The organism is Streptomyces ambofaciens ATCC 23877, from assembly GCF_001267885.1.
In the GTDB taxonomy this organism is placed as follows: domain Bacteria; phylum Actinomycetota; class Actinomycetes; order Streptomycetales; family Streptomycetaceae; genus Streptomyces; species Streptomyces ambofaciens.
Genome location: NZ_CP012382.1, coordinates 7057785 through 7115455 on the forward strand (window position 1 = coordinate 7057785; position 57671 = coordinate 7115455).

The 57671-nt window shown below is 71.2% G+C and carries 37 protein-coding genes (2 of these 37 cut by a window edge); 15 read left to right on the forward strand and 22 right to left on the reverse strand.

Annotated elements, in window-relative coordinates; all coding sequences use genetic code 11:
- The 14 genes from SAM23877_RS31040 to SAM23877_RS31105 form a co-directional block, all read right to left on the reverse strand.
- Nucleotides 1-870 carry the 5' portion of a glycoside hydrolase family 13 protein gene (locus SAM23877_RS31040; protein ID WP_053140220.1) on the reverse strand. 735 nt of this gene lie to the left of the window's left edge, so only the first 870 of its 1605 coding nucleotides appear in the window; it begins with the start codon at nucleotides 868-870; its stop codon lies beyond the left edge, outside the window.
- A gap of 99 nt (nucleotides 871-969) precedes the next feature.
- Nucleotides 970-1845: a carbohydrate ABC transporter permease gene (locus SAM23877_RS31045; RefSeq protein WP_053140224.1), complete on the reverse strand. Its 876-nt coding sequence runs from the start codon at nucleotides 1843-1845 to the stop codon at nucleotides 970-972.
- Between the two features lie 17 nt (nucleotides 1846-1862).
- Complete coding sequence (locus SAM23877_RS31050; RefSeq protein ID WP_053140229.1) at nucleotides 1863-2822, reverse strand: carbohydrate ABC transporter permease; 960 nt, start codon at nucleotides 2820-2822, stop codon at nucleotides 1863-1865.
- Between the two features lie 67 nt (nucleotides 2823-2889).
- Complete coding sequence (locus tag SAM23877_RS31055; protein ID WP_053140232.1) at nucleotides 2890-4305, reverse strand: extracellular solute-binding protein; 1416 nt, start codon at nucleotides 4303-4305, stop codon at nucleotides 2890-2892.
- A gap of 151 nt (nucleotides 4306-4456) precedes the next feature.
- Nucleotides 4457-5455, reverse strand: a complete 999-nt coding sequence (locus SAM23877_RS31060; RefSeq protein ID WP_053140236.1) for a LacI family DNA-binding transcriptional regulator — start codon at nucleotides 5453-5455, stop codon at nucleotides 4457-4459.
- Nucleotides 5456-5531: 76 nt separating this feature from the next.
- Nucleotides 5532-9821 carry a discoidin domain-containing protein gene (locus tag SAM23877_RS31065; protein ID WP_079030542.1) on the reverse strand — a complete coding sequence of 1430 codons (4290 nt, stop codon included), beginning with the start codon at nucleotides 9819-9821 and terminating at the stop codon, nucleotides 5532-5534.
- A 322-nt stretch (nucleotides 9822-10143) separates the two neighbouring features.
- On the reverse strand, nucleotides 10144-11154 hold the full coding sequence (locus tag SAM23877_RS31070) for a LacI family DNA-binding transcriptional regulator (RefSeq protein WP_053140244.1): 1011 nt from the start codon (nucleotides 11152-11154) through the stop codon (nucleotides 10144-10146).
- Nucleotides 11155-11265: 111 nt separating this feature from the next.
- Complete coding sequence (locus tag SAM23877_RS31075; protein ID WP_079030543.1) at nucleotides 11266-12219, reverse strand: endonuclease/exonuclease/phosphatase family protein; 954 nt, start codon at nucleotides 12217-12219, stop codon at nucleotides 11266-11268.
- A gap of 107 nt (nucleotides 12220-12326) precedes the next feature.
- Nucleotides 12327-13103: a FadR/GntR family transcriptional regulator gene (locus SAM23877_RS31080; RefSeq protein ID WP_053140250.1), complete on the reverse strand. Its 777-nt coding sequence runs from the start codon at nucleotides 13101-13103 to the stop codon at nucleotides 12327-12329.
- Nucleotides 13104-13160: 57 nt separating this feature from the next.
- On the reverse strand, nucleotides 13161-14114 hold the full coding sequence (locus tag SAM23877_RS31085; RefSeq protein ID WP_053140254.1) for a sugar kinase: 954 nt from the start codon (nucleotides 14112-14114) through the stop codon (nucleotides 13161-13163).
- Entirely contained in the window at nucleotides 14111-14755 is a 645-nt protein-coding gene (locus SAM23877_RS31090; protein WP_053140256.1) for a bifunctional 4-hydroxy-2-oxoglutarate aldolase/2-dehydro-3-deoxy-phosphogluconate aldolase, read from the reverse strand. Before SAM23877_RS31090 ends, SAM23877_RS31085 begins: the two co-directional genes overlap by 4 nt.
- A 69-nt stretch (nucleotides 14756-14824) precedes the next feature.
- Nucleotides 14825-15970, reverse strand: a complete 1146-nt coding sequence (gene dgoD / locus SAM23877_RS31095) for a galactonate dehydratase (RefSeq protein WP_053140259.1) — start codon at nucleotides 15968-15970, stop codon at nucleotides 14825-14827.
- Between the two features lie 86 nt (nucleotides 15971-16056).
- Nucleotides 16057-17004, reverse strand: coding sequence for an NAD-dependent protein deacetylase (locus SAM23877_RS31100; protein ID WP_053140264.1), 948 nt, complete (start codon nucleotides 17002-17004; stop codon nucleotides 16057-16059).
- A 196-nt stretch (nucleotides 17005-17200) separates the two neighbouring features.
- Entirely contained in the window at nucleotides 17201-19213 is a 2013-nt protein-coding gene (locus tag SAM23877_RS31105; protein WP_053140267.1) for a flavin monoamine oxidase family protein, read from the reverse strand.
- 288 nt (nucleotides 19214-19501) lie between these two features.
- On the opposite strand from SAM23877_RS31105, the gene SAM23877_RS31110 reads away from it, so the two are divergent.
- On the forward strand, nucleotides 19502-21400 hold the full coding sequence (locus SAM23877_RS31110; RefSeq protein WP_053140270.1) for a CASTOR/POLLUX-related putative ion channel: 1899 nt from the start codon (nucleotides 19502-19504) through the stop codon (nucleotides 21398-21400).
- 107 nt (nucleotides 21401-21507) lie between these two features.
- On the opposite strand, the gene SAM23877_RS31115 is transcribed toward SAM23877_RS31110, so the two are convergent.
- The 4 genes from SAM23877_RS31115 to manD form a co-directional block, all read right to left on the reverse strand.
- Complete coding sequence (locus tag SAM23877_RS31115) at nucleotides 21508-22659, reverse strand: L-idonate 5-dehydrogenase (RefSeq protein ID WP_244903034.1); 1152 nt, start codon at nucleotides 22657-22659, stop codon at nucleotides 21508-21510.
- On the reverse strand, nucleotides 22656-24050 hold the full coding sequence (locus SAM23877_RS31120) for an MFS transporter (RefSeq protein WP_053140275.1): 1395 nt from the start codon (nucleotides 24048-24050) through the stop codon (nucleotides 22656-22658). Before SAM23877_RS31120 ends, SAM23877_RS31115 begins: the two co-directional genes overlap by 4 nt.
- Before the next feature lie 139 nt (nucleotides 24051-24189).
- Complete coding sequence (locus tag SAM23877_RS31125) at nucleotides 24190-25698, reverse strand: mannitol dehydrogenase family protein (RefSeq protein ID WP_053140278.1); 1509 nt, start codon at nucleotides 25696-25698, stop codon at nucleotides 24190-24192.
- Nucleotides 25695-26903, reverse strand: a complete 1209-nt coding sequence (gene manD, locus SAM23877_RS31130) for a D-mannonate dehydratase ManD (RefSeq protein ID WP_053140281.1) — start codon at nucleotides 26901-26903, stop codon at nucleotides 25695-25697. Before manD ends, SAM23877_RS31125 begins: the two co-directional genes overlap by 4 nt.
- An 89-nt stretch (nucleotides 26904-26992) precedes the next feature.
- On the opposite strand from manD, the gene SAM23877_RS41860 reads away from it, so the two are divergent.
- Nucleotides 26993-27703: a GntR family transcriptional regulator gene (locus SAM23877_RS41860; RefSeq protein WP_053140287.1), complete on the forward strand. Its 711-nt coding sequence runs from the start codon at nucleotides 26993-26995 to the stop codon at nucleotides 27701-27703.
- 362 nt (nucleotides 27704-28065) lie between these two features.
- On the opposite strand, the gene SAM23877_RS31140 is transcribed toward SAM23877_RS41860, so the two are convergent.
- The 3 genes from SAM23877_RS31140 to SAM23877_RS31150 form a co-directional block, all read right to left on the reverse strand.
- A complete protein-coding gene (locus SAM23877_RS31140; RefSeq protein ID WP_053140290.1) occupies nucleotides 28066-29613 on the reverse strand; it encodes a 3-hydroxyacyl-CoA dehydrogenase in 1548 nt (515 codons plus the stop codon).
- Nucleotides 29614-29728: 115 nt separating this feature from the next.
- Nucleotides 29729-30505 carry a CoA-transferase subunit beta gene (locus SAM23877_RS31145; RefSeq protein ID WP_053140293.1) on the reverse strand — a complete coding sequence of 259 codons (777 nt, stop codon included), beginning with the start codon at nucleotides 30503-30505 and terminating at the stop codon, nucleotides 29729-29731.
- Between the two features lie 26 nt (nucleotides 30506-30531).
- Nucleotides 30532-31449, reverse strand: coding sequence for a CoA transferase subunit A (locus SAM23877_RS31150; protein WP_053140297.1), 918 nt, complete (start codon nucleotides 31447-31449; stop codon nucleotides 30532-30534).
- 151 nt (nucleotides 31450-31600) lie between these two features.
- On the opposite strand from SAM23877_RS31150, the gene SAM23877_RS31155 reads away from it, so the two are divergent.
- The 12 genes from SAM23877_RS31155 to SAM23877_RS31220 all read left to right on the forward strand — a co-directional run bounded on the left by SAM23877_RS31155 (nucleotide 31601) and on the right by SAM23877_RS31220 (nucleotide 54792).
- Nucleotides 31601-32503 carry a LysR family transcriptional regulator gene (locus SAM23877_RS31155; protein ID WP_053140300.1) on the forward strand — a complete coding sequence of 301 codons (903 nt, stop codon included), beginning with the start codon at nucleotides 31601-31603 and terminating at the stop codon, nucleotides 32501-32503.
- A gap of 103 nt (nucleotides 32504-32606) precedes the next feature.
- The gene (locus SAM23877_RS31160) at nucleotides 32607-33833 is read left to right on the forward strand and encodes an acetyl-CoA C-acetyltransferase (RefSeq protein ID WP_053140303.1); all 1227 of its coding nucleotides are present in this window, start codon (nucleotides 32607-32609) and stop codon (nucleotides 33831-33833) included.
- A gap of 132 nt (nucleotides 33834-33965) precedes the next feature.
- Nucleotides 33966-35312, forward strand: coding sequence for an MFS transporter (locus SAM23877_RS31165; protein WP_053140306.1), 1347 nt, complete (start codon nucleotides 33966-33968; stop codon nucleotides 35310-35312).
- A gap of 32 nt (nucleotides 35313-35344) precedes the next feature.
- Nucleotides 35345-35803 carry a MaoC family dehydratase gene (locus SAM23877_RS31170; protein ID WP_053140309.1) on the forward strand — a complete coding sequence of 153 codons (459 nt, stop codon included), beginning with the start codon at nucleotides 35345-35347 and terminating at the stop codon, nucleotides 35801-35803.
- Between the two features lie 705 nt (nucleotides 35804-36508).
- Nucleotides 36509-36871, forward strand: coding sequence for a hypothetical protein (locus tag SAM23877_RS31175; protein ID WP_053140312.1), 363 nt, complete (start codon nucleotides 36509-36511; stop codon nucleotides 36869-36871).
- Nucleotides 36868-37527, forward strand: coding sequence for a nucleotidyl transferase AbiEii/AbiGii toxin family protein (locus tag SAM23877_RS31180; RefSeq protein ID WP_053140315.1), 660 nt, complete (start codon nucleotides 36868-36870; stop codon nucleotides 37525-37527). The genes SAM23877_RS31175 and SAM23877_RS31180 overlap by 4 nt, the downstream gene beginning before the upstream one ends.
- 973 nt (nucleotides 37528-38500) lie before the next feature.
- On the forward strand, nucleotides 38501-44191 hold the full coding sequence (locus SAM23877_RS31195) for a DEAD/DEAH box helicase (protein WP_159042028.1): 5691 nt from the start codon (nucleotides 38501-38503) through the stop codon (nucleotides 44189-44191).
- A gap of 11 nt (nucleotides 44192-44202) precedes the next feature.
- Complete coding sequence (locus tag SAM23877_RS31200; RefSeq protein ID WP_244903088.1) at nucleotides 44203-46533, forward strand: hypothetical protein; 2331 nt, start codon at nucleotides 44203-44205, stop codon at nucleotides 46531-46533.
- Nucleotides 46534-46621: 88 nt separating this feature from the next.
- A complete protein-coding gene (locus SAM23877_RS31205) occupies nucleotides 46622-52609 on the forward strand; it encodes an ATP-binding protein (protein ID WP_053140329.1) in 5988 nt (1995 codons plus the stop codon).
- 653 nt (nucleotides 52610-53262) lie between these two features.
- Entirely contained in the window at nucleotides 53263-53682 is a 420-nt protein-coding gene (gene panD, locus SAM23877_RS31210) for an aspartate 1-decarboxylase (protein ID WP_053140331.1), read from the forward strand.
- A gap of 30 nt (nucleotides 53683-53712) precedes the next feature.
- Entirely contained in the window at nucleotides 53713-54057 is a 345-nt protein-coding gene (locus tag SAM23877_RS31215) for a GNAT family N-acetyltransferase (protein ID WP_053140335.1), read from the forward strand.
- 93 nt (nucleotides 54058-54150) lie between these two features.
- Nucleotides 54151-54792 (forward strand): aspartate/glutamate racemase family protein, encoded by a 642-nt coding sequence (locus SAM23877_RS31220; protein ID WP_053140338.1) that lies wholly within the window; start codon nucleotides 54151-54153, stop codon nucleotides 54790-54792.
- A gap of 561 nt (nucleotides 54793-55353) precedes the next feature.
- Here the strand turns inward: SAM23877_RS31220 and gndA are convergent.
- Nucleotides 55354-56793, reverse strand: coding sequence for an NADP-dependent phosphogluconate dehydrogenase (gene gndA, locus SAM23877_RS31225; protein WP_053140341.1), 1440 nt, complete (start codon nucleotides 56791-56793; stop codon nucleotides 55354-55356).
- A 381-nt stretch (nucleotides 56794-57174) separates the two neighbouring features.
- Here gndA and SAM23877_RS31230 point away from each other — a divergent pair, with 381 nt between their 5' ends.
- Nucleotides 57175-57671, forward strand: partial view of a transglycosylase family protein gene (locus tag SAM23877_RS31230; RefSeq protein ID WP_053140344.1) — the start only. Its footprint extends 832 nt past the window's final position; only the first 497 of its 1329 coding nucleotides appear in the window; its start codon is at nucleotides 57175-57177; the stop codon falls past the right edge of the window.

Consider the following 57671-nt stretch of genomic DNA (forward strand, 5'->3'; position numbering starts at 1 on the left):
CCACGGGCAGGTGAGGAAGTTGAAGTTGAAGGCCGTGTGCAGTTCGTCGGGCCGCAGATAGCGGGCGAAGCGTTCGGCGTCGGGCAGCCACACCTCACCCACGAAGACGGCCCCGTACTCGTCGGCGACGGTCCGCCAGGAGCGGTAGATGTCGTGCAGCTCGTCCTGGTCGATGTACGGATGCGGGTCGACGCCCTCCTCGAAGTCCGCGAGCGCGGGGTCCTTCGCCAGCAGTGCGGCGGAGTCGATGCGTACTCCCGCGACACCGCGTTCGAACCAGAAGCGCAGCACGTCCTCGTGCTCCCGGCGCACCTCCGGATGGGCCCAGTTGAGGTCCGGCTGCTCCGGGGTGAACAGGTGCAGGTACCACTCGCCGTCCGGGACCCTGGTCCAGGTGCGGCCGGAGAACTGGGAGGGCCAGTCGTTGGGCGGGAGTTCGCCGCCGGTGCCGCGGCCGGGACGGAAGTGGAACCGCTCCCGCGCCGCGCTGCCCGGCCCGGCGGCCAGCGCCTCCCGGAACCAGACGTGCTGGTCCGAGACGTGGTTGGGGACGATGTCGACGATGGTGCGGATGCCCAGCTCCCGGGCCTCGGCGATCAGCTTCTCGGCCTCGCCGAGGGTGCCGAAGGCCGGGTCGACGGTGCGGTAGTCGGCGACGTCGTAGCCGCCGTCCACGAGCGGTGAGACGTACCAGGGGGTGAACCAGACGGCGTCGACGCCGAGTCCGGCCAGGTACGGCAGTCTCGCCCGGACGCCCGCGAGGTCACCGGTGCCGTCGCCGTCGCCGTCGGCGAAACTGCGGGGGTACACCTGGTAGATGACGGCGTCGCGCCACCAGTCGTCGGGGCGGTGCGAGTCAGGGGCTGCCACGTGACGGTCCTTTCGGGCAGGTCGGATCTTCGCCGCCGGCCCGGACAGGGCGGGGCGTCGGACGGGCCGGCGGCGAAGGCTGACGGGACGGGCCGGGGCTCAGCCCTTGAGCCCGCCGGCGGTGAGTCCGCTCATGATGTTGCGCTGGAAGATCAGGAAGATGATCAGGGTCGGCAGCGAGGCCATGGTCAGCGCGGCGATCAGCACGTTGACGGGCACACCGTTGGACAGGGAGTAGATGCCGACGTTCAGCGTCTGCTTGGCGGGATCGGGCAGCGTCAGCATGGGCCAGAGGAAGTCCTTCCAGACGCCCACGATCGCGAAGATGGACACCACGCCGAGGATCGGCCGCGAGATGGGCAGGACGATCGACCGGAGCGTGCGCATCGGCGAGGCGCCGTCCATGGACGCGGCGTCCAGCAGCTCCTTCGGGATCGAGTCGAAGAACCGCTTCAGCAGGAAGATGTTGAAGGCGTTGGTCACCGAAGGCAGCCAGATCGCCCAGGGCGTGTTGAGCAGGTTGCGTTCGAAGACCGGCACGTCGAGCACCGTCAGGTACTGCGGCACGACCAGCACGGTGGCCGGGATCATCAGCGTCGCCAGCATCATGCCGAGGATGGCCTTGCCGAAGACCGGCCGCAGCTTGGAGAGCGAGTACGCCGCCGCCACGTCCAGGACGAGCTGGAAGGCCAGCGCGCCGAACGCGTAGTACAGCGTGTTGCCGAGCAGGCCGGCCAGGTCCATGACGTTCCACGCCTGCGCGTAGTTGTCGGGCTCGAACGACTCGGGCACCAGGGTGGGCGGTGTCCGGACCACCTCCTGGGTGTCCTTGAAGCCGCTGGAGACCATCCAGTACATCGGGCCGAGGAAGACCACGGTGAAGAGGGTGACGACGCCGCCGAACGTCACCCAGTAGAGGATCTTGCCGCGCGGCCTGGCGAGTTGGGCCGGTGAGATGAGCGTGCGTGTGGACATCTGTGGTTTCCCCCGGCCTACTCGTCCTCGGCGCGGCTGAGCTTCACGTACGCCGCCGAGAATCCGGCGAGGAGTACGAGGAGCAGCAGGCCGAGGGCCGCCGCGGCACCGTAGTTGTTGAAGTTGAAGGCGTACTGGTAGATGAGGTAGACGACCGTGGTGGTCGAGCCCTCGGGACCGGCGCCGCCGGTGAGCAGGAAGGGCTCCACGAAGACCTGCATGGTGGCGATGACCTGCATGAGCAGCATCAGCGAGAGGATGAGCCGCGTCTGCGGGATCGTCACGTGCCACACCTTGCGCAGCAGTCCGGCACCGTCGAGCTCGGCCGCCTCGTACAGCTCCCCGGGTATCCCCTGGAGCGCGGCGAGGTAGATGAGTGCCGCGCCGCCCATGTTCATCCAGGTCGACGCGATGACCACGGAGAGCATGGAGAGGTCGGGGTCCTGCAGCCACTGCTGCTCGGGCAGTCCGACGGCCCCGAACACCTCGTTGAGCAGGCCGTAACCGGGGTCGTACAGGTACTTGAAGAGGAGGACGGCGGCGACCGGGGGCAGCATGACCGGCAGGTAGACCAGCAGGCGCAGGTACCCCTTGCCGTGTCTGAGTTCGTTGATGACGAGCGCGACGACGAACGGCACGGCGAAGCCGAACACCAGGGCCAGCACGGTGAACAGCAGCGTGTTGCGCCAGGCCTGCCAGAAGGCCGGGTCGTTGAAGACCGTTTCCAGGTTGTCCAGGCCGACCCAGGAGACCTCGCCCTGGTCCGTCTTCTGGAAGGCGAGGAAGAACTCCCGGACCATCGGGTACCAGGAGAAGATCGCGAAGCAGAGGACCGCTCCGATCAGGAAGCCGTGTGCGGTGAGATTGCGTTTGAGGCTCCTGGTGAACGACCCGCCGGGCGGAGGCGGGCCGTCCACCGGCGGCCGGTCGTGGCGGGATCTCGCCGCCTTGCTCGGGGTCAGGCTGGGGGCCGACATCGACGCTCCTCGGTACTGATCTCATGGGCCCCGGGGGGCGATGCGGCCCGCCCCCCGAGGGAGCCGGTCACTGCGTGGCCAGAACCTGGTCGACCTGCTGCTCGGCGGTGGACAGCAGCTTGTCGATGTCGGCGTCCTCGTTGGTGAGGATGCCGGACATCACGTTGTCCAGGACTTTGTAGACCTCCTGCGCCTTCGGCGGTTCGGCCATGCCCGGGACCGGGTTGTCCATGAAGGTCTTGAAGTTCTCGACCGGCATGGTGGCGTGCTCGATGCGGGCGGCGTCGTCCTTCTTCTTCGACTCGTTCAGCCAGAAGTTGGGCTGCGGGAGGCCGACGGGCAGCTTGTCGGTCTTCTTGCGGGCCCAGTCGAACTGGCCCTTGCCGACGGTGAGGTTCTGGAAGTTGAGCCACGCGATGCCGGCCTTGATCTTGTCGGCGGAGATCCCCTTCTTGATCACGTAGTTGTTGCCGCCGGCCAGGGTGTTCTTCTCGCCCGGGATCGGGCCCATGCCGAAGTTCTCGTAGTCCGCGCCGAGTTGCTGGACCATGTACGTGATGTCGTCGGGAGCGGCGAGGAACATGCCGAGCTTGTCGGTGGCGATCTGCTTCTGCAGGTCACCCCACTTGAGCAGCTGGGTCTTGCCCATGCTCTGGTCCTCCCAGCGCATGGCGTGGAGGTTCTCGGCGACCTGCTTGCCCAGCTCGTCGTTGAACGCCGCCTTCTTGCCGCTCGCGTCCACGACCTGACCGCCGAGGCTGTACATCTGGGCGGTGAAGTGCCAGCCGCCGGTGTTGCCGGCGCTGTACTCGCCGAAGCCGGCGATGCCGTCGCCCAGGCCGGCGATCTTCTTGGCGGCGGTGCGGACCTCCTCCCAGGTACGCGGCGGGGCGTCCGGGTCGAGCCCGGCCTCCTCGAAGAGCTTGCGGTTGATCAGCAGGCCCATCGTGTAGTTGCTCGTGGGCAGGCCGTAGAGCCTGTTCTCGTGCTTGAGCGAGCCGAGGACGTTCGGGTCGATGTCCTTGAGCGCGGGGACCGTCCGGTCGTTCACGTACGCGGTGATGTCCTCGGCGCCGTCGTTGTCCAGCACCTGGGGGAGGTCGGTGAAGTACGTGTAGAAGACGTCGGGCTGGGACTTCGCCTTCAGCATCGCCGTGAAGCGCGGCGGCTCCAGGCACTGGCCCGGGGTGGAGCGGCCCTCGATGGTGACGTTGGGGTACGTCTTGTTGAACTCCTTGACGTCCTCCTTCCACTCCTTGAGCTCGGCCGCCTTCGCCGCCGGGGGCATGCAGTCGATGGTGATCGTCACCTTGGTCTTCGGGTCCAGCGGAGCGGCCGGGTCGGAGGAGCCGCTGCCGCCTTCGGAACCGCCGCCGTCATCACTGCTGCTCGTGCCGCAGGCGGCCAGAGCGGTCAGGGTGAGGGCGGAGACGAGCGTGATGGCGCCGGCACGGCGAGTACGGCGGAACCGAGCACTTCTCATGGGTGGTCCCCTTCGGGCATGAACGTGGAAGGCGCCCCACCGCCGATGCGTTGTGGGGCGCCGCTCACTCAACCACCGCGAACATGTGGGCGCAATATCTCGCGCTGATTTCGTAATTGCTCGACAGCCTGCCGAAGATGTTGAGGTGCGGTTACTTGGCGGATGCCTGGGCGGTGGAGCCGCGGACGACGAGTTCGGGTTCGAAGAGCAGCTCGCCGTGGGGGACTTCGGTGCCCTGGATCTGTGCGCAGAGGAGGTCGACGGCGGCGCGTCCCATGGCTTCGATGGGTTGGCGGACGGTGGTGAGGGGTGGTTCGGTGCAGGTCATGAAGGCGGAGTCGTCGTAGCCGACGACGGAGACGTCGCGGGGTACGTGGAGTCCGCGCCTGCGGGCGGCGCGGACGGCGCCGAGGGCGAGGGGGTCGCTGGCGCAGATGATGCCGGTGACGCCGCGTTCCAGCAGGCGGGAGGCGGCCGCTTGCCCGCCCTCCAGGGAGAACATCGAGCGTTCCACGAGGTCGTCCCCGAGTGAGCCTCCCGCGGCCCGCACGGCGGCCAGCTTCCGGCGGGAGGGGAGGTGGTCGCCGGGGCCGAGGACCAGGCCGATGCGCTCGTGGCCCAGGGAGGTGAGGTGGCGCCAGGACTGCTCGACGGCGACGGCGTCGTCGCAGGCGATGCAGGGGAAGTCGAGGTCCGCGATGGCGGCGTTGATCAGGACCACGGGGATGTTGCGTTCGGCGAGCAGCCGGTAGTGGTCGTGGGGGGCGTCCGCCTGGGCGAACAGTCCGCCGGCGAAGACGACGCCCGACACCTGCTGCTGGAGCAGCAGCTCGACGTAGTCGGCCTCGGACACGCCGCCCTTGGTCTGGGTGCACAGCACCGGCGTCAGGCCCTGCTGGGCCAGCGCACCCCCGATGACCTCGGCGAACGCGGGGAAGATCGGGTTCTGCAACTCGGGCAGCACCAGCCCCACCAGCCGCGCCCGCTCACCGCGCAACTGCGTCGGCCGCTCGTACCCGAGGACGTCCAACGCGCTCAGCACGGACTGCCGGGTCGCCTCCGAGACTCCGGGTTTGTCGTTGAGCACCCGGCTGACCGTGGCCTCGCTGACCCCAACCTTTTTCGCTACCTGAGCAAGTCGTCGCGTCACAGACGAAAGACTAGCGCAAGCCTCTGCAAGAGACTTGCGCCAGTCATCGAACCGTCCGACAGTGGCCGAGCTCGGGTCAGGGGTTGCGGATGATCTTGAAGGTGGACGTCGTGTTGCGGACGTCCACGGCGTTGCCGTCGAGCCTCAGCCCGTTGAACGTGACCTCACCGACCGCCGGCCCCTGTCCCTGCTCGGGCATCTCGTTGGCCCAGAGGCCGAAGCCGGACTTGGCGTCGAAGGCGTCACCGCTCCTGCGCGCGCCCGAGACGGAGACGTCGGTGAAGACCGTGTCCTTGATCGGGAACTGCGGCTGCCCTCCCACGTAGTTCGTCTGGAACATGATCCCGCTGTAGGTCGGGTCGACGATGTCGACGTTGTCGACCCGGATGCCCTGGAACACCTTGGACGCCGAGAACACCCAGATGCCGGGGAAGGTCTGGTTCCCCCAGAAGTGCCCGCCGGCCCGGACGATCGAGATGTTCTCGAAGCTCGTCGGATCGGTGCCGAAGCCGTTCATCGGGTAGCCGAAGTCCAGCGAGCTGATGGTGATGCCGGAGTAGACCAGGGTGTCCGCGATATGGATGTTGCGGAAGGTGTTGTGGTAGCCGCCGTAGACGGCCAGACCCGCGGCGCGCCAGGTCAGCGTCGACGACAGGTTCTCGTAGAGGTTGTTCTTCATGTCCGCGCCGCCCGCGTCGATCGCCGAGAACAGCGCGAAGCTGTCGTCCCCGGTCGCCCGGGCGTCGTTGTTGGACACCAGGTTGTCGGTGGAGCCGTTGGTCATGTTGACGCCGTCGGCGAACATGTTGCGGATCCGGGAGTTCTTGATCGTGACCCGGTCGGTGTTGGCGCCCCAGTACAGGCACACCATGTGCTCGTTCCAGATGTTGTCGATCACGATGTCCGACACGTTGGAGAAGTCGAACACCTTGCCCGGCCCGTCGATGCGGCTGGTGTAGTTGCCGAAGTAGGCGAAGTTCGCGAACGAGGAGCCCTTCGCCGTCGAGTCGGCCCGGAAGCCGACGTCGGTGTTGTCCTGCTCCGCGGGCGCGTGGAACCTGGTGAACCAGGGGCCGGCGCCCACCACCTTCACCGCCTTGCCGTACACCTGGAACTTGCTCGACGTCCGGTAGTCACCGGGCGGCAGGTACACGCCGACCAGCTTGCCGGCGGTGTCCATGCGGACCCGGTCGAGCGCGTTCTGCACGTCCTGGTGCGTGAAGCCCGCGGGCACCGCGTACGCCGCCGGGTCGGGGTTGGGCACCGCCGCGACCTGCTCCAGGTCCACGAAGTCGATCGCGTAGTCGGTGGTGTTCGCGGCGTCCTTCTGCAGCCGGATCCTGCTGCCCGCCGGGACGGTCTCGCCGAGCACGAGGTGCGCCTCGTCGTAGATGTGGCGCGGCGCGCCGGCGCCGGGGGAGTTGCCGGGCCCGGCCTCGTTGCCGTATAGCCAGGCGTACTTCGAGGTGAGCGGCAGCGCCTTCTTCATGGCGCCGTCGACGTACACGTTGAGCGTGGAGTCGATGCCCCCGCCGCCCGGCGCGTCCGGGATCGAGAAGCGGGTCACCAGGGTGTTGGTGTCGGCCTTCGTGGTGAACTCGACGTACTCGCCGGCCGCGTCGAGGTGGACCGCCTTGCGGCCGGACGCCTCGCCCGCGATGTCGCCGATGGTGCGGTTGGGGCCCACCACCTTCGCGCCGCCGCCGACCGTGCCGTCCTCCGCCTCGTACGTGTCGTACGGCATGTCGGCGCCGCGCCCGACGAACAGCGGCCGCGTGGAGGTGTTGTTCTCCCGCTTGACCGGCAGCTCGTTCGCGTCATCGGCGACCGTGACCTTCAGGGTGTAGGAGCCGTTGGCCGCCTTCCAGGTGCCGAGGCTCACGGCCGGGGCCGTCGTGCCGGCGGCGATGACACCGGAGTGCGTGCCGGTCAGGGTCCTGACCGTGGTGCCCGCGGCGTCGACCAGGGCCAGCGTCACCGCGTGGGCGCCGCCGGCCGAGTCCTGCGTGCCCTGGTTCTTCAGCGCGACCTTGAAGCTCACGTCGTCCCCGGCGGCCGGGCCGGAGGGTGCGGTGGTGACCGCCGCGGCGACCAGGTCGGAGCTCTGGACCGGCCTGACCACCAGCGGTTCGGGCCGCGTGTGGGTGTTGTCGGTCTCGTTCTGCTCGGTGATGCGGTTCGCCTCGTCGACGACCGCGCTCAGTTCGTAGGAGCCCGCCGCGCGTGCCCCGACGGACGCGCTCACCGTGCTCTCGGCACCCGCCCGCAGGGCGCCGACCTCGGCGGTGGCGACCTTCGTGCCACCCAGCCGCAGGGTCACGTCGCCGGCCGGTGCGTCGGCCGAGCCGCTGTTGCGGACGGTGGCGGACACGGTGATCTGGTCCGACTCGACGGGCGACGCCGGTGACGAGGTCAGCTTCGTCACCTCCAGGTCGGGATTGGGCGCGGGCGTGCCGATGACCTGGAACTCGGCGACCTGCCCGGCCGTCGCCCCGGTGTTGGAGCGGAACCTGAGCTGGACGTCGGCGGCCCGGCCGCCGACGGGTATGGACACGCTGTTGCCGCCGCTCGCCGGATCGAAGACGTAGTCCTTGGCGGCCACCAGGCCGGTGAAGCCGGACGCGTCCCGCTCCCGGCCGAGCACCTGGATGTTCTGGGTGCGCCTGGACCAGGCGGCGTCCGGGTTGAGCCTGAGCACCACGCGGCTGACGTCCGCGTCGGTCCCCAGCTTCACGGTGAGCGTGTTGGGGTAGCTGCCCGCCGCTCCCTCCCAGTAGGTCGACGTGTTGTTGTCGTTGGCGTTCTCGGCGACGTACGTGTGGATCACGGACGAGGCGCTGATCGGCTTGCCGACCGCCAGGTCGGACCCGCTCCCGCTGCCGGGACGGGTCACGGAGTTGCTGTCGCCCGACCGGTTGCCGGCCGCGTCCTCGGCCCGCACGAAGTAGGTCACGTCGGCCGACGCCGGCTGGGTGTCGGTGTAGGTGGTGACGTCCCCCGCGACGCTGCCGCGGAGCCGGTTGTCGGCGTAGACGTCGTACCCGGTGACGCCCTTGTCGTCGGTGGAGGCGCTCCAGGTCAGTCTGATCCGGCCGGTGTCGGGCTCGGTGAGGGCCAGGTTCGCGGGCGCGGTGGGTGCCTGGGTGTCTCCGGTGTCGGCGTGCCGGGTGACCGGGTTGCTGTTCGCCGACCGGTTGCCGGCCGCGTCCTTGGCCCGTACGTGGTAGGTGACCGTCGTACCGGTCGGCCGCGTGTCGGTGTACGTGGTGACGTCGCCGGCGACCGAGGTGAGCAGATCGCCGTTGGCGTAGACGTCGTACCCGGTGACGGCGGTGTCGTCGGTCGCCTCCTTCCAGGTCAGTCTGATCCGGCCGGTGTCGGGCTCGGTGAGGGCCAGGTTCGCCGGCGCCGTCGGCGCCCGGGTGTCACCGGTCGCCGGCCCGTACACCTCCACCTCGGAGAACTGCGCCGCCGCGTGTCCCGTGTTCGCGGTGACCAGGACGCGCAGGTACCGGGTGGTCGTCGCGTCGAAGGTGAGGGTGGCGGACTGGCCGTTCGCCGCGCCGAAGGCGTGGGTCCCGGCCGCGGTCAGGTCCGTGAACGCGGAACCGTTCTCACTTGCCTGGAGTTTCAGGGTCTGGCTGCGCGCGGGCCAGCCGTCCGGCAGCCGCAGCACGACGCGGTCGACGCGGCGGGAGGAACCGAGGTCGGCCTGGAGCCACTGCGGCAGCGCGTTGCCGGCACTCTCCCAGTAGGTCGCCCTGTTCCCGTCGTTGCCGTTGCCGGGGGTGTACCGACCGGTGGAACTGCTCGCCGTCAGAGTGCGCCCGGCGGCGAGGTTCGCGGACGACTCGCCGGCCGCGTGGACCTCCAGCTCGGAGAGCTGAGCCGCCTGCCACCCGGTGTTCGCGGTGATGTCGATCCGCACGTAGCGCGTCCGGGTGGCGGGGAAGCTCACGGTGACCGTGTTGGCCGACCCCGGACTGAAGGTGTACGCGGCCGAACTCTTCAGAGTGCTGAAGCCGGTGCCGTCCGCGCTGCCCTGGACGGAGAGCGTCTGGTCGCGGCTCTCCCAGCCGGCGGGCAGCCTCAGGACGACCTCGTCGATGCGCTCGGTGGTACCGAGGTCGGTCTGGACCCACTGGGGCAGACTGCCGCCGCCGCTCTGCCAGTACGTGCCCTGGTCGCCGTCGGTGACGTGGGCGGCGCCGTACTCGGCGTGCGAGCTGCTCGCCGCCGCGGGGTCCCCCACGGCGATGTTGGGACCACCTGCCGCCGAGGCGGACAGCAGCGGTCCTCCCAGCGCCAGGAGACTGGTCGCGACCACGGTGCACAGGGCACGTGATCTCCAGTTCCGGTTTCTCATCTGTTCTGTCCCCGATCTCCGCCTCGCGCCGCAGGGCCACGAGGCACGGCTCAGTCGGATGCGCTCATCAGGTGGACACTCAATGTTCTCCGGCATTTACGTGAAAGCGCTCAGAGAGTTGCAGAGAACTGTTCAGTCGTCCACAGGGAACACAGGAGCAAGTCAGCACCGATTGAGGCGCGACGGTCCTCGTGAGGGCATGCGGGGTGAGAGGCGGTGCCCTGGAGCAGGGGTTTTCGTCGGCCGAGTCGGACGGCCGCAAGTCACTGCCAATTCCCGCAAGAAAATTGCGGTACGGAGGGCGCCGGGGGCGGGAGTCCCGCTACTTGGCGGATGCCTGGGCGGTGGAGCCGCGGACGACGAGTTCGGGTTCGAAGAGCAGCTCGCCGTGGGGGACCTCGGTGCCCTGGATCTGGGCGCAGAGGAGGTCGACGGCGGCGCGTCCCATGGCTTCGATGGGTTGGCGGACGGTGGTGAGGGGTGGTTCGGTGCAGGTCATGAAGGCGGAGTCGTCGTAGCCGACGACGGAGACGTCGCGGGGTACGTGGAGTCCGCGCCTGCGGGCGGCGCGGACGGCGCCGAGGGCGAGGGGGTCGCTGGCGCAGATGATGCCGGTGACGCCGCGTTCCAGCAGGCGGGAGGCGGCCGCTTGCCCGCCCTCCAGGGAGAACATCGTGCGCTCGACGAACTCCGCGGGCAGCGCGGCGCCCATGGCCTGCGCCGTCTCCTGGGCGGCGGCCAGCTTCCGGCGGGAGGGAATGTGGTCGCCGGGGCCGAGGACCAGGCCGATGCGCTCGTGGCCCAGGGAGGTGAGGTGGCGCCAGGACTGCTCGACGGCGACGGCGTCGTCGCAGGCGATGCAGGGGAAGTCGAGGTCCGCGATGGCGGCGTTGATCAGGACCACGGGGATGTTGCGTTCGGCGAGCAGCCGGTAGTGGTCGTGGGGGGCGTCCGCCTGGGCGAACAGTCCGCCGGCGAAGACGACGCCCGACACCTGCTGCTGGAGCAGCAGCTCGACGTAGTCGGCCTCGGACACGCCGCCCTTGGTCTGGGTGCACAGCACCGGCGTCAGGCCCTGCTGGGCCAGCGCACCCCCGATGACCTCGGCGAACGCGGGGAAGATCGGGTTCTGCAACTCGGGCAGCACCAGCCCCACCAGCCGCGCCCGCTCACCGCGCAACTGCGTCGGCCGCTCGTACCCGAGGACGTCCAACGCGCTCAGCACGGACTGCCGGGTCGCCTCGGACACGCCGGGCTTGCCATTGAGTACCCGGCTGACCGTGGCCTCGCTGACCCCAACCTTCTTCGCCACCTGAGCAAGTCGTCGCGTCACAGACGAAAGGCTAACGCAAGCTCCGCAAGCGGCTTGCTCGCCCGCCGGGTCGAGGTCGTCACGCCCGGTAGTGACGCGTATGCCGCTCTGGTGCCCTGTGGGTCGACGGGTTCAGTGGAGCCTGACGCGGGCGACCACCGGAAGGTGATCGCTGCCGGTGGCGGGCAGCGTCCGGACGTGGCCGACGGTCGCCGAACGGGCCATGACCTGATCGATCCGGGCCAGCGGGAAGACGGCCGGGAAACTGAGGGCGACACCCCGCTCGGCCACGTCCAGTCGTGAGGTCAGCGGCTTCAGCGCGCGGTCGTCCACCGTGCCGTTGAGATCGCCCAGCAGGACCACCCTGCTCAGCCTCTCGGCCGCGACGGCGTCGCCCAGCAGACCGGCGCTCTCGTCGCGCCGGGACGCGGCGAGGCCACCGGCCCCGACGCGGACGGAGGGCAGATGCGCGACGTACACGGCGACCTCGGCACGCGGCGTGCGGACCACCGTGCGCAGCCCGCGGTTCCACTCCCGCGTGATGCCACGCGGCCTGATGTCGAGGGGCCGGACATCGGCGAGCGGATGCTTCGACCACAGGCCCACCGTGCCCCGCACCGCCCGGTACGGGTACTCCGCGGCGAGGGTCTCGGTGTAGACGCCGAGGGCGGGGGAGACCAGCTCCTGGAGGGCGATGAGGTCGGGCCCGGCCCCGGCCAGGGCGCGGGCCGTGCCCGAGGGGTCGGAGTTCTCGTCGCTGACGTTGTGCTGCACCACGACCAGGTCGGCGGCGTCCGGCTCCGGCGCGGGCAGGAGCAGGGGGCCGAAGAGGTGGGTCCAGGCCGCCGCGGGGAGCAGCACGGCGACCAGTGCGAGAGCGGAACGGCGCAGCAGCGCGACGAGGAGCAGTACCACGCCCGCCAGGCCGAGCCACGGCAGGAACGACTCCAGCAGGCTGCCCAGTCCCAGCACCGCGTTGGGAACCGCCCCGTGGAACAGCAGCAGGGCCGCGGTCACCACCGCCCCTGCGGCGGGTACGCGCCCCCGCGTCCAGACCGTTCCGCCCCTCGCCCGCGTCCACCGCACCGTCGATTCCCGTCCGCTCGTCCTTGATCCTCAGGACGCGTCATCCGGGGGATCGGGTTGCGGACGGCGGCCGGCGGCCGACGGTCGGCGGTCAGGTGGTCAGCGGTTCAGGTGGCCGGCCGGTCGGACCCTCGGGACGTCGGGGAGGCGGTCGGGCCGGGCGCGGAGGCGGTCACGGCGTTGGGGGAGGCGCTGGTGAGGTGGTCGGTGTCCTCGGCGGACTTGGCGAGCAGGGCCATCATGGCGGCCTCCGCGCGAGCGGGGTCCCGGTCCCGGACGGCGTCGAGCACCGCGCGGTGACTGGGCACGGGGTCGTCGGCGTCGCCGTGCGCGTGGACCAGCCGGTCGCGTTCTTTGAGGCCGGGCTCCAGGAGCAGGTCCATCCTGCCGAGCAGCTCGTTGCCGGTGGCGGCGAGCAGCGCCCGGTGGAAGGCCGCGTCCGCCTCGGTGACCGCGACGGAGTCCGACCGGGCCCGCCCCATCGCGTCGAGGGCGGTTCGCAGGGCGGTCAGGTCGGCGTCGGTCCTGTGCAGGGCGGCACGACGCGCCGCGGCGGGCTCGACGACGGACCGTACGTCGGCGAGGTCGCGCAGCAGCTGGGCGCCGTCCCCGGTCTCCATCCGCCAGCGGATCACGTCGGCGTCCAGGAGGTTCCAGTGGGCCCGCTCCCTGACATAGGTACCGCGCTTCTGCCGCGCGTCCGTCAGTCCCTTGCCGGCGAGGACCTTCAGCGCCTCCCGCATGACGGTCAGGCTCACGTCCAGCTCCGCCCCGAGGGCGCCGATGTCCAGGATCTCGCCCTCGGCGAAGGTGCCCCCCACGATGCGCGCGCCCAACCGGTGCACGACCTGCCCGTGCACGCCTCGGCCGGAGTAGGACGCCATGCGGATCTCCTGGTGGTGACTCGGTACGACGAGGGCCGGCGTGGCGCCGGCCGGGGCTCAGCGTAGGGCGCTGCCGGCCGGGGCGTTGAGCAGGGCGAGTTCGTCGCGGTGCGGCAGCCCCTCCCAGTCGCCCCGGGCGGCGACCGCGAAGGCGCCGGTCGTGGCCGCGCGCCGCAGACGGTCGGCCGGTGCCAGGCCGTCCAGGAGACCCGACAGGTATCCGGCGCAGAAGGCGTCCCCGGCACCGACCGTGTCGACGACCGGCACGCGGTGGGCGGGCTGGTGGAGGTGCCGGCCGTCGGCACCGTACACGTCGGCACCGTCGCCGCCCCGTTTGACGACGACCTCGCGGGCGCCGGCGGCGAGCAGTTCCGTCACCCGCGCGGTCTCGTCCGCGCCGTCGTCCCCGGCGATCAGCGGGAGTTCGTCGTCCGAGGCGATCAGGATGTCGACGCACCCGCGCAGACGGCGCAGGACGCGCGCCGCTTCCTCCGCCTCCCACAGGCGTGCCCGGTGGTTGACGTCCAGCACCACCGTCCAGCCGTGCTCGCGCCCGTACTCGACCGCTTCGGCCACGGTCGCGAGCGGGCCGGGGCCCAGGGCGCAGGTGATGCCGGTGACGTGCAGGATGCGCGCGCCCTCGGCCAGCGCGGCGGTCAGGTGCTCGGGCCGCTGGCGCGAGGCCGCCGATCCGGCGCGCCAGTAGTGCACGCGCGTCACGTCGCCCGCGAGCCGTTCGCGCATCAGGGCGCCCGTGGGGGCCTCGGGGTCGGTGGTGGCGTGCCGCACGTCGACGCCTTCGCCGCGCAGGGTCCGCAGGACGAGGCGGGCCGGTTCGTCCGCGCCCAGCCGGCCGGCCCAGGAGACGCGGTGACCCAGGCGGGCCAGCCCGACGGCGACGTTGGACTCGGCGCCGGCCACCGCCGTGCGGGCCGGGCTCCCGGTGGTCAGCGGGCCCTCGGTCTGGAGGGACAGCATCGTCTCGCCGAAGGTCAGGACGTCGGCCGTCATGCGCCCGGCTCCTCTCCACGGCACACCGCGAGGAACCGGCGGGCCCGGTCGCGGAGCAGGTCCAGGTCCCCGCCGTGAGCGGCGTCGCCGACCAGCGGCGACCCGACGCCGACCGCGAGGGCGCCGGCCGCGAGGTACTCCGGCACGAGCTCCGCGTCCACGCCGCCGACGGGCACCAGCGGCATGTCGGGGAACGGATCGCGCAGAGCTCTGAGGTAGGCGGGCCCTCCCGACGAGGCCGGGAAGAGCTTCACCGCGGTGGCTCCCGCGGCCATGACGGCGACGGCCTCGGTGGGGGTCAGGGCGCCCGCCAGGACGGGCAGCCGCTCCTGCACGGCGGCGGTCACCGCGTCACCGCCCGCGGGGGTGACCACCCAGGTCGCGCCGGCGTCCCGGGCGCGCAGCAGGTCGTCCCGGGTGACGACCGTGCCGGCCCCGACGAAGGCGTCGTCGCCGACCGCGCGGGCGGCCCTGGCGATCACGCCGCAGGCGTCGTCCGTGTTGAGGGACACCTCGACGAGGCCGACGCCCTCCTCCACGAGCGTCAGCACGGTGCGCAGGGCGGCGTCCGCCGAGCGTCCGCGGACGATGGCGGCGAGCCTGTCGCGGCTCAGACGGGTGGTGAAGTCGGTGAGGTCCATGAGGGGCTCCGGTGCGGGAGGACGACGGGGTGCGGGGGGCCGGGTGCGGCTACGGCGGGGCGGAGGGCGTCACCATTCGGCGAACGAGCCGTCCGGGTGCCGCCACACCGGCCCCCGCCAGTCGGGGGCGCTGCCGTCGGCCGCCCGTACGGCCCGCTCGTCGACCTCGACGCCCAGGCCCGGCGCGGTCGGACGCAGGAAGCAGCCGTCGTGGAAGCGGAACACCTCGGGGTCGGCGACGTAGTCGAGGACTTCGGCGCCCTGGTTGTAGTGGATGCCGATGCTCTGCTCCTGGATGAGGAAGTTCGGGGTGCTGAAGGCGATCTGCAGGCTGGCGGCGAGCGACACCGGGCCCAGCGGGCAGTGCGGGGCGACGGGGACGTCGAAGGTCTCCGCGAGCGCGGCGATGCGGCGCACCTCGGAGATCCCGCCCGCGTGGGAGAGGTCGGGCTGGAGGACGGCGATCCCGGCCTGGAGGGCCGGCAGGGCGTCGGTACGGGAGTACAGGCGCTCGCCGGTGGCGACGGGCACCGGCGAGCCGGCCACCAGGTCCCCCAGGAGGTGGGTGTACTCCGGAAGTACCGGCTCCTCGGCGAAGAGCGGATTGAAGGGGGCCAGGTGCGGCAGTACCTTGCGCGCGTTGGCCACCGTGAAACGGCCGTGGAGGTCGACGGCGAAGTCCCGGTCGGGGCCCAGCACCTCGCGCGTCGCGGCGGCCCGCCCCACGAGGTCGTCGATGTCGCGCGTGGTGGCCAGCCGGTTCATCCTGCCGCACGCGTTCATCTTGACCGCCGTGAATCCGGCCTCCACCTGCGCCGCGACGGCGTCCGCCACCTCGGCGGGCTCGTCGCCGCCCACCCAGCTGTAGGCGCGGACGCTGTCGCGCACCGGGCCGCCGAGCAGCACGTGGACCGGTGCGCCGAACCGCTTTCCCGCGATGTCCCACAGTGCCTGGTCGAGCCCCGCGACGGCACTGGAGAGCACCGGACCGCCCCGGTAGAAGGAGCCCTTCGTCATGACCTGCCAGTGGTCCTCGATGCGCGACGGGTCCTGTCCTACGAGGAGTTCGGCCAGTTCGTGCACCGCGGTGCGTACGGTGGCCGCCCGGCCCTCGACGACCGGCTCGCCCCAGCCGACGAGGCCCTCGTCGGTCTCGACCCGGCACAGCAGCCAGCGGGGCGGGACGGCGAAGGTCTCGACGCGGGTGATCTTCACGGGAGGCTCCTGCGCCGGGTAGGGAGAAGAACGATCGGCCGTCCCGATTAAATGTTAATTAATGAGTTCTGCCAAGGGGGTGCCCGTCACCGTGCCGCGCTCCGGGACGGAAGGCCACCCGAAGGGTGCCCGGGCCCGGACTCCGCCGCCGGGTCGACTGGAACGCCCAGCCGGTCGGCCACGGTGGTGAGGGCCTGACCCAGCGGGAGCGCGACGCGGGTGCGGGCGTACGTGTCGCCCCGGGTCGGGTCCCGGTTCACGACCAGCACGGGTGTGCCGGCCTGCGCGGCCTGGCGGACGAAGCGGAGTCCGGACATCACCGTGAGCGAGGAGCCCAGGACCAGGAGCGTGGCCGCCTCCCGGACCAGCGCCCGGCAGTGCTCGACCCGCGCCGGTGGAACGGCTTCGCCGAAGAACACCACGTCCGGCTTGAGGACGCCCCCGCAGAGCGCGCAGGGCACCACGCGGAAGTCCCCGACCTGCTCGTCGGTCAGGTCGGCGTCACCGTCGGGGTTGATGCCGGCGGCCACGGGTGAGAAGCCGGCGTTGGCCTCCTCCAGCCGCCGGGCCAGTTCGCGGCGCGGGCTGAAGGCGCCGCAGGAGAGGCAGACCACCCGGTCCAGGCTCCCGTGGAGCTCCACGACGTCCTCACCGCCGGCGGCCTGGTGCAGACCGTCCACGTTCTGCGTGATCACCCCGCCGAGCAGACCGTGCCGTCCGAACGCGGCCACCGCCCGGTGCCCGGCGTTGGGGCGGGCGCGGCCGAAGGTGCGCCAGCCGAGGTGGCTGCGGGCCCAGTACCGGCGCCGGGCCTGGGCACTGCCGGTGAAGTCCTGGTAGGTCATCGGGGTGTGCCTGCTCAGGCTGCCGCCCTCGCCCCGGTAGTCGGGGATGCCCGACTCCGTGGAGATCCCCGCCCCGCTGAGGACGAGCACACCTCCGGCGCCCAGCGCGTCGACGACCGGTTCCAGATCCGCGGTGCCCGGCGGCAGACCCTCGGGCGGGGTCCAGCTCAGGGTGGGACGCATGCGCATGCACCCAGGGTACGGAACGGGCCGGTACCCGCTTCCGCGGTGAGCGCCGCCCGTCCGCAGGGGGCCGCCGGAGCGCTCCGTCACGAAGCACCCCGACGGCCCCCTGCTTCCCCTCAGGCCTGGTCTCAGGACTCGTCTCGGGCCTCGTCGCGCAAGGACGCCGGTCGGGCTCGGGAGCCCGCTCGCGCCGGTCCGCTCACGCGGTGTGGATCTCCAGCGCGGCGCGCACGGCGGACTCCACGGCCCCCTCGATCCACGCCGGCTTGACGGACGTGTGGTCCCCGGCGAAGTGCAACGGTCCCTCGCGTCCGGGGATGGCGGGCAGCAGCTCCGTGTGCTGCCCGGGCAGGAGCACGGACGCCTCCCCGTAGGCGTAGGGATCGCGCAGCCAGCTCTGGGTGCGGCCCGCGCCCGTGTAGAAGACCTCGATGCGCCGGCCGTAGACCTGCTGGAGGCCGCACAGGGCGTGCGGGTACCGGGCGTCGTCGTCCAGGGAGTCCCAGCGCAGAGCGTCGTCCGCCCAGCTGTAGGAGGCCAGGACCACACCCCCCGCGCTGCCCGGGACCGGATGGGAGGGGTGGAACATGAACCGGTTGGCGTTGTCCGAGACCGAGCCGCCGCCCACGACGTCGACCGCCTCCGGCTGGTCGCGGGTGAGCGAGCGGTTGGCGGCGTAGTGGGTGCGCTGCCCCGCGGTGATGTGCCCGGAGGGCACGGACGGATGGGCGCCGAGCAGGCTGCCGTCGGCGGCGGCCCGGCCGGTGCGGTAGGCGTCGTACAGACTGGGGTCGATGGCCCGCAGCTCCCGCTTCCAGTCGGCCTCGTCGAACTCCCACCAGCGGCGGCTGAACTCCAGCAGGACCTTGGTCGCGCTGTCGTAGTGCAGTTCGCAGACCGCCCGCCGCTTGCCGTACGACATGGGCGGTTCGATCTGCACGTGGCGCAGTCCCGAGAACGGCACCGTCACCACGGCGACGTCCGCGGTGAACTGCTCGCGTACGACGGGGCCGCCCCGGCCCTCCGAGACGGTGTCCACCCACACGTGCGGCCCCTTGGCCCGGACGTGCTCGGCGTCCGGCGCAGGGCGGTCGGGGTGGTGGTACTGGATGCGCGTGACCCGGCGGTCGAAGCGCACGTCCTTGCGCACCCGTTCCAGCAGGGCGTCCGGCAGCACGGCCGTGCCGCCCTCCAGCTCGTAGAAGGGGGTGTCGGGGCTGATGAGGGAGGACCCGGTGAAGCTGTGGATGAAGGAGAGCGGGAGACGCGAGGTGAGGTTCTCCAGGGTGCCGATCAGGTCGATGGTCCGCTCGTCCAGGCCCGCCTGCTCGGTCAGGAAGCGGAACATCGACCAGTCGCCGAACCGCTGCACCACGCGGGCCCATCCCCGCAGCCGCTCCGGGAGCGGCTTGTCGACCCGCTTGCCGTCGCGGTCCAGGTAACTGAACTCGTCGCGCACCGGATCCAGCGCGGCGCGCAGGATGGCGGCGGCGGGGGTGTCCCAGTGAGCCTTGGGGACGCCGAACGACCGGTTCACGCGCCGGGGGGCGCGGGCGTAGTCGGCACGTCGGACACGGACGCCGTTGACGTGGATCCAGGTGCGGTGGGAGGGACGGCCGTCTCCGTCGACGTCCACGTAGTGGAAACGCCGCTTCTCCAGGCCGAACCGGTCGATCAGCTCCATCACGAGCGGGTGGCTGCCCGGGATGCGCATCGCGCCCGCCTCGGCGTACTGGCGGGGGTCGGCGAAGGGCTGCTCGGCGCGTTCGTGGCCCCCGCTGCGGAAGGTCTTGACGCGTCCGCCCGCCCGGTTGCCGTTGGCCTCCAGCACCGTCACCCGGTGGCCCGCCTCGCGCAGCAGCCAGGCGGCCACCAGTCCGGCCGGGCCGGCGCCGACGACCAGGACGTTCCTGGGCCGTGTCCGCCGCTGAGCGGGCAGTCCCTTCTGGAGGACGCTCCGGTAACGCGGGACGAGGGGGCGGTCGTCGGAGTCCAGTACGAGCAGCGCGCGAGCGACGGCCAGGCACCGGTCGAAGTCGGTGTCCCGTCTGTCGGCCGGAGCGGCGGGAGCGGCGGGAGCGGCCGGAGCGGGCCGGGCCGCGGCGACACCCCCGGTGAGTGCGGTGGCGGCGGTGGCCGTGCCCGCCACCGCCGCGAAGCTCCTGCGGGAGAGGCCGCCTTCTGAACGCACCACTGCGTGATCTTCGGTCATGGCGGTCTTTGTACCGGCGGCCGTGACGGTGCGCCCGCCCTTCGCTCCGGCGTTGACACGAAGGAGCTAAACGGCGGCGAACCCTGACGTCACCGCTGGTCGGCCGCCGTGAACGGCCCGGGAGACCCGAAGGGATGAACGCCGCGCGAACGCCGTCGGACGCGGTGACCGGTCCCGCACACTGCGACTGGTGTGACACATCCGTGCTCTCCGGCGGGCCCGCGCGGCGCATCACGTGCGCGAGGCCGACGCGGCCTCGCGAGAGTGCGCGGCGATGGAGGGGGAAGGGTGGCGCAGCGGCGCACTCCGTTCGGTGACAGAGCCCGCTACTGGTTCGACAGCACGCTGGCCCGCGGTGCCGCCGCTCTCGTCGGCTGGATGGCGTTGCTGTGCCTGGCCGTGGTCGTACCGGCCAGCGCGGTGGTGGTGTGGACCGACCCCGCCGCGCCGGCCTCCCCGGCGGACCGGCTGGCGGAGGTGTGGCGGCTCACCGGGGAGACCCTGCGGCTGGGCGGCGCGACGGGTACGCCGCTGCGGGTGATGATGTCGGTGCTGCTCGCGCTGGTCACCCTGCTGTACGTCTCGACGCTCGTCGGCCTGGTCACGACGGCCCTCACGGAACGGCTCACCGCGCTGCGGCGGGGCCGCTCCACCGTGCTCGAACACGGGCACGCCGTGATCCTGGGATGGTCGGAGCAGGTCTTCACCGTGGTGAGCGAGCTGGTCGCCGCCAACGCCAACCAGCGGCGGGCCGCGGTGGCGGTGCTGGCCGACCGGGACAAGACCCTCATGGAGGAGGCCCTCAGTACGAAGCTGGGCTCCGCCGGCCGCACCCGGCTGATCTGCCGCAGCGGTCCCCCCACCGACCCCGCCGTGCTCCCCCTGGCCAGCCCGGCCACCGCCGGTGTCGTGCTGATCCTGCCGCACGACGAGCCCGAGGCCGATGCCGAGGTGGTCAGGACACTGCTGGCGCTCAGGGCGGCCCTGGCGGGGGTGGGGAACCGGCCGCCCGTCGTCGCCGCCGTCCGGGACGACCGGTACCTCCTCGCCGCCCGTCTCGCCGCCGGACCGGGCGGCATCGTCCTGGAGAGCGACACCGTCACCGCCCGGCTGATCGTCCAGGCCGCCCGCCGCCCCGGGCTCTCCCTCGTCCACCAGGAACTGCTCGACTTCGCCGGCGACGAGTTCTACCTGGTCACCGAGCCGGCCCTGACCGGCCGCCCGTTCGCCGAGGCGCTGCTGTCGTACCCGACGTCGAGCGTCGTCGGGATGGTGCGCGCGGGCACCCCGCTGCTGAGTCCGCCTCCGGAGACGCCCATCGCCGCGGGCGACCTGCTCGTCGTCATCACCCGTGACGACGACACGGCCTGGACGGCCGACTGCGCGGAGCTGGTGGAGGAGGCGGCGATGGCCTCCGGCCCGCCGACGCCCGCACGGGCGGAGCGCGTCCTCCTGCTGGGCTGGAACCGCCGAGCACCGCTCATGGTCGACCAACTGCGCCGCCGCGCCCTGCCCGGGTCCGCCGTCGACGTGGTGGCGGAACCCGGCGAGGCGACGGCCCGGCAGCTGGACGAGTCCGGCGAGGGCGAAGCCACCGGCCTGAGCCTGACCCTGCACCACGGGGACATCACCCGTCCGGAGACCCTGCGGCGCCTGGACGTCCACTCCTACGACAGCGTGATCGTGCTCGGCCGTGACCCCGCGCCCGGACAACCGTCGGACCATCCCGACAACCGCACGCTCGTCACCCTCCTGCTCCTGCGCCGGCTGGAGGAAGCCACCGGGCGTGAACTGCCGGTGGTCACCGAGCTGATCGACGACCGGAACCGGGCCCTGGCCCCCATCGGCCCGGGAGCCGACGTGATCATCAGCGGCAAGCTCATCGGCCTGCTCATGGCGCAGATCTCCCAGAACCGGCACCTGGCAGCGGTGTTCGAGGAACTGTTCTCCGCCGACGGCACCGGAGTCCGCCTCCGGCCGGCCGACGACTACGTGCTGCCCGGACACGAGACGTCCTTCGCCACGGTGGTGGCCGCGGCACGGCGCCGCGGCGAATGCGCCATCGGCTACCGGAGCCACGACGACTCGTCGACGAGCCCCGGCTACGGAGTGCGGATCAATCCGCCCAAGGAGGAGCGGCGCCGCTGGGCGGCCGGGGACGAGGTGGTCGTCGTCGCCAGGGACTGACTCACCCCGTCGGCAGCGGAGTTCGCTCCACTCTCGGCCTCCTTGACGACCACTACGGCTTCTTCGTGGGGGACACCCGAACCGATCCCGAACCGATCCCGCGCCGGTCACGCTTCGGAGGGCTCAGAGGGCTCAGAGGGCTCAGAGGGCTCGGCGGTGAGGCGGAGCATGACCTTGCTGCTTCCGCTCGCCGGGTCGGCGGCGACGGCGAGTGCCTCCCCGGCGCGTTCCAGCGGGAAGCGGTGGGTGATCAGCGGGGTCACGTCGAGGCCGTCCCGGAGTGCGCGCAGGGCGTCGTCGATCTCCTCGACGAAGCGGTACGAGCCGATCCACGTGATCTCCCGGGTCACCAGGTCGCCGAGGGCCGCGGGCACGGCCGTACCGGGCAGGTTGCCGACCTGGACGAGGGTGCCGCCCCGGGCCGTCGCCCGCAGCACCGGTCCGAGCGCGGCCGGGGCGCCGGACGCCTCGAAGACGACCTCCACGTCCTCGGGCAGTTTCTCGCCGGCCGAGAGGTCACGTGTCTCGTCGGCGCCCATGGCGCGGGCGACGGCGAGCGAGGACGACGCCAGGTCCGCGGCGACGACCCGGCCCGCGCCGCGGTACCGGGCGGCGGCCACGACCAGGGAGCCGATCGGTCCACAGCCGTTGACCAGGACCGTGCGGCCACGCAGCTCCGGGACCCGGCCCACCGCGTGCAGGGCGACGGCCAACGGCTCGGCGAGGGCGCCCTGTTCGGTGGGGACGCCGTCCGGCAGCGGCCGGATCTGGGTGGCGTGGACCGTCCGGTACTCGCTGAACCCGCCGTCGGTGTGCGGGTCGAAGGCCGCCGAGCCGAAGTAGCGGACGCGCGGATAGAGGTTCGTGCGTCCGGCGAGCCGCTCGGGAAGGACGCCGTCGCCCACCGGCCGGGCCGGATGCACGGTGGCCGCCTGCCCGACGCTCAGACCGGTGACCCCTTCGCCCAGTTCGGCGATCCGGCCCGCGAACTCGTGCCCGAGCACCAGTGGGTGAGCGAGGCGGGCGGTGCCGGACGCCCCCTTCTTCCAGTAGGCGATGTCGGATCCGCAGATCCCGCCCCACTCCACGGACAGCAGCACCTCGCCCGCACCGGGTACGGGCCGGGCCCGTTCGTCGACGCGCACGTCACCGGCGCGGTGCACCACGACCGCCCTCATCCGGTGGTCTCCGGCGGCCATGGGCCCGGGACGTCCCGCGGTGGGTGTCCGCGCGGCGCCTGTCTCGTCGGTCGTCCTCATACGGCGTCCTCCAGTCGGACCAGGTCGCGTCCGCGTGTCTCGGGTGCGAGGTACGCGCTGACGAAGGTGATGAGCGAGTAGACGATGAGCATGGCCGCGATGGGCCACCAGCTGTCGGTGACGGCGGTCAGCGTGGCCGCGAGGACCGGGCCGATCGCGGTCGCGAGGATGCCGCCGATCTCCTTGGAGAGCGCGAGCTGTGTGAACCGGGTCCGCGAGCCGAAGAGCTCGGCCATCGTGACGCTCTCGAGCGAGAACAGCCCGAGGACGCCGACGTTCAGACCGAGGACCATGCCGAGCATCACGCCCGGGGTCGTTCCGGAGGTGATGAGGAGCATCACCGGGAAGGCGAGGACGACGGTCAGGGCCGAGAGCGCGAGGTAGACCACGCGGCGCCCGAAGCGGTCCCCCAGCAGACCGACCAGCGGCACGGTGGCGAAGCCCAGCAGCGAGCCGTACACGATCGCGTCCGTCGGCACGGACCGGCCGACTGCCAGGTTGGTGGCGATGTAGCCGACGAGGAAGGTCTGCATCAGCCCGGAGTTGCCGGCCTGGCCGAAGCGCAGTCCCAGCGCGAGGAAGAAGGCCTTGCCCTTGCGCTGGCGGATCCCCGCCGCCAGGACGCTGCCCTCGTGCTCGTCGGCCGTGGCGATGACGGACTCGACCTCGTCACGGTCCAGTGCCACGCCGTCCACGACGTCGGGGCGCTCCTCGAAGACCGGGCTCTCCTTCAGGCTGCGCCGCATCCAGACCGCGAAGATCATCAGCAGGAAGCTCAGCAGGAAGGGCAGCCGCCAGCCCCAGGAGAGCAGTTGCTCCTCGCTGAGCACGGCGAGCAGAACGGCCCACAGGCCCGACGCGGCGAGCGTCCCGGAGTTCGTGCCGAGTGACACCAGCGAGGAGATCAGCCCGCGCCGCTCGGCGGGCGCGTACTCGGCCAGCATGACGGTGGCCCCGGCGATCTCGGCGCCGGCGCCGAAACCCTGTATCAGCCGCAGTGCGACGAGCAGGATCGGCGCGAGGATGCCGATGGTGGCGTACGTGGGCAGTGCGCCGATCAGGGTGGTGGAGGCACCCATCAGCAGGATCGTGATGTACAGGACCTTCTTGCGGCCGAGCCGGTCGCCCATCCGCCCGAAGTAGACGGCGCCGGCGAGCCGGGCGACGTACCCGACGCCGTACGTGGCCATCGCGGCGATCAGTCCGATGGCCGGGCTGACGTCGGGGAAGAAGATCTTGTTGAAGACGATCGCGGCGGCCAGCGAGTAGAGCTGGAAGTCCATGAACTCCATGGCCGTGCCGAGCCAGCCCGAGACGGCGGCGCGGGTCAGATCGCGTGTGCTGCGCTGTGCGGAAGGCGTCGGGTGGGCGGCTATGACGCTGTCCTTCATCGTGAACTCCGTTGTTCGGAACCGAGGAAGCCGTTGGGGACGGGGGATAGGGGGCGGGGGACGGAGGGCGGGGAGCGGCGGACGGAGGGGACGGGTGACGGAGGGAGAGGTCGGGGGGGCGGGCGGCCGTGTACGGGTGTCAGATCTCGACGCGTCCGGCGTCCAGGGCGGGGAACCGTTCCGCGACGGCGGCGGTGAGCGCGTCGTCCTCCGCCAGATCCGTCGCGCCGAGGACGCGCAGCAGCGCGCGGACCGTCCCGACGGGCCGGTTAGCGGGCCGCCAGCACGCGGCGAGAGCCTCGGCGGCGGGATCGGGGAGGGCGCCGGGACCGGCGGAGACGCCGGATCCGGGGGAGGCGTGAGGACCGGGGGAGGCGTCGGGCGCCTGGGCCCGGCGGGTGCCGTGCGCCCAGGCGGCGAGGGCGAGTTCGAGCACCGGGGTGCTCGCGCCGCGGGCGCGCAGTTCGCGCAGGGCGGGCAGCCAGCGCTCACCGATCTTGAGCGACGCGTCGGAGCCGATCTGCCGCAGCAGGTGGTGCATGGCGGGATTACGGAAGCGTACGACGAGGTCGTCGGCGTACGCGCCCGGGTCCGGGCCGCCCGCGGGGAGGGTGGGCGAGAGCTCCGCGCACAGCGCCCGTACGAGACGCTCGCCCCAGTCCGTCGCCATGGTCTCGGCGATCGTGGTGAGTCCCGCGGCCGTGCCGAGGTGGGCCAGTGCGGAGTGGGAGCCGTTCAGCAGCCGCAGTTTGGTGAGCTGGTAGGGGGCGACGTCCGGGACGAACAGGGCGCCGTCGAGCTCCCAGGGAGGCCGGGGCGCGGTGAAGGAGTCCTCCAGCACCCACTGGCGGTACGGCTCGCCCGTCACGGCGAGGGCGTCCCGTACTCCGAGCGCGGCGACGGCGGCCGCCCGGTCGGCTTCGCCGGTCGCGGGCACGATCCGGTCCACGACGGTCGCGGGGAAGGCGACGGTCCCGGCCATCCGGTCCAGGATCTCCGCGCGGTCCGGCCAGGCCGACGCACGGACGAAGTCGTGGACCACCCGGGCCAGCGCCGCGCCGTTGTCCGCCATGTTGTCGCAGGACACGACGGCGAGGGGAGGTGCGCCCGCCCGCATCCGGGCGGCCAGTCCGGCGGCGAGGCGCCCGACGACCGTGGTGAGCGGCCCGCCGGGGGCGGCGGCGAGGTCGGCGGCGACGGGTGCGGCCGTGGTGTCCAGCCCGCCGGTCGCGGGAGAACGGTGATAGCCCTTCTCCGTCACGGTCAGCGTCACCACCGTCACCTCGGGGTCGGTGAGCAGGGCGTCGACGGCCTTGGCGTCGGAGCCCAGGGCCAGCGCACCGACGACCGAGCCCACGACGCGCGTACGGTGTCCGTCCGGTCGGCGTTCGGTGAGCGAGTACAGACAGTCCTGGCTCCGCAGGGCGTGCACCGTCCCGGCCGATCGGGGCGCGACCGCGGTGATGCCCCAGGGCTCGCCGGAGCGGGCGGCGGCGTGCTCGGTGTACACGGCCTGGTGTGCCCGGTGGAAGGCGCCGAGGCCGAAGTGGACGACACGGGTGCGTAGTTCGGCCGGGTCGACGAGGGGCCGCACTCCGGGTGCGAGCCGCGGGAGGGTGGCCCGGCCCAGCAGGTCGTCGGCGCTCACCAGTCGTGCACCGACCCGTCGAGCCGGCGGGCGACCGGGAGGTAGCGCCGCTGGTAGGGGAAGCGTTCGGCCGCCTTCTCGTCGTACTCGACGCCGAGGCCCGGCTCGTCGGAGGGGTGGAGCATGCCGTCGGCGAAGGTCACCCCGGTGCGGAACACCTCGGCGGTCTCGTCGGCGTGGCCCATGTACTCCTGGATGCCGAAGTTCGGCACGGCGATGTCCAGGTGCACGGCGGCGGCCATGCTCACGGGCGAGAGGTCGGTCGCACCGTGGGATCCGGTCCGCACCTGGTGGAGTGCGGCGAGGTCGAAGATCCGGCGCAGATGGGTGATGCCGCCCGCGTGGACGACGGTGGTGCGCACGTAGTCGATGAGCTGTTCGGTGATGAGGTGCTGGACGTCCCAGATCGAGTTCATCACCTCGCCGACCGCGATCGGTGTCGTGGTGTGCTGCCGGATGAGCCGGAAGGACTCCTGGTTCTCGGCCGGGGTCGGGTCCTCCATCCAGAACAGCCGGGAGGCCTCGACGCTCCTGCCGAACCGGGCCGCCTCGTTCGGGCTGAGCCGGTGGTGCACGTCGTGCAGGAGGTGGAAGCCGAAGCCGAAGCGTTCCCGTACCGCTTCCAGGTACCTGGGCGCGAAGTCGAGGTAGGCCTCGGTGTCCCAGGGCTGTTCGTCGGGCAGTTCGGAGGCGGCCGGCTCGTAGACCCTGCCCTTGCGCACCCCGTACGTGCCCCCGACGCCGGGCACGGCCGCCTGCGCCCGTACGGCCTTGTAGCCCAGCTCCAGGTGGCGCTCGACGTCGTCGAGAAGCGAGGGTACGTCGGTGCCGCTGGCGTGCGAGTAGACCAGTACGCCGTCGCGCGAGCGGCCGCCGAGGAGCTGGTGGACGGGCAGGCCGGCGGTCTTGCCCAGGATGTCCCACAGGGCGGTGTCGACGGCGGCGATCGCCGTCATCGTGACGGGTCCGCGCCGCCAGTAGGCGCCCTTGTAGAGGAACTGCCACGTGTCCTCGATACGGGCGGGGTCCCTGCCGATCAGCAGCGGGACCACGTGGTCGCGCAGATAGCTGGCGACGGCCAGTTCCCGGCCGTTGAGCGTGGCGTCGCCGAGGCCGGTCACCCCGTCCGTGGTGGTGATCCGCAGCGTGACGAAGGTCCGGCCGGGGGAGGCGACGAAGACCTCGACGCTTTCGATCCTGCTCACAAGCACTCCTTGGTCGCGAAGTACATGTATACAAGCATCTGTATCGCAGCACGGCAATACTTGGCTCGCGCTCTACGTACGATGTGCCCATGGCTCAAACGAACGGGCGGACGAACCGGCGCGACATCTACCTGAAACTGCGCCAGATGGTCCTGACCCTCGAACTCGCTCCGGGCGCCGCCCTCTCGGAGAACGAACTCGCCGCGTCGATGGGGGTCAGCCGCACGCCGGTACGGGAGAGCCTGATCCTGTTGGCCCAGGAGGGCCTCGTGCAGGTCTTCCCCAAGATCGGGTCGTTCGTCTCCCGGGTCGATCCGGCTCAGGTCGCCGACGCGCAGTTCCTCCGGGAGGCGGTGGAACTCGGTTCCCTGGACGATCTGCCCGCGGAGCTCGACCCCGCGGTGGTGGGGGAGCTGCGGGACAACCTGGAGCGGCAGGGGCGCAAGGACCTCGACCTGGAGGAGTTCTTCGGTCTGGACGAGGCGTTCCACCAGGGCCTGATGCGCTTGAGCGGGCACGGGAACGTCTGGACCACCGTCGCCGCGGCCAAGGGGCATCTGGACCGCGCCCGCCGCCTCGGCCTCCACGAGAACGTGTCCCCGGCCGTGTTCGTCGCCCAGCACCGCGAGATCTTCGACGCGATCACCGACGGGGACGTCCCCCTCGCCCGTACCGCCATGCGTACACACCTGCGAGCCGTCTTCGACGACATCGAACGCATCCGCGCGCACTCACCCGAACTGTTCGCCACCGACGCCGCGACCGTGCCCGTGCGACGCAACATCGTGGTCTGGGAGTAGTCCCGCCGACGGCGAACGGGGTCCCTCCGTCGGCCGCTGGCCCCCGCCCGTCCGGCGTGTGCCCGGGTGCGGCGTGCGGCGTCCCCGTGAGGCCGCGCGGCGCGGATCCGCGGCCGGGTACGGGCCTCGATCCGGGGCCCGGGAATCCGGCCGGCCGGGTGCTGCTGGGCCCAGTGGGCTGCCTCCGCTCGAGGCGGCCCGGACCGGCAGGACGTACGCGCCCTGCCGGTGCGGGTCGAGCAGGTCGCCGGGCGGTCCGTGCCGGCCGGCGCCTCGACCTCGTCGGCCGTGTCGGCGCCTTCCGCTCAGTAGGGGACCGGCGCACCCGGGGGCCGGCCCGTACTGAGCGGAAGGCGCCGCCGTCACCGGCCGGTGCAGTCGGCGGGCGATGTGCCCGGGGCCGTCAGCGGGAGACCGAGCTGGGCGCGCTCGGTGAGCCAGCGCGTCGGACGGTGCCGCGGGTCGCCGGTCGTGGCGTGCAGGGCCCGCTGGAGCTCCAGCATCCGGCCGGCGCCGATGCGGTCGCCCCAGGTCAGCGGCCCGACGGGGTAGCCGAGTCCGGCCCGTACGGCCAGATCGATGTCCGCCGGGGCGGCGAGCGAGCGCTCCGCGATCGAGGAGGCGACCGACACCACGGAGGCCAGCAGCCGCTGTGCCACCGAGCCCGCCGTGTCCCGTACCACCGACACGGCGTACGGCTCCTCACCGTCGGCCGCCCGGGCGAGGACCGCTCGCGCGTCCCGCGCGGCGGACGGGTCGGCCGCAGGTGTCACCGCGAGCACCCGGCGCCGGCCCGCCGCGGGCAGCGGGTCCGCCCCGAAGGTGCGTCCGGGGGGCAGGCCCAGCGCGGCCACGGCGGAGGCCACCGTGGTGCCCCAGACCGCAACCAGCACCACCGCGTCGCGGGACGGCTCGGGGCCGGTCTCCACGGTCGCCCCGGTGGCGGCCAGCGCCTCCCGGAACGCCGCTGCGTACGGCGAGCCCGCCTCCGCCACGAACACCGGCCGGTCCGCGTCCCCCGTCACCGGCGGCTCGGCGACGGCGCCGGGGGCCGGGGCGTCGGGGCCGTGGGCGTACCAGCCCCGGCCCGTCTTCCGGCCGTGCAGCCCCGCGGCCACCCGGTTCGGGGTGAGGTAGGAGGGGCGCAGGCGGTCCTCGTGACGGAAGCCCTCCCAGACCGAGTCGATCACCGCGGCCGTGACGTCGAGCCCCGTGAGATCCATCAGCTCGAACGGGCCCATCCGCAGCCCCAGCACGTCACGGGCGATCCGGTCGATGTCCACCGGTTCGGCCACCGACTCCTCCAGCAGTGCCAGCGCCTCCGTGACCAGGCCCCGGCCGGCGTGGTTGACCAGGAAGCCCGGCGTGTCCGCGACCGTGACCGCGCGATGGCCGCAGCCCTCCACCAGCGCGGTGAGGGCCGGCGGGATGTCCGGCCGGGTCGCCGCGCCCGGCACCACCTCGACGATCTTCATGAGCGGTACGGGGTTGAAGAAGTGCAGGCCCACGAGTCGGCTCGGGTCGTCCAGGGTGGCCGCGATCCGCGTCACGGACAGGGACGAGGTGTTGGTGGCGAACACGGCGGAGGCGGGCAGGACCCGTTCCAGTTTCCCGAACACCTCCGCCTTGGTGTCCAGGTCCTCCCGTACGGCTTCGACGACCAGCTCGACGTGCGGGCCGGCGGCCCACGGGTCGTCCAGCGGGACCAGCCGCTCCAGGACCGACGCACTGTCCCCGGCGGACATCCGGCCCTTGTCCGCCGCCCGTTCCAGCATGGACCGTACGAAGTCCAGGGCCGACGCCACGGCCTCCTGCCGCACGTCGCACAACTCGACGGTGTGTCCGGCGGTCGCGGCCCACTGGGCGATACCGCGGCCCATGGCTCCGGCGCCGACGATCCTGATGCGCATGGCGATTACGGTCCTCTCGTTGGTGCGGGGTGTGCGGGGTGTGCGGGGCGTGCGGGGCGTGCGGGGACGTGCGGAACCGACGGAGCGGCACGAGACCGTAAGAGTGCGAGTCGCCTCAGCGAAGATAGACGCGGCCGGGGTCCACGTCCTTGCGCAGCAGCCGCAGCTCCGCCGCGGTCGGGGGTTCCACCGTCGCCACCGAGTCGGCCACCTCCAGCTCCCAGCCGGTGGCCTCGCGGACCTGGTCGACCGTCACACCGGGGTGGACGGCGACCAGCCGCAGTTCCTCCCCGATGCCCTCACGGGCCAGGATGCCCAGTTCGGTGATGACCCGGGTGACGCCGACGCCCAGGGGGCGGATGCCCTCCGCCAGCGCCCGGTCCGGGCCGGGGGTGGTGCAGAAGTCCAGGGCCGCGGTGAAGGAGCGCGGAGTGTGGCGGCGCATCACCACGAAGACCTCACGGGAGTTGGCCATCACCTCGATCGCGCCGCCGGAGCCCGGCAGCCGCACGTCCGGGCGCTCCCAGTCCCCGATCACGGAGGTGTTGAGGTTGCCCCACCGGTCGATCTGGGCGGCCCCCAGGAAACCGACGTCGATGTGGCCGCCCTGGAGCACGTAACCGAACAGCGCCGGCATCGACAGCACCGCCTCCGCGCCCGAGATGAGTACGGCGTCGGCGATGGTCTCCGGCAGGTGCGAGGGGTGTGCGCCGCAGACCCCGGACTCGTACACGACCTCGATCTGCGGCGCGACCGTCAGACGGGCCAGTTCGGTGGCGAGGGTCGGCAGTCCGATGCCCGCGAACACCGTCCGTCGGGAGGCCAGTTCACGGGAGGCGACGACGGAGAGCAGCTCCGAGGACGTGACCGCCTCGGACGGGGTGAGCGTCACGGTCTCTTTCCTTTCCTGCGGCGTGCTCACAGCCGCCGCCCGTAGTCGACCGGTTCGCTGAGCGCCTCGCCTACCGCGAGCTTCGCCCAGTACTCCTCGCCCAGCTTCGCGGCGTACTCGGCGTGGTCGGCCGTTCCGTACACCCACTCGTCCAGCCACTCCCGCAGCCGCTCCGGGTCCGCGCTCATGTGCGACCAGGCACGGTAGAAGGCGTTGTCGCGGTCGTAGTAGCCCTGAGCGAAGGACGGGTGGGCGCCGCGCGGGCAGACGACGACGGCGTCGACGGCGTGGGCCGGGATCAGCGTCCGGTTGGGATCCGAGCGGACGACCCTCTCGTCGACGAGCTCCTCGACCACGACGATCGCCCGGTCCGCCGCGTACACCGCCTCCGCCTGGATGCCGGTCAGCCCCCAGATCTGGGTGTTGCCCAGGCGGTCCGCCCGCTGAGCGTGGACGATCGTGACGTCCGGATTGACCGGCGGGACGACGTAGATCTCCTCGGAGCCGCCGTCCGGCCCGGGATAGGGCGAAGTCACCTTGCGCAGGGCGCCGTTGACGCCCGGCAGGTCGCTGCCGCCGTAACTGCGCAGCGGATAGAAGGGGAGCCGCTGCGCACCGGCCAGGTAGCGGCAGACCATTCCGTAGTGGCTGTACTCCTCGAAGGCCAGCGGCGCCGGGTCGGCGCGCTCGACCCGGCGCCTCAGCTCACCGAGCGAACCGGCCGAGGAGTTGCCGACGAAGGAGGAGACCAGCCGTGAGACGCAGCCGGCGGCGATCATCTGGTCCACCACGATGTCCGCCGTCATCCGTACGACGGTGAGGTCGCGGCGGCCCTGACGGATGATCTCGTGCCCGGCGGCGGTGGGGATGAGATGGGTGAAGCCCTCGAGGCCGACCGTGGCGCCGTCCTGCACGAAGGCGGCGACCGCCTCCCTCATCGACATGACTTTGCCGGCCCCTACGGCCGTATGCGTCCGTTCCACGGTGCTCCTCGCCGAGTGCGTGCGGTCGCCCTACCGTGTCAGCGGCCATTGAGTGCTGTCCAATACCAAATTAGGGTGGCATTAAGACAGCATTCTGAAGAATGGGTTCTCGATGGAACTGCGTCATCTCACGGCGTTCACCGCGGTGGCCGAGGAGCTGCACTTCGGCCGGGCCGCCAAGCGGCTGCAGATGGCCCAGCCCCCGCTCAGCCAGCAGATCCGCCAGCTCGAGAAGGAGCTCGGCGTCCGGCTCTTCGAGCGCAACACCCGCTCGGTACGGCTCACCAGTGAGGGGGAGGCGTTCCTCGGACCCGTCCGGGCCGTGCTGGAGGACCTCGACGCCGCGGTGCGGGCGGTCAAGGCCGCGGGCCGGGGGGAGCGCGGCCGGGTCACCATCGGCTTCGCCGGTGCCTCGAGCCACGAGACGCTGCCCCACCTGACCCGGGCGGTGCGGGCCGCCCACCCCGGACTGGAGCTGGTGATGAAGGGACAGACGTATGCCAACGTCGCCCTGTCCCGCGTCGCCGACGGATCCCTCGACCTGGGGTTCGTCCGCCTCCCGGTGACCCAGCCGGGGGTGGCCTACCGGGTGATCGACGAGGAGGAACTGCTGTGCGCTCTGCCCTCCGACCACCGGCTGGCCGGCCTCGAGAGCATTCCGATCGCGATCCTCGCCGACGAACCCTTCGTCTCCTTCCCCGCCAACGCCGGCTCGACGGTGCGCGACGCGATGGTCCAGGTCTGCGAATCGGCCGGCTTCAACCCGCGCGTGGTGCAGGAGGCCCCCGACTCGTACACGATCCTGGCCCTGGTCGCCGCGGGGGTCGGTGTCACCCTCACCGTCTCCTCCGTCCGGCACATCCAGCAGGGCGGACTCGTCTACCGGCCCCTGGCCGGCCCGCCGGTCCGGCGGCAGGCCGCGCTCGCCTGGCGCACCGACAACCCGTCCGCCGCTCTGCGGACCGTCCTCGCGGTGGCCGAGGAGGCCTTGCCGACCCCGCCCCCCAGCCATTGAGACGAGGGGCGAATCAATAGGCGGTCAATTCGATATTGGACCGACTCAGTGGTCGGGTGCGAGGGTCGCCCCACACACCAGAGCCGCCGAAAGGTGTTCCGCCGTGCCCGACCGCTCAGACGTCGTCATCTGCGAACCGCTGCGTACCCCGATCGGCCGTTTCGGCGGGATCTTCGCCCGGCAGACACCCGCCGCGCTCGCCGCACGCGTCATCGCGGAGGTCGTCGCCCGCACGGGAATCGACCCGAGCCGGGTCGACGAGGTGATCCTCGGACACGCCTACCCCACGTCCGAGGCCCCGGCCATCGGCCGCGTCGCCGCCCTGGACGCCGGACTCCCCGACACCGTCACCGGCCTCCAGACCGACCGCCGCTGCGGCTCGGGACTCCAGGCCGTCATCGACGCCGCCCTGCAGGTCCGGGCGGGTTTCAGCGACGTCGTCATCGCGGGCGGCGTCGACGTGATGAGCGCCGCCCCCTACTACACGCACGAGGGCCGCTGGGGCATCAAGGGCCCCGGACTCCAGCTCCACGACTCCCTGGCCCGCGGCCGGGTCACCGCGGGCGGCGTCCACCATCCCGTTCCCGGCGGCATGATCGAGACCGCGGAGAACCTGCGCCGCGCCTTTTCCATCAGCCGCGCCGACCAGGACGCACTCGCCCTGCGCTCCCAGGCGCGCGCCGCCCGCGCGATGAGGGAGGGGCGCTACGCCGCGGAGACGGTGCCCGTCACCGTTCGCACCGGCAAGGGCGAGACGGTCGTGACCGCCGACGAGCACCCCCGCCCCGACACGACCGCCGAGCAACTCGCGGCACTGCGCCCGATCATGGGCAGCAGCGACCCGGAGGCGACCGTCACCGCGGGCAACGCCAGCGGCCAGAACGACGCGGCCGCCGCATGCCTGGTCACGAGCGCCGGCACCGCCGAGCGGCTCGGCCTCACCCCGCTGGTCCGCCTCGTCTCCTTCGCCCGCGCCGGCGTCCCCGCCGCCACCATGGGCATCGGACCCGTCCCGGCCACCCACGCCGCCCTCGGCCGCGCCGGGCTCAGCCTCGCCGACATGGACCTCATCGAGATCAACGAGGCGTTCGCCGCCCAGGTCCTGGCCTGCACCCGTGAGCTGGGCCTCGGCGAGAAGGACCACGAGCAGCGGATCAACGTCAACGGCTCCGGAGTCTCGCTCGGCCATCCCGTCGGCGCCACCGGCGCCCGCATCCTCGCCACCCTCGCCCGCGAGATGCACCGCAGCCAGGCCCGCTACGGCCTGGAAACGATGTGCATCGGCGGCGGCCAGGGCCTCGCCGCGGTCTTCGAGCGCGTCGCCGCCTGAGGGCACCCCGCCACCACCGTCCCCTTTCCGCGCCGCCGTCCCCGTACCACTCGCGCGGCGCGAGGCGTCCCGGGCGACGCCCGGGTCAGCCGTCCCCATCCGCTTGATCAACGATGTTCACGGGAGCCACCTATGAGTGCGTCCACCGCCACCGCACGCGAGAAGACGAAAGCCGCCAACCGCGCCGGGTTCGGAGCCTTCATCGGCTCCACCATCGAGTGGTTCGACTTCTACATCTACGGCACCGCGGCGGCACTCGTCTTCGACAAGGTCTTCTTCCCCGAGCTCGACGGCGCGGTGGGCACCCTGGTCGCCTTCGCCACCTTCTGGGTCGGCTTCCTCGCCCGCCCCATCGGCGGCATCGTCTTCGGCCACTACGGCGACCGCCTCGGCCGCAAGAAGACCCTCGTCATCACCCTGCTGATGATGGGCGTCTCCACCACGGCGATCGGCCTGCTCCCCGGTTACGCGTCCATCGGCATCGCCGCCCCGATCCTGCTGGTCTGCATCCGCATGATCCAGGGCATCGGCCTCGGCGGCGAGTGGGGCGGCTCCGTCCTCATCGCCTCCGAACACGCGCCCAAGGGCAAGTCGGTGTTGTACGGGGCGTTCGCCCAGCAGGGATCGCCCGTCGGCAACACCCTCTCCACCGTGAGCTTCCTGGCCATCAGCCAACTGCCCGACGACGCCTTCGTCGCCTGGGGCTGGCGGGTCCCCTTCCTCGCCTCCGCCGCTCTCGTCATGGTCGGTCTGCTCGTCCGCCTGAAGGTCGCCGAGTCCCCGGCCATGGCCAAGGTCATCGAGAAGAAGGAAGTCGTCAGGCTTCCGCTCACCGAGGTCCTGCGCAGCCACCCCATGCTGATCGTGCTCGGCATCGGCGCCTGCACCATCGGTCTGTCGGCGACCTACTTCAAGTCGACGTTCGCCCTGTCCTGGGCCACCAGCTCGCTCGACTTCGACCGCAGCTCGTTCCTCACGATCATCCTGGTCGCCAATGTCACCCAGATCATCGTCCAGCCCTTCGGCGCGGTCATCGCCACGAGGATGCGGAGCTGGTCCCGCGCCGTGCTCGTGATGCTGGTGCCCGAACTGGTCCTGATGCCCCTGATGTTCGTCCTGATCGCCACCGAGAACCACGGTCTCGCGATGCTCGGCGTCTCCGTCGCCACCATCCCGCACTGCCTCTACTACGCGGCCCTCGCCGGCATGCTCGCGAGCCGCTTCCCCGCCCACCTGCGCTACACCGGCATCTCGCTCTGCTACCAGCTGTGCGGCACGCTGCTGGGCGGTACGACGCCGATCATCGGCCAGTTCCTGCTCAACCGGACCGGCTCCATCACCGCGGTCATCGCCTACGCCGTCTTCCAGGTGGCGCTGACCCTGGGCTGCATGCTCCTGCTGCTCAAGCGCCCCGACCACGACGAGCAGGCCGCCGGCCCCACCGTCGCCGCGCCCCGTACCGCCCGGCTCAGCGCCTGACCGCCCCGCACACACAGAACGGAGTAACGCCCATGCCCCTGACCGTGCACGGCATCCCGGAGATCCTCGCCCTCGGCGGACGCGACCTCGGCCACTCGGACTGGAAGGAGGTCACCCAGGAGCTCATCGACGCCTACGCCCACGTCTCCGGGGACCACCAGTGGATCCACACCGACGTGGCGCGCGCCGCGGACGGCCCGTACGGGCGCACCATCGCCCACGGCTACATGGTCCTGAGCTGGGGCATCCCGATGTTCGGCGAACTGCTCCAGGTGACCGGCGTGGGACGGGCCCTCAACTACGGGACCAACCGCGTCCGGTACCCGGCACCCGTCCCCGTCGGCAACCGCGTCCGGCTGCACGCCTCGGTCGGCGAGGTCAAGGAGGTCGCCGGGGGCGGGGTGCAGATGACGCGCGCCTTCACCTTCGAACTGGAGGGGTCGCGGAAACCCGCCTGCGTCGCGGAGTCACTGACCCACTTCTATCCCTGAGTCGGCTCGCCGCCGGCCCAGGACCCCCGAGGGTCAGAACGCTGCTCTGTGGCCCGCACGGTGGAGGCATCAGTGTGAGACCTCCAACACTCCACGCCGGCTGACCGGACCCGCCGACCGGATGTACTGTCCTGACAACGCCCTTGACCCGCAGAGGCAGGCAGGGAGCAGACGAATCGGGAGTCCTCCGTGTTCCGAACCATGTTCAAGTCCAAGATCTAGCGTTTGGGTGTTTTTACAGGTCAGGGGCTTGATGGCCCCACTCAGGTCAGCATCGGGCGCGGGAGCGTCCCAGCTTGCTGTCCAAGTGGCCGCCATGACGGGGGACCTGGACACAGGTGCCTGGCTCCCGCTTGGGACGTTTGCTGCGTTACTCGGCAGCTCGTCCGCGGCACGCGCTGGAGCCATGGGCCCCGGCTTCGGCACCGTCGTCATTTCCGATACCGAGACCGAAGCCGACTCCATTGATGCGGCCCTCCGCGTGACCTACTGCGTCATGATCACCCGCGCCCGCAGGCGGGCTGGTCCGGGCGTGCAGGGCAGCCGGTTGCCGCGCCACATGGGGGCCTGCGTGGGTAGGCGAGGATACGCTAAGCGCCCACTGGGTGAGATGTCCGAGAAGGGCGGGTGGTCGCCCGACCCGTATGTACGGCAGGGGACCCCGTATCCGCCATGCCGCCGCCTCCCAGCAGCGATACTGGATGCATGGACACGACGATCACCGCCCCCCGCGCCGAGGTGCTGCGGGACCGCTACCGCAGCCGACTGCCCGAGCGCTTGCAGGAGCTGGCCGGCCCCGTCGAGGGCAGCGTGGACCTGCCGCTCCACATCGTCTGGTCCGGGCGGACGAGCTACAGCCTGGACCGTCCGAAGTCCCGCATGACGCTCTACCGGACCGTCCTCGCCGAAGGACTGAGTGAGGACCTGGTGGCCCTCCTCCACCACCGGCTGCTCACCGAGCAGTGGCCCGTGCTACGGCGCTTGATCAGTCCCTACATCCGCGAGGTCTGGGAGGACGCCTTCCCCGAGCTGCTCCGCACCGCTCCAGCCGACACGACCGCCGCGTGAAGCTCACTCCGCTCCACGAGCGTCTCCTCGCCGACATCCTCGACCTCGGCTCCCCCTACCCTCTGGTCCTTACCGGCGGATACGCCGTGCAGGCCCACGGCCTGGTCGAACGCTTCAGCCGTGACCTCGACGTCGCCACCGAGAACCCCGCTCCGATGCAGGAGATCGTCGCCTCACTCACAGCAGGCCTCAGCGCGCGCGGATGGCGGACTATGCACGTCCAGACCGATCCGCTCAGCGGCCGGTTCCTCGTCACCGATCCGGACACCGGCGAGGAGTGCGAGGTCGACGTCCTCAAGGAGGCGTTCTGGGCTCCGCCTGCCCAGACCCCCTACGGCCCCGTTCTTTCCCTCGACGACGTGATCGGCACCAAGGTCCGTGCCCTCGCCGACCGCGGCACCGTCCGCGACCTCATCGACGTCCAGGCTGCCTCCCGCCACCGCTCCACCGCCGACCTCGAATCTCTGGGCCGCCGTCGCGCCCACGACGAGTTCAGCCTCGAAGACCTCCGGGACCGGCTGATCGGCGCGGACTGGTACGAGGACGAGGACTACACCGCGTACGGGCTCACCCCCCGGCAGATCGAGGAGCTCAAGGCGTGGGCGCTGGAGTGGGCGGAGGACCTGGGTGCGCGGATCCATGACGAGAACGCCTGAGAGGCGGTCATCGCAGCCATCCCCTCTAGCGCGGTTGCAACGAGAGGATGCGGTGTAGCCAGCAGGTTCCAACTCGGAGCCGTCCACGGTGGTGGCTGCCTTGTACGGCGGATGTGCAGGGCAGCCGAGCGATACCCCGTAGTGGACTCACGGCGAAACCGGGCTGCGGTAACGGTCAAACACCGCATCCCGCTGCCACACCTATGTCCAGTCCGGGGCCCGACGGTGGACCTCGGTAACGCAGCTCGAAGAAAGGGTCGGAAGGCTTCCGGCTGGATCCGGAAGGTCTCGCCGGATCCCTCGGCGTCACCCAGCTGTCGAAGTCGTGTGTGGGGGAGGGGGGCACGGACCCGTCCGTAGTGAAGGCACGCCGCGAGCGGGGTCAGTAGACGGCGGGGGAATGCGCGGAGGTGTGATGGCCGCGGCAGCGGAACAGGCCGCGTCCTGGACGGGCGAGCACGCCGGTTTTCCATCACGTGCGCTTGTGCGCCAGTTCGGCTCGTGGAAGCTGAACACCGTCACGCCTGGCACTGTCCGTCTGACGCCCACGAATATTTCTGCTGAAGGTACGTAACCTTCCGAATAAACCTATGATGTAGGCCACGTCTCGGATCTCCAGGGGAGGGAGAGCCGAGGGAGCGGCGCGGTCGAGCATGGGCCGGGGCCGTGTGCAAGGGGGGTGTACATGCCCGAAGGGCAGACGGTTTCTGCGGCGTCGCGGAAGGTTGCAGAGCTGGTCCGCGCCTTCTCGTCCGGAATTTCTGAGCGGGAACTGGTCGTCGAGGCCAAGAGGCAGTTCGGCACACTGCCGGAGCAGCGGTTAGTGAAGCTGGTCGCCGAGGCTGTCCGCGGAGGTCTGTTGATCGCTTCGGGGGACCTTCTCCTGCCTGTTGCTCAGCAGGAACTGGTGCGCCCGGCACAGGTGGAGTCTGAACGGCGCCAGCCAGGTGCTGAGTCCGCTGTTGCTGCACGGTTGGACGAGACGTCCGTGCTGCGGACCGTCGCGCTCGACGTCGAAAGCGTCGTACGGACGACGGCGACCGCTCCCTACTTGGAGCGGCACGTCTACGAGGTGGCAGCGGTCAGGTTCGGCGCCGATCGTGAATGGGTCGCTGCGGCGCCCCGCTGGCGGCGGTACCTCAGGTTCCCTGGTGACACTGAGGAGTTGCGTAACGGCAGCGTGCGGGACGCTGTGCTTGGCCAGGGGTTATCCCAGCAACAGGCGTGGACGGAGCTGAGTGACTTCCTGTCGGACGTCGATGTCGTGGTCGCCTTTAACGGCACGACACTGGACTTTCCCGTCGTAAGTGAAGCGGCGAAAGAGGCCGGTATCAGCGATCCGCTCTCCGCCGTGCGCCCCGTCGACGCCCTGTACCTCGCGCACGCCGTTTGGCCGACAGCCCCATCCCACCGACTTCAGGACCTCGCGCTTCAGCTCGACGTCTCCCGTTCGGATCTGCGCGCCCATACTGCGGACGGCGACGCGGTCTTGCTGGTGCGCCTCCTAGAGCGGGCCGCCGCCGAGTTCGCATGCAGGACGGCCGAATTGCGCGATCTCATCGCCGACGTCTGCCCCGACTCCGACGCGTGGCGGCTGCTGCGGGAACTGGCCGAGGGTGAGGCCGCCAACGATCGAGAGCCGCGGGTGTGGGAGCAGGCGCACGTGGCCCGCCTGTTGGGTGCCGAGTTTGGGCAGCACACGCCGCGTCGAACCCCTGGCGGAAGGGCACCGGGCAAGGGCGCCGTGGACGTGCCGGACGTCTTACGGGGCGGCGCCGGCGGAAGGGTCGAGCCGACCGCTCTCGCCCAGGTCGTGCACGGCTCCCGCGTTGAACCTCGGCCTGCCCAGCAGACGATGACGACGACACTGCACGACTGGACCGACCGTGGCGTCAGCGGTCTGCTGGAAGCACCCACCGGCACCGGAAAGAGCTATGCAGTGCTCGCCGCCGCGCTGGACTGGCTCGCCGGTGGCGACAGCCGTACCGCTGTCATCGCCACATACACCAAACAGTTGCAGAGCCAGATGGCGAAGGACATCCAGGACCTGGAGCGGGCCCTGCCGGGCATCCTCGGGGTCGCCGACCTGGTCAAGGGCAAGTCCAACCGGCTCTCCCTCGCAGCCCTGACGAAGACCCTCGCCGAGGCCCCGCGTCGGCGCCGCTCCGCGGGCACGGCCCGCGCCCGCTTCTCCCAACGGAGCCGGTTTCGCGAACTCGCCGTCTTCCTCGCACTGCGCCTGCTCGCGGCCAAGGAGCCCCCGCAGTCCTGGACGGCCAGATCGGTCGACCCGGTGGACCTGCCCGCCTTCTTCACCGACTACATCGGGCGCGGCCTGCCGCTCTGGCTGGAGTCGCTGTCCCAGCGTGACGGCGACTACGGCCCCGCCGCAGGCAACCCGCTCACCGTGCACACCGACACCGTCCGGGAGTCGATCGACAGCCATCGCCTCATCCTCGCCAACCATGCGCTCGTCCTCTCCCACCTGGACGACCTGCGTGCCGTCGGACCCGAGGTGCTTCTCGTGATCGACGAGGCGCATGAGCTGGAGAACGCCGCCACGTCGGCGCTGACCGTGACCGTCGACCACCAGGATCTGGAAGCCTTGCTGCCGGAGTACCAGGCATGGATCGCGGACGCGCACCCGGGCACCGCCAAGGAGCAGGCCGCCGCAGCGATTGCCGACCTCGAACGGCTGCTCGATGACGAACGCCTTCCCCGGCTGGCGGCGCAGGCCTTCGACGCCCAGGCCAAGGGCGTGGGCGTACGCATCGGCAGCCGGGCGACCACGCTCGCCAGCCCCTACGCCGGCACCTCCGGCACCCGGCATACCCGGCGTCTGTCGCTGGTGCTGGAGAGCATTGCCAAGGCGCTCTTGTCCTGTCGCATCACGCTGGAGCGGTACGTGGTCCAGCACGCTGCCGGAATCGATCCCCTGGTACGCGAGCGCCTGACCGCCCTCGCGGAGCACACCGACTCCCTCACCACGGCCCTCGACCGGATCACGGCCGACATCCGCGCCTTTCTCGACCCTGCCCTCACCCTGGACCAGGCTCCCCCTTCCCGCGTCATACATCTGGAGGAGCTGGACGAACCCAAGGCGGAGCTGCGGTCCTATTGCTTCCGTGTCGCCACCAGTCCCGTCGATCTGCCCGCAGCCCCGGAGTGGCGGCGCTACCTGGAGTCCTTCGACCGTGTCCACTACGTCTCCGCGACCCTGCGTGTCGCCGGGGAATGGGATTTCATGCGGACCCGACTCGGGTTGCCCGACGATCTGCCGACGCTGGCCCTGCCTTCCCCGTTCGCCCTGCGTAGCCAGGCCGAGGTCGTGTGCTTCTCCGACTTCCCCTCCTGGGCAGAGCAGGAGGAGGGCGCCCTGCGGACCGTCGCCCACCAGGTCGCCGGATTCGCCACCGAAATGACACGTGTACGCGCCGACGGCAACGGCTTCGACGGCGGCGGCGCGATTCTCACGACCGCCCGCTCGACCGCCGCGGGCATCGGCTTCCACCTCGTGCGGGAGCTGCGCTCCCGCACCCTCGACCCCCCGGTCGTCGAGGCGCTCACCCTCGGCAACGGCAGGGCCTATCAGGCCTTCACCGACCGGCGAGACGGCGGAGGGTTCCTCGTCGGCACCAAGGGACTCTGGCAGGGGGTCGACGTCTCCGACGCCGAGCGGCTGCGTCTGGTGTGGATCAACAAACTGCCCTTCGCACCGTTCGCCGCTCCGATCGTGGAGGCCCGGCGCGCGGCAGTCGCCGAACGCGCCGAGCAGGCCGGCCACCCCGATCCGGAAGGTGCCGCCACCGAGCACTACTACCTGCCGCTCGCCGCGCTCCAGCTGCGTCAGGCGGTGGGCCGGCTCATCCGCTCCGACCGCCACCGCGGCGTCGTCGTCATCAGCGACCGCAAACTCGCGGGAGCAAGCAGCCTGCGCCGCTCCTACCGGCGTGCCTTCCTCGGCAGCCTCGATGACGGGCTGCAGCGCCCCGACCCGGAAACCGGCGACATCGGCGGCGGCAACGTCGCCACCATGGCTGAAGGATGGCGTCGCATCTGGGAGTTCATGGCGGCCCACAACCTCCTGGACCCCGCCCGGGCCGCGGAGCTGTGTACCGACGAAGCCCTCGAACGACAGACCCTCCTACCGCACACCAGGCGCATCCGCGAACTGGCGCTGACCACCGAGGAGACTCGGAAGCTGCGGGAACAGGGCCTGCTTGTGGAGGAGATCAAGGACCGCTGCGCCCGCATCGGAGGATTGCTGCGGCTCGTCGACGAACCCGTGGCCCTCAAGCCGGCCCAGCAGGCCGTCATCGCCGCCGTGGCCGAGGGACGCAACGTACTCGGACTGCTTCCCACAGGCTTCGGCAAGAGCTTCACCTTCCAGCTGCCCGCGCTGGTCCTGCCCGGCGTCACCGTGGTCGTCAGCCCGCTCGTCGCTCTCATGCACGACCAGGCCCTCGAACTGAACCGATCCATCGGGGGCGCGGTCCGCGCGCTCATCTCCCCGCTGCGCGAGTCCAGCAGCAGGGCCGGCAAGACAGAAGTGACGGACCAGCTCCTCGGTCGAGCCGACCACGGTATCCGCCTGGTCTACGTCAGCCCGGAGCGCCTGTGCCAGCGGCGCTTCCGGGAGACCGTCCGCGCGGCCGCGGCGGCGGGCCGGGTGACCCGGATCGCCGTGGACGAGGCACATACCCTTCCGCAATGGGAAGACTTCCGGCCCAGCATGCGCCGGGTCAGCAGGTTCCTGGACGAGCTGCGCCGGGACCACGAGGTGGCGGTCACCGCGGTGACCGCCACCGCCAACAGGGCCATCCACGAGGCGCTGCGCGAAGGACTGTTCGGTCTGCCCGCCGAGGTCCCGGAGCCCGCTTCGGCCGAGGCGACCGCCGAAGCAGAGCATCCCGGAGTCGTCGGCGGGCTCCTGACGGTGCGCGAGAACCCGATCAGGCCCGAACTCGCCGTCTTCCGGCGCTCCCTCGACCGGCTCGGACAGGGAGGTGTGGCCGGGCTGGTGGAGCGCGTCGTCGACGCGCTCGACGGTCACGCCATCCTCTACTGCCTCACCGTCAAGGAGGTCAACACCCTCTACACCCACCTGCGCGAGTACGTGGGTGACGCCGGCATCCGCGTGCTGCGGTTCCACGGCCGTCTGACTGAGGCGGAGAAGGCGGCCGTCATGACGGAGTTCCGGGAGGCGCCCCGGGAAGGCGACGACGGCTTCGTCCCGGTCGTGGTGGTGGCCACCTCCGCGTTCGGGCTCGGTGTCAACCGGCCCGACGTACGCACCGTGATGTGTGTGTCGCCGCCTACCGACCTGGCCGCGCTCTACCAGCAGTTGGGTCGGGCAGGGCGGGACGGCGCGGGCCGGGGGACGGCCGGTGACGGCCCCGTCAACAGCGGTCTCGCCCTCGCGACGAGCCGGGGTCTGCGCATGGTCCGATTCATGACGGGCCAGGAACTGCCCCCGTCGCTGCTCCGGCGCATGGGCAGCCTTGTCCTCGCCCAGCGGGACGGCACGCTCGATCCGGTACGGCTGGCCGACCTGCTCATGGCCGAAGACGCCGCGAGCGGTGCGCTGAGCGAGGCCGAGCTGGACGACCGGCACACCCAGGAGCGCTACCAGGGCGGCATCATGCGGGCGTTCAGCGCGCTCGCCGACCTAGGGGCCGTCGAGGACCTCGGCGACCACCCGCCGTTCTGCGCGGTCAAACCCGGCGATCTCCGACCGGCCGGACACGGTGCAGGAAAGACGCCTACCACTGCAGCGGAGCGCGACGAGGAAGCGGCCAGGTCCGTGCGGCTGGAGCAGACCGTCATCGACACCGCCCTGTCCTGGGACACCCCACGACAGGTCGACGTCCGAGCTCTCGACCGGGAACTCGCCGCCCGGTGCCCCGACTACCGCTCGGTCGCCGATGGACCGTCGGCGACCTGGGAACTGCTCGCCGACCTCCACGACCGTGGGCTCCTGGACGTCTCAGCGGCACCCAGCCGCCGCCTGGTCACCGGTCTGATCACCCGCACCGGCACCCTGCCCGACGGGTTCCTCCCGCTGCTCGGCCGACGCGGGCGCCGAGCCGCCGAGGAACTGGCCAGGCTCCGGAACTTCTTCGACGCGAGCATGGTCTGCGCCCAACGGGTCTTCGCCGATTACTTCGGCGTCAGCGACCTGCCCCAGGGGTGCTGCACCACGGCCCGCTGCCGCTGCTCGGCCTGCTGGGACACCGGCCGCTGGCCCGTGGAGGAGCGGCGCCCTGCCGTCGCCCAGGCCTTCGACAGCCCGCGCCCCCGCGAGGGAGGCGGTGCCGACACCTCATTGCGCGACCAGCGCGTCGACCTCCAGGTCCACCGGCTGCTGCAGCTCCAGCCGCAGGGCGCACACCCGCGCCGGCTCTGGCACGCACTGCGCGGCGACGAATCCTCCTACAACCCGAGGAATCGAAAGATGATCCCCCTGCCGAAGGCGATCCGGGAAAGCCGCCACTTCGGCGGTCGCGCCGATCTGCCCTATGCGGCAGTAGGCGCGAGCCTCACACGGCTGGCCGCGGCCGGAGCCGCGGTCGAGGGCTCGGACAGCCTCTGGCGAGCCGTCCGCCCGGTCCGACACACGAGATCCAGCCGGGCGGGAAGCGGATTCGAACGGAAGGACGGCTGAGCGTGACTACGATGATCACCACTGGACCGGACATCTGGCGACCGTTCGACGGCGAGCCTGTGTTCACTCCGGCGATGACCGGCGGACACCGCAGCACACCCGCCGAGGAACTGGAACGGTTGCGTCGCTACCTGGAGGCGGTCGTGGCAGACCGCGTGTGTCCGGTGCACACCGCGGTCGCCTTCAACGCGGCCTATTTCGGCTACGAATTCGGTGACGAAGGCCACGGCAACGGTCCGTTCGACCTGGACGCGTTCCCTTCCCTGACGCTGGGCGACGAAGTACCGGCCCTGCCCGTCGGGGCACTCGTGCGCATCGAAACCGGATCCGACCCGCTGTACGCGGAGATCGTCTACAAGGAGGGCCGCCACCCCGGCGTCGACGAGGGTGCCGACGTACCCGCGTGGGTGTCCGGGGCACCGGCCGGTGTCCGAGGACCGAGCGAGCTGTCGGAGGCACCGCACCCAGTGCGCCGGGAGCTACTGGTCCCTGATCTCACGGCGTTCGGCCCCGCGCTGCAGCTCAGCGAGGCGAAGTTGCAGCGGTTCCGGGCCCGCCAGAAGTGGCTCAACAAGGACGGCCACGTCGTCGTCGACGCCCGCTACGGCTCGGCGCCGCAGGCCGGGCTCGATGACTACACCGCCTTCGTGCAGCACCTGCTGACCCACCAGCGCGAAGCACTGTTGAGCCCCCTCGTTCCCGCGTCCGTCGCTCACCTGGCCGGGGGTGGCACGGAGGAGCGGCTGAAAAGCGCCCTCAGCGGGCTGCTGGACACCGTCGATCACGCCTTGCGCACCAGCGACAGTCTGCGCAGCTGGGGCCACTACGCACTGACCCGTACCCGCATCGGGGCCGCCCTGGGCCACGACGGGCCGCTGGGCGGCGACGACCTGAGAGCCCTCGCCGGCTCCCTGGAACGCAGTGCGGCCCCTGCCACCCACCGACGGCACGGCCTGAACGGTTCCCGCACCGTGTACACGGCGATCGGGGCGTGGCTGCGCGGCGTCGACGGTGCCGAACCACTGCTGAGCGGAGTGGAATACGCGGTCTCGGTGTGCCGCGCCAACCTGGCGGTCGCGGACTTCGTCCGGGGAGACACGGACAACGGCATACGCGCCGGGAGCGACGTACGGATCACCCTCGACGACGACTTCCAGAACGGTGGCATCTGGCGGTCCCACCACCCGGGCTCGGAGGAGGCGGACGACAGTGATCCGCTGCGCCCAGCGGGACGCGGCTGGCGTGACACGGTGCATCCACCCGCGCCGCCCCGGCCTGTCGCGGTGCCGCACGCACAGAGCGTCCCCCGAGAGGAACAGCCGGAAGACGAACGGTACGTCGATGCCGAACCCGCGGACACCCCGCTCGTGGACGGTGACTGGATCGGTCCGCCGAACTACCTGAGGATCAACGACAGCGAGGTCTGCTGGCAGACCCCGCTGCGTCTCGCTCACCTCATGGAGGACCGACTGCCGTTGAGCCCTAGGGCCCGGGACGGGTTGGCATATCTCGGCACGGATACCGCCGCCGTGCGCGTACGCCTGGAACTTAGCCATCCCGGCGGCGAGCTCGACGCGTCCGAGGAGGTCCAGGAGGTGCTTCTGGATCTCACCGATGAGACCGGCATGCTCCGGAACGTCCAGTGGCCCATCGATTTCTTCCCCGGGCTGTGCCTGTACATCCAGTGGCCGTGCGGCGGTACCGTCTTCCGGGTCCACACCGTCGGACTGGAACACCCCGTCGACATCGACGGGCAACTCGTCGCGCACCGCTACGACCCGGGAGTGCTCACCCGGGAAGGAGCGCCGGGTAGTGACAGGGACGGTGACTCGTCCGCCGGCCTCGACACCCGGCGTCTCGTCCTGCGTACCGTACGACGCTTCGGCCGCCTCACGCCCGACGGACATGCCCTCCTCGACCGGGCCGCCCTCCCTCGAGGCGTCTACGACACAACTCCCGCCCCCCAGCAAGTCACCGCGCTGGAGCAGGCCGTTGACGAGCTCCTCGCCGAACACCACCTGTACCCGGCCATCGGCAGCCGCGGTGCGGACGGCGAGCCCCACCACCCTGCCCGCGACGGTGAGCCGCCCATCGCCCTGATCGGTTACGCGCCGAACCTCGTGGTGGTGCCACGACCGGGCTCGGGTGCCGGCTCGCCGCCGCAGGTCCACGGCGTGGAGCACTTCGTCCACGGTTTTCTGCGGAGGCTGCCCGCGGGCTCGAATCCGACCGATGCACAGCGCGCTGCCTACCGCGAGCACTGCCGCCACGTCGGAAAGGCGGACGGCTGGGAACTGCCACCCGGCTACACCTTCGTCACGGAGCACTCTCGCCGGCGCTGACCCGCCCCGGCCGGACCGGCCCGACATGCGCGCGCCGCACGCCACACCCCCCGCACCCACATCACAGGAAACAAGAGATCGGGACTGAATGACCGCCAGATACGCCGTGGTCGCCAAACCACCGTCCTCCCCGCACGGCACACCGGTTGGACTGCTCAAGGAACTCGCCGTAACGCTCGACGGGCTCGGCCAGGTCCTGGACGCTGCCCTCGACGACCTCACGGTCGGCGAGACGGAACTCGCGCTGAACTCCCTCGGGCCCAAGGACCGGCAGGCCATCATGAGGGGTCTCGGCTTCCGCAAGGTCGAGCCGCGGCGATTCGGGCGCGTGCTCAGCGAGCAGGTGCTCAAGCGGTTGCAACGGGTGGAGCCGACCCACCACAGGCATGCCGTGTCCCACCTCACCGCCCGGATCATGAACGACATCGATCAAGAGGTCGCTGAGCACGGGGCCGCCGGCACGAGCCCCGGTCTCGTGGATCGCTGGGGCGCGTGCCTGCTCCGCCTGGCGCTCTTCTCCCACCTCCAGGCTTCGGCACACGACGCCCGACTGCTCGTATGGGCCGCGGAACACGACTGGTTCGGCATGGAGGCGGACGAGGCGGCACTGGCCGCGGTACTCAAGGTCGCTCAGCAGGTAGTCGACGCGACTCCCGGGTTCGACCACCTCACCGCGCAGGACGAAGACGCGGCGGTTCAGGAACCAAAGCCGACCGCTGCAGTCCCGGCTCCCCGGCTGCCCGATCACATCTCGGCTCCGGAACTGGCCGAGTCCTCAGCGCAGCAGGGAGAGCAGCCCCCTGGTGAGGGGCGCTCCCTAGACGATCTGGCCTCGGCCGAGGAGGAGCTCAAGCACGTCGTCGAGGAGGCACGAGGCGCCGCCGACCGCGTGCGCGCCGCCCTGCTGGACGGGTGCCCGCCCACCGACACAGATTTGGTGCCGCTCGCCACGGTCGCCCCGGCGTTCTCCCACGTGCGGGGCGTGCTCTCCGCACTCGGCGTCACCGGCGTCACCGATCGCCTCACCGATGTCCTGAGGTCGATCGACGAGGTTCGTGCACGCGTTGAACGGAAGGAGAGGAACGCCGAGACCCGTCACGTGGTGGAGACGGTGACGGCCCTAGGCTGCCCTCCGGGCAGTGCGGTGGCCGCGGTGATCGCGGACGCCAGGCAGAGCGCGGAGGCACTGCTCGCGAAGCAGGAGTGGGACGAACAGGACGACGCGTGCGCACACATTCTCACGCTGCTGGTGCGCCTCGCCGGCATGAAGGACCGGTCCGACGCACAGCAGGAGATCATCGAGCTCCAACAGCAGTTGTCGGTCGCACATCCGCCGTACGCTGTGGCCGCCGTCCTGTACCAGCAGATCACGCTGAGCGAGTACAGGACCCCCCACCCCGACACGGCCGCCGCCCCGCAGGGCGAGGAATCCGCCGAGGTTCCCGAGGCGCCGGAACGGGCCATACCCCCGGAGACGGCCACCGCCGCGCAGGCTGACACCGGCATGCCTGAAACGCAGGACCACAGCACCGCCGATTCCGTCCCGGCCGAGCGACCTCCCCGGTCCACCGACACCGCCGAGCAGCAGCCCGCGCCGGAACGGCGGGTCTTCGCCGCCCCCGCAGCGACCGCGGCCGTCGACACGACCACGGAAACAGCCGACGGCACGGGAACGGAGGGTATCGAACCCGTCCTCGCCCGTCTCATCGCCGAGAAGCGCTTCGGGCTTGCCGCCCACCTTTCGCAGGCCGCCGACCGCCCGGACACCGAGGCCGCGGTCCTGCGCCTGGCCGCCGTGGCGACACTGCTGCACTCCAGGACCGGCCGAGCGGCTCAGGTCATCGAGGAGGCGCTGCACGAGTGGGAGGCCCGTAAGGAGAGCGACAGCGACGCGCTGTCCCTGCTCCTGCTGCCCACGCTGGTCCGGGCAGCCCTAGTGACGGGTGCGCCCGTGGTCGGTGCGCAGCTGAGGGCTCTCACCCCGCAACTGCCCGATGCCCTGCACGAGGTGGCCACCATGGTGGCAGAACGCGCACTGCAGGGCGCACTGCTCATCGCGCCGCCCCATGCCGTTGTCGCCGATGTCTCCCACACCGAGGGCGAGCTGCGCGCGGCCGTGGACGCCTGCCAGGCTCTGCTCACCGTACCTCGGATGCGCTTCCAACGGGCCAGCGCCATGGTGCAGCGCTGGCTGGCGCCGACCGGTCTGCTCGGCAGCGTGCTGACCGCCATCGTGGCCGGGGCCCCGGACGCCGAGCACTTGGCCGACGAGCTGCTGGAAAACCTCGCCCGCCGAGCTCAGGTCGAGGCGGCGATCGACGAGATGGACGCTGCGCTGCGCGGGCCGGGCGGTCGTGGCATCCAGGGGTCGGGCCGCAACAACGTCCGCCACTGCCTCGAGCGCGTCCGGGATGCCGTTCGACAGTGGCGTACGGTCAAGCGCGACTTGGAAGCAGGACGCGGGGAGGGGAACGTGTGGGCGTTCCAGTCCGTCGCATCCCTGCGCCTCTCCCTCCTCGGCCTGCGCGAACGGGTCGCCGACGACCTCACCGCGGCCGAACGCAGCTCCGCCGTCCTGGCGAAAGCCACCGCTTACGTGGCGCGGGACCTGTTTGCCGAGGTCTTCGACGGGCTGGATGCGAACAGTCGACCGGTCGAGAGGGGATCCGAGCAGGACGTTCAGATGGTTCTGGACGCCGAGCTCCACAAGGCCGAGCCAGCCGTGCCGGGCGAGAAGCCGACCTTGCACGGCTTGCTGAAGGCAGTGGACCGTACCTGGGACGACGCGATCGAGCAGCAGCTCGCCCGTGACGAATTCGGCGTGATTCGCACCATCAAGGACCTCGCGGACTTCGACGTCCTTCCTGCGGCCCACACCTTGTCGCTCTCGGAGGAGCGTCGCGCACACCTCAGTGCGTTCGAGGAGGAGCGCCGCGCGGCGCTCGCCGAGAAACAGCGGCAACTGGCCGCCCGGCTCCGCCGGTCCCAGGCTGACGAGGCACTCACCGTCGAACAGGACGTCAGCCTCCAGGAGCTGCTAGCGGACGCCCGAGCAGACCTGGAGCACGACCGGCCGGGCGAGCTGGCCGCGGTCCGCCGCAACCTCGACCGAGTCGAGGAACTGCTGCCCCGCTACCGCGAGGAAGCCGCCGACCGGCTGCGCGCTCGCCTGGCCGCGTTGACGGACGTGAGCGCGGAGAACCGCGAACGAATCCTGCGCAATCTGGACACCGACAGCCTGGCCACCGCGGCCGAACTCGTCTACTTCCTCGAACTGGGCGAACCGGTACCGGAGATCAGGTCCGAGGACTCGCACCTGGAGGCGTTCTTCCCCGCCGTGCCGGACTCGCTGCCGGGCGGCATCGATGCTGAGCTGATCGCGGCCGTCCGCGCCCGTGGCCGGTTCGGCGACCACGCCGTGCTGGACTATGCAGGACTCTCGGAGGAGGAGGCCGAACGGGCCGCTGCGGCCCTGAAGTTGTGGAGCACGCTCGCCGCGACGAAGGACCGTATCAACATCAATCCGCGCGAGAGCCTCAATCCGGCTCTGGCCCTCCTCGGATACGAGGCCCGGCGCGCACGGCCTCTGGACGATCTGCCGCGCGGCAAGGACTACCGGTTCTTCGAACTCGCGCCCGTGCACGTCACCGGCCGTGCCTGGGCGCCCGCCTTCGGATCGCAGATCAAGGACCGCGGCGGCAAGCTCCGCGCCCTGCTGATCTGGGGCCGGCCTGCGGCCAAACTGCTCATCACCCGCGCTCTGCAGGACCCCGACGAGAGCAGTCTGCTCGTCGTCCACTTCGGGACGCTGGACAGCAGAACCCGTAATGAGCTGGCCGCCGCCTCCCAGGACACCAAGCCGATCATGGTGGTGGACGACGCCGCGCTGGCCTACCTCATCGCGCACGGCAACCGGCGGGTGGATGCCACGACCGAGACGCTGCTGCCGTTCTCCGCAGTGAACCCGTACATCAAGGAGAAGCGGGGCCAGATCGGCCGGGAGATGTTCTACGGACGGGACCGCGAGCGCAAGAGCATCCACGACCCGGCGGGGACCCAGATCCTCTACGGCGGCCGGGGTCTCGGCAAGTCGGCCCTGCTCGCCGACGCGGGGGACCGCTTCGAGGAACAGCGGCCGGGGGCCTACCGCCAGCTCTACCTCAACCTGGACAAGATCGGCATCGGCCGGGGCACCGCGCTCGGTGCCGAGGCCATCTGGCCCACCCTCGACCAGGAGCTGATCAGGCAGGGAGTCCTGGAGGAGCCCCGACGCCGGGGCCCACAACAGGAATCATGGCAGCGGGTCACCGACGGGATCGCCCGGTGGCTCGCTCAGGATCCCGACCGGCGGCTGCTCATCCTCCTCGACGAGTGCGACCGCTTCTTCGAGGCAGACGTCCCCGAGTGCACGGAGACCCGCCGGCTGCGCGGTCTGGGTGAGGACTCGCGCGGCCGGGCCAAGGTTGTGTTCGCCGGTCTGCACTCGGTGCAGCGCTTCACCCGCCTCGCCAGGAACGGCCCGTTCAGCCACCTGGCGCAGACCCCGACGGTCGTCGGACCGCTCTCCCCACAGTTCGCCGCCGACCTGATCGTTCACCCGATGCGTGCGCTCGGCTTCGAGTTCGGCGACGTCGACCTCGTCAACCGGGTGCTCGGCTTCTGCTCGTACCAGCCCTTCCTGCTGCAGATCTTCGGCAGCAGGATGGTGCAGGTCATGCAGGACAAGCGTGCGCGCGCACCACTCGCGCCGCCTCCGTACACGATCGAGGAGTCCGATGTCGACGCGGTGGAAGAGGACACCTCGCTGCGCTCGGACATCACCGCGGCTTTCAAGGACACCCTCGCCCTCGACGACCGCTACCACGTCATCGCCAATGTCCTTGCCCAGCACGCCCGGGACAACGGTCTTGAAACCCGGCTCAGTGACAGGGAGTTGCGGGAGGAATGTGCCGGTTGGTGGCCCCGCGGCTTCGAGCACCTGGACAGCGAGGGTTTCCGTGCCTATCTGCAGGAGATGGTCGGCCTCGGTGTCCTGGCGCCGAACAACGACGGGCAGGGCTGGCATCTGCGGGGGCCCAACGCGCTGCGCATGATCGGTACCGCGCAGGAGATTGAGGCGCGGTTGCTGCGGGCGGAGACGGAGTCCCGGCTGGAGGAGACCGTTGTCCTGGAGAGCCGTCCGGACCTCTACGACGGCAGGTCGGCCCCCCTCACCGTCAACCAGATCGACTACCTGCTGGGCGAATACGTCAACCAAGTTCGCGTCGTTCTCGGTACTCAGGCGACCGGCATCGTAGATGTGGAACGGACCCTGCGTGAGGTGACGGGCAGGGTGGCGGGCTGGTCCGTGCCCGCGATCGGAAGCGCCAAGACGTTCCGCAAGGAGCTCGCCGCCGGCCGCGCGGGCGAGCGGCGACTGCTCATCAGCGATCTCTCGCTGGGCAGCGAGAAGTCCTGCCGGGAGTCCTTCGACCTGGCCAGGGCAGTGCTGCCCGAGGCCGCTGAGGCGACCCGCTCTGTGGTCCTCGTGTCGGGTGTGGAACAGCTCGGCTTCTGGTCTGGCCTCCTCACCGGTCCCGACGCCGACCACGACACCATCGTGGTGTTGCGACGGCATGACCTGCGCAGCCTGAAGGACTGGACGCAGCGCCACAGCCTGTGCGAGACGGAGGAACGGCTGACGCGCCTGGCGGAGGCGACCGGTGGCTGGCCGTACCTGCTGGACAAGGCGTTGCAGCTGCGTGATCGCAGACCGGACCAGGAGCAGGTGCTGGCGGACCTGACGTCGTGGCTGGAGCAGAGCAGCGGCGCCGAACAGTTCGTCGACGCCGTGGGGCTGCTGGAGAACGACACCCTCAAGGCCGCCTACGACGGGGTCGTTGAGCAGCTCGGTACCGACTGGCATGACGACGCCTACCTCGTCACCGCGGCCGAGATGGCTGGTCTCTCGTCCAGGGAGGCACGCGGGGCCGTCGTCCGTCTGGAGGCCCTCCAGGTGTTCGACCGGGACGGGACGCGCCTGCGCGTGGAGCCGGTGCTCCATACAGCGCTGGGCGTACTTGAGGCCAAGGTCTGACCAACCGGGTGGGGCCAGGATTGCGCTTGGCCCCACCGAGACTCGACCAACACACCCGCGTCCTGTCGGCGGCCACAATCGTAGTACCGACGGGGCGATCTACTGTTGACCCTTTTCCAGCTCGCTGCCCAGCTTGCTTTGCCATAGGAGACGCTTGGCGCTGATAGTGATGACTGGGGAGTGGGTTAAGCATTCGGTCGGCCCCGTCGTGGCAACGGAACGAGACGGCTCACTGGTCGCGAGAGCGGCGGGGGCTTCTCGGTCGTAGAACTGAAGGTTCCGGAAATCTACTGGTACGACGCGAAGGCCGTGCGCCTGACGCCGGCCGTGTGAGCTCCTCGCGAGTCTTTCGGGCTGCAGTGCGTGCTCCCGGGCAGCGAGTCATCCTGGGACCCGCATGCGTCTCATGCGGCGTCAGATAAGTCAGCATCTGGTCAGCATTAGTTCCCGAACATCCTGAAAAGGCTGTCTAAAGGCACCTGGTCGGTGGCGTCGCAACAGCCTGGTTGGCGCGGAAGCCCAGGCAGGGGGCCCTAATTCCAATGAGAAGCGATGTTCCTCACAATCGTCGACTTCGACGAGTGCCCGTGTAGAGTGAAGACCGCCCTTGACCTGCAGAAAGCTGGCAGGGAGCCGTCTTCCAGGAGTCCAAAGTGCTGCGTACTCTGTTCAAGTCCAAGATCCACCGTGCCACCGTCACCCAGGCCGACCTGCACTACGTCGGCTCCGTGACCATCGACGCCGATCTGCTCGACGCCGCCGATCTGCTGCCCGGTGAGCTCGTGCACATCGTGGACATCACCAACGGTGCCCGGCTGGAGACGTACGTCATCGAGGGGAAGCGGGGGTCCGGGGTGATCGGGATCAACGGGGCCGCCGCCCATCTCGTCCACCCCGGCGATCTGGTGATCATCATCAGTTACGCTCAGGTCACCGACGCCGAGGCGCGGTCGCTGCGGCCGCGGGTCGTGCACGTGGACGGCGACAACCGAATCGTCGCCCTGGGTGCCGACCCCTCCGAGCCCGTGCCGGGGTCGGATCAGGAGCGCAGTCCGCAGGCCGTGTCGGCCTGACGTACCGGACCGGGGACGAGGAGCGTGGCCGTGGGCGGGATCGAGATCCGGGACGACCGGGCGGCGGGCCGGCTGGAGGCGGTCGGCGCCGGCGAGGTCGTCGGCCGCATCGAGTACTTCGTGCTGGACGCCCCCGAGCGCGCCCTCGTCCCGGTGCACACCATCGTCGAGCCGGCCCACGAGGGCCAGGGCATCGCCGGTTCCCTCACCCGTGAGCTGTACGCCGCCGCGCGGCGCGAGGGCGTCGCCGTCGCGCCGTTGTGCTCGTACGTCGTCAAGTGGGCCGAGCGTCACCCGGACGACGCGCCCGCGGTCGACGCCGAGCTGCTGCGCGCGGCGAAGGAGTGGCTCGAGGCGCATCCGGAGCGGTTCTGAGCCGAGGCCCGCGACGGAAGAGCGGGCATCGACCGGCCGTGCGCCACCGCCCGGGGCGCGGCCCACGGCCCCTACGACGATCAGGGGGCACGCGTGTTGGCGCTGCTGCACACCTCACCCGTTCACGTTCCGGTGTTCGACGCCCTGCGTGACGAGGCGCACCCGGGGCTGGAGCTGCGGCACCACGTCGACGCCGGGCTGCTGGACCGGGCGCGGCGGGAAGGGCCCCAGGCGGTGACGGACGCCGTGCGGGCGGTGCTGCGCAGGGCTGCCGCCGAAGGCGCAAGGGCCGTGTTGTGCACCTGTTCGACCATCGGCGCCGTCGCCGAGTCGGCCGCCGGTGACGCGGGGGTGCCGGTGCTACGGGTCGACCGGCCGATGGCCGCCGCGGCCGTGGCCGCCGGTTCGCGCGTCGTCGTCCTCGGTGCCCTGCGGAGCACTCTCGAACCGACGGTGGCACTGGTCGAGGAGGAGGCCCGGCGCGCCGGGCGCCCCGTCGAGGTGCGGGCCCTCCTGGTCGACGGCGCGTGGTCCCGGTTCGAGGCCGGTGACACCGAGGGCTTCGCGCGGGTGGTGGCCGAGGCCGCCGACGCCGTCACCGATGCCGACGTGATCGTCCTGGCCCAGGCCTCCATGGCGCCGGCCCGGGAACGGGCCGGGACCGCCGTCCCGGTGCTGGCGAGCCCCGCGCCGGGGCTCGCCGCGGGGGCGGAGGCCGCGACAGCCCGCGGGTAGCGTTGCCCGTTGCCCGTTGCCCGTTGCCTCTTCGGTCACCGCCCTACGAGGGCAGTCTCGGCCACCCGGTCCCGGCCGTTCACGCGGGGGAGTGAGTGGAGGGACTTCCCTCGGGTAGGCGGGGGACAAGTCCAGAGCCGACGTCGACCGATTGGCCGGAGGACAGCGCCATGACGAACCCGTATCCGGATCCCGTTCCACCCGGGCCCACGCCGGGACCCGCGCCCGGTCCGGACCCGGAGCCCCAGCCGCACCCCGACCCGGTGCCCACGCCCGGCCCCGGCCCGGAACCGACACCCCCGCCACCGCCACCGGGCCCCGGCCCGGAGCCGACGCCGCAGCCCCCGGGGCCGGGCCCGCAGCCGACACCGCCACCCCCGCACCCGGGTCCCCCCGAGCCCTCCCCATCGCCGATCCCGCCGGGGCCGGAGCCCGTACCCAACCCGGAGCCCGGGCCGCCGCTGAGCTGAGGCGGCCGAAACCGCCGTACGCGCGGTGAGCGACGGGCGAAGAAGCGGCGGGCGGCAGTACGGCCGCCCGCCGCTTCTTCGCCCGCGACCACTACGCGGTGACCTCCGACCGGTCCCCGCCCCACAGCGTGTGGAACGCGCCGTCCCGGTCGGTGCGCCGGTAGGTGTGCGCTCCGAAGAAGTCCCGCTGGCCCTGGGTCAGCGCGGCCGGCAGCCGCTCGGCGCGCAGGGCGTCGTAGTAGGCGAGGGCCGCGGCGAAGCCCGGCGTCGGTACGCCCTGTCGGGTCGCGGCGACCAGCACCTCGCGCCAGTCGTCCTGGGCGTCCGCGATCTCCCGCGCGAACGTCTCGTCCGACAGCAGGCTCGGCAGGTCCGCGCGGGCGTCGTAGGCGGCGCGGATGCGGTCCAGGAAGGCCGCGCGGATGATGCAGCCGCCGCGCCAGATCGCCGAGACCGCCCCCAGGTCGATGTCCCAGCCGTACTCCTCGCTGCCCGCCGCGACCTCGTGGAAGCCCTGCGTGTACGACACGATCTTCGACGCGTACAGCGCCTGCTCCACCCGGTCCGCGAAGGCGGCCGCCTCCGCCTCGCCCAGCGGGGACGCCTTCGGGCCGGCCAGCCCGCGCGAGGCCTCCCGCAGCGCGACGTGCCCGGACAGGGAGCGGGCGAAGACGGCTTCGGCGATGCCGGACACCGGCACGCCCAGGTCCAGCGCGATCTGCACCGTCCAGCGGCCGGTGCCCTTCTGCTCCGCCTGGTCGGCCACCACGTCCACGAACGGCTCGCCCGTCGCCGCGTCGACGTGCGACAGCACCTCGGCGGTGATCTCGATCAGGTAGGAGTCCAGCCGGCCGGTGTTCCAGGTACGGAAGATCTCGGCGATCCGGGCGGGCGCGTACCCGGCGACGTCACGCAGCAACTGGTACGCCTCGCCGATCAGCTGCATGTCGGCGTACTCGATGCCGTTGTGCACCATCTTCACGAAGTGCCCGGCACCGTCCGGGCCCACGTGCGTCACGCAGGGCGCCCCGTCCGCCGCCTTCGCGGAGATCTTCTCCAGCATCGGGCCGAGCGAGTCGTACGACTCCTTCGAGCCGCCCGGCATGATGCTCGGCCCGTTCAGCGCACCCTCCTCGCCGCCCGAGATGCCGGTGCCGACGAAGTGGATGCCCTGCTCGCGCAGTTCGCGTTCCCGGCGGCGGGTGTCCGCGAAGTGGGCGTTGCCGCCGTCGATGATCATGTCGCCGGGCTCCAGCAGCGGGGCGAACTCCTGGATCACCGCGTCGGTCGGGTCGCCGGCCTTCACCATGATCACCAGGCGGCGTGGCCGCTCCAGCGCCGCCACGAACTCCTTCGCGGTCTCGGTCGCGATGAAGTCGCCCTCGTTCCCGAACTCCTCCACCAGTGCGCGCGTGCGCGACGCGGTCCGGTTGTGCACCGCGACCGTGTAACCGTTGCGAGCGAAGTTACGGGCGAGGTTGCGGCCCATGACCGCGAGCCCCGTGACGCCGATCTGCGCTGTAGTGCTCATTGGGTTGGCTCCTAGTGACCTTGGTGTCGGTGGTGCCCTGGTATCTCTGGCGCCTTGGTATCCGGTGGTACTCGGGCCCCGGTATCCGTGGTGCTCGGGCTCTGGTGCCGTGGTGCCGGTGGGTGCTCTGGTGTCCGTGGTGCCGCCAGTATCGTCGCTCGACCATCCTGACGTGCCGGTACGCCGGTCGCACCTCCTGGTCCGGCGGACTCCAGTACGCGGGGAAGGGCCCCGGTGCCTCAGCGGACGGGCTCCTTCCTCCGCCAACGGGCATCCCTTCTCCGCCACTTGGGGTGACCAACCGGCCGATTGCCGTCTTGTCATGGCCTGTTAGCAGCACATACTTTTGCCCCTCCTGACGCAATGTCGAGGGGGACCTCCATGGCCGTACGCGGCCGGCACCGCCGGTATCAGCCGAACAGGATCAACCGCGCCTCACTGACCGTCACCGCGGGCGGCGCGGGACTGGCGCTCCCGCTCATGGGAACCGGCACGGCGGACGCGGCCGACGTGGAGACCTGGGACAAGGTCGCCGCCTGCGAGTCCACCAACGACTGGGACATCAACAGCGGCAACGGGTACTACGGCGGGTTGCAGTTCACCCAGTCCACCTGGGAGGCGTTCGGCGGGACCGAGTACGCCCCGCGTGCGGATCTGGCCACCAAGGACCAGCAGATCGCCGTCGCCGAGAAGGTGCTGGACGGCCAGGGTCCCGGCGCATGGCCCGTGTGCTCGCAGCGGGCCGGACTCACCCGGGGTGGCGACACGCCCGACATCCGGCCGGCCGGGGACGCGAGGCCCGGCAAGGGGACGGAGCGGACCGCCGAGAAGTCCACCGGGAAGTCCTCGGGCAAGGGCAAGGTCACGGGGCGGTCCGG

Bases quoted from the DNA above. Each gene is read 5' to 3' on its own strand.
- SAM23877_RS31045 (WP_053140224.1), bottom strand. From the start codon at position 1,845: ATGTCCACACGCACGCTCATCTCACCGGCCCAACTCGCCAGGCCGCGC.
- SAM23877_RS31050 (WP_053140229.1), bottom strand. From the start codon at position 2,822: ATGTCGGCCCCCAGCCTGACCCCGAGCAAGGCGGCGAGATCCCGCCAC.
- SAM23877_RS31055 (WP_053140232.1), bottom strand. From the start codon at position 4,305: ATGAGAAGTGCTCGGTTCCGCCGTACTCGCCGTGCCGGCGCCATCACG.
- SAM23877_RS31065 (WP_079030542.1), bottom strand. From the start codon at position 9,821: ATGAGAAACCGGAACTGGAGATCACGTGCCCTGTGCACCGTGGTCGCG.
- SAM23877_RS31080 (WP_053140250.1), bottom strand. From the start codon at position 13,103: ATGGCGTCCTACTCCGGCCGAGGCGTGCACGGGCAGGTCGTGCACCGG.
- SAM23877_RS31085 (WP_053140254.1), bottom strand. From the start codon at position 14,114: ATGACGGCCGACGTCCTGACCTTCGGCGAGACGATGCTGTCCCTCCAG.
- SAM23877_RS31090 (WP_053140256.1), bottom strand. From the start codon at position 14,755: ATGGACCTCACCGACTTCACCACCCGTCTGAGCCGCGACAGGCTCGCC.
- SAM23877_RS31100 (WP_053140264.1), bottom strand. From the start codon at position 17,004: ATGCGCATGCGTCCCACCCTGAGCTGGACCCCGCCCGAGGGTCTGCCG.
- SAM23877_RS31105 (WP_053140267.1), bottom strand. From the start codon at position 19,213: ATGACCGAAGATCACGCAGTGGTGCGTTCAGAAGGCGGCCTCTCCCGC.
- SAM23877_RS31115 (WP_244903034.1), bottom strand. From the start codon at position 22,659: ATGAGGACGACCGACGAGACAGGCGCCGCGCGGACACCCACCGCGGGA.
- SAM23877_RS31120 (WP_053140275.1), bottom strand. From the start codon at position 24,050: ATGAAGGACAGCGTCATAGCCGCCCACCCGACGCCTTCCGCACAGCGC.
- SAM23877_RS41860 (WP_053140287.1), top strand. From the start codon at position 26,993: ATGGCTCAAACGAACGGGCGGACGAACCGGCGCGACATCTACCTGAAA.
- SAM23877_RS31140 (WP_053140290.1), bottom strand. From the start codon at position 29,613: ATGCGCATCAGGATCGTCGGCGCCGGAGCCATGGGCCGCGGTATCGCC.
- SAM23877_RS31150 (WP_053140297.1), bottom strand. From the start codon at position 31,449: ATGTCGATGAGGGAGGCGGTCGCCGCCTTCGTGCAGGACGGCGCCACG.
- SAM23877_RS31155 (WP_053140300.1), top strand. From the start codon at position 31,601: ATGGAACTGCGTCATCTCACGGCGTTCACCGCGGTGGCCGAGGAGCTG.
- SAM23877_RS31165 (WP_053140306.1), top strand. From the start codon at position 33,966: ATGAGTGCGTCCACCGCCACCGCACGCGAGAAGACGAAAGCCGCCAAC.
- SAM23877_RS31170 (WP_053140309.1), top strand. From the start codon at position 35,345: ATGCCCCTGACCGTGCACGGCATCCCGGAGATCCTCGCCCTCGGCGGA.
- SAM23877_RS31175 (WP_053140312.1), top strand. From the start codon at position 36,509: ATGGACACGACGATCACCGCCCCCCGCGCCGAGGTGCTGCGGGACCGC.
- SAM23877_RS31200 (WP_244903088.1), top strand. From the start codon at position 44,203: ATGATCACCACTGGACCGGACATCTGGCGACCGTTCGACGGCGAGCCT.
- SAM23877_RS31205 (WP_053140329.1), top strand. From the start codon at position 46,622: ATGACCGCCAGATACGCCGTGGTCGCCAAACCACCGTCCTCCCCGCAC.
- gndA (WP_053140341.1), bottom strand. From the start codon at position 56,793: ATGAGCACTACAGCGCAGATCGGCGTCACGGGGCTCGCGGTCATGGGC.